40 protein-coding genes and 1 pseudogene (1 of these 41 running past the window's edge) are annotated in these 57671 nt (G+C 63.6%); 17 read left to right on the top strand and 24 right to left on the bottom strand.

From position 1 onward, the window contains the following. The 3 genes from U0S50_RS13605 to U0S50_RS13595 form a co-directional block, all read left to right on the top strand. Positions 1 to 789, top strand: partial view of a hypothetical protein gene (locus tag U0S50_RS13605; protein ID WP_322309308.1) — the 3' portion only. Its footprint begins 243 nt before the window's first position; 789 of the gene's 1032 nt are visible here — the last part of the coding sequence; the start codon falls outside the window, past its left edge; it ends in the stop codon at positions 787 to 789. Positions 790 to 840: 51 nt separating this feature from the next. Next, entirely contained in the window at positions 841 to 1623 is a 783-nt protein-coding gene (locus U0S50_RS13600) for an IclR family transcriptional regulator (protein ID WP_322309307.1), read from the top strand. A gap of 208 nt (positions 1624 to 1831) precedes the next feature. Continuing rightward, positions 1832 to 3916: a TonB-dependent receptor domain-containing protein gene (locus U0S50_RS13595; RefSeq protein ID WP_322309306.1), complete on the top strand. Its 2085-nt coding sequence runs from the start codon at positions 1832 to 1834 to the stop codon at positions 3914 to 3916. Between the two features lie 55 nt (positions 3917 to 3971). Here the strand turns inward: U0S50_RS13595 and U0S50_RS13590 are convergent, their stop codons facing one another. Next, the gene (locus tag U0S50_RS13590; protein ID WP_322309305.1) at positions 3972 to 4781 is read right to left on the bottom strand and encodes a class I SAM-dependent methyltransferase; all 810 of its coding nucleotides are present in this window, start codon (positions 4779 to 4781) and stop codon (positions 3972 to 3974) included. 253 nt (positions 4782 to 5034) lie between these two features. Between U0S50_RS13590 and U0S50_RS13585 the strand changes: the two genes are divergently transcribed. Beyond that, positions 5035 to 7707: a TonB-dependent receptor gene (locus tag U0S50_RS13585; RefSeq protein ID WP_322309304.1), complete on the top strand. Its 2673-nt coding sequence runs from the start codon at positions 5035 to 5037 to the stop codon at positions 7705 to 7707. A gap of 146 nt (positions 7708 to 7853) precedes the next feature. Here the strand turns inward: U0S50_RS13585 and U0S50_RS13580 are convergent, their stop codons facing one another. From U0S50_RS13580 to U0S50_RS13545, 8 genes are all read right to left on the bottom strand, one after another. Continuing rightward, positions 7854 to 8063 carry a hypothetical protein gene (locus U0S50_RS13580; protein ID WP_322309303.1) on the bottom strand — a complete coding sequence of 70 codons (210 nt, stop codon included), beginning with the start codon at positions 8061 to 8063 and terminating at the stop codon, positions 7854 to 7856. 162 nt (positions 8064 to 8225) lie between these two features. Next, a complete protein-coding gene (locus tag U0S50_RS13575; RefSeq protein WP_322309302.1) occupies positions 8226 to 9650 on the bottom strand; it encodes an efflux transporter outer membrane subunit in 1425 nt (474 codons plus the stop codon). After that, positions 9647 to 12856 (bottom strand): multidrug efflux RND transporter permease subunit, encoded by a 3210-nt coding sequence (locus U0S50_RS13570; RefSeq protein WP_322309301.1) that lies wholly within the window; start codon positions 12854 to 12856, stop codon positions 9647 to 9649. Before U0S50_RS13570 ends, U0S50_RS13575 begins: the two co-directional genes overlap by 4 nt. 6 nt (positions 12857 to 12862) lie before the next feature. Continuing rightward, positions 12863 to 14008, bottom strand: a complete 1146-nt coding sequence (locus tag U0S50_RS13565) for an efflux RND transporter periplasmic adaptor subunit (RefSeq protein WP_322309300.1) — start codon at positions 14006 to 14008, stop codon at positions 12863 to 12865. Between the two features lie 731 nt (positions 14009 to 14739). Next, complete coding sequence (locus tag U0S50_RS13560) at positions 14740 to 15291, bottom strand: GNAT family N-acetyltransferase (RefSeq protein ID WP_322309299.1); 552 nt, start codon at positions 15289 to 15291, stop codon at positions 14740 to 14742. Then, positions 15288 to 15818: a phage tail protein gene (locus U0S50_RS13555; protein WP_322309298.1), complete on the bottom strand. Its 531-nt coding sequence runs from the start codon at positions 15816 to 15818 to the stop codon at positions 15288 to 15290. Before U0S50_RS13555 ends, U0S50_RS13560 begins: the two co-directional genes overlap by 4 nt. A gap of 34 nt (positions 15819 to 15852) precedes the next feature. Beyond that, positions 15853 to 16380 carry a phage tail protein gene (locus U0S50_RS13550; protein ID WP_322309297.1) on the bottom strand — a complete coding sequence of 176 codons (528 nt, stop codon included), beginning with the start codon at positions 16378 to 16380 and terminating at the stop codon, positions 15853 to 15855. Positions 16381 to 16407: 27 nt separating this feature from the next. Continuing rightward, positions 16408 to 16908, bottom strand: a complete 501-nt coding sequence (locus U0S50_RS13545) for a phage tail protein (protein ID WP_322309296.1) — start codon at positions 16906 to 16908, stop codon at positions 16408 to 16410. 284 nt (positions 16909 to 17192) lie between these two features. Between U0S50_RS13545 and U0S50_RS13540 the strand changes: the two genes are divergently transcribed. The 3 genes from U0S50_RS13540 (at position 17193) to U0S50_RS13530 (ending at position 26196) form a co-directional block, all read left to right on the top strand. After that, a complete protein-coding gene (locus tag U0S50_RS13540) occupies positions 17193 to 23426 on the top strand; it encodes a putative Ig domain-containing protein (RefSeq protein WP_322309295.1) in 6234 nt (2077 codons plus the stop codon). Positions 23427 to 23458: 32 nt separating this feature from the next. Then, positions 23459 to 23749: a DUF6916 family protein gene (locus U0S50_RS13535; protein ID WP_322309294.1), complete on the top strand. Its 291-nt coding sequence runs from the start codon at positions 23459 to 23461 to the stop codon at positions 23747 to 23749. Between the two features lie 104 nt (positions 23750 to 23853). Then, positions 23854 to 26196 carry a transketolase gene (locus U0S50_RS13530; protein WP_322309293.1) on the top strand — a complete coding sequence of 781 codons (2343 nt, stop codon included), beginning with the start codon at positions 23854 to 23856 and terminating at the stop codon, positions 26194 to 26196. Here the strand turns inward: U0S50_RS13530 and U0S50_RS13525 are convergent. From U0S50_RS13525 to U0S50_RS13510, 4 genes are read right to left on the bottom strand one after another with little or no spacing between them, the layout of a single operon-like run. After that, complete coding sequence (locus U0S50_RS13525) at positions 26159 to 27289, bottom strand: ABC transporter permease (protein ID WP_322309292.1); 1131 nt, start codon at positions 27287 to 27289, stop codon at positions 26159 to 26161. The genes U0S50_RS13530 and U0S50_RS13525 overlap by 38 nt on opposite strands. Continuing rightward, the gene (locus U0S50_RS13520; protein ID WP_322309291.1) at positions 27286 to 28482 is read right to left on the bottom strand and encodes an ABC transporter permease; all 1197 of its coding nucleotides are present in this window, start codon (positions 28480 to 28482) and stop codon (positions 27286 to 27288) included. The genes U0S50_RS13525 and U0S50_RS13520 overlap by 4 nt, the downstream gene beginning before the upstream one ends. Beyond that, complete coding sequence (locus U0S50_RS13515) at positions 28479 to 29528, bottom strand: HlyD family secretion protein (protein ID WP_322309290.1); 1050 nt, start codon at positions 29526 to 29528, stop codon at positions 28479 to 28481. Before U0S50_RS13515 ends, U0S50_RS13520 begins: the two co-directional genes overlap by 4 nt. Next, entirely contained in the window at positions 29525 to 30889 is a 1365-nt protein-coding gene (locus tag U0S50_RS13510) for a TolC family protein (RefSeq protein WP_322309289.1), read from the bottom strand. Before U0S50_RS13510 ends, U0S50_RS13515 begins: the two co-directional genes overlap by 4 nt. A gap of 256 nt (positions 30890 to 31145) precedes the next feature. Between U0S50_RS13510 and U0S50_RS13505 the strand changes: the two genes are divergently transcribed. The 5 genes from U0S50_RS13505 to U0S50_RS13485 all read left to right on the top strand — a co-directional run bounded on the left by U0S50_RS13505 (position 31146) and on the right by U0S50_RS13485 (position 36595). Further along, positions 31146 to 31880 (top strand): ATP-binding cassette domain-containing protein, encoded by a 735-nt coding sequence (locus U0S50_RS13505; RefSeq protein ID WP_322309448.1) that lies wholly within the window; start codon positions 31146 to 31148, stop codon positions 31878 to 31880. Further along, positions 31877 to 33313, top strand: coding sequence for a DUF3526 domain-containing protein (locus U0S50_RS13500; RefSeq protein ID WP_322309288.1), 1437 nt, complete (start codon positions 31877 to 31879; stop codon positions 33311 to 33313). Before U0S50_RS13505 ends, U0S50_RS13500 begins: the two co-directional genes overlap by 4 nt. Continuing rightward, positions 33313 to 34566, top strand: a complete 1254-nt coding sequence (locus U0S50_RS13495) for a DUF3526 domain-containing protein (protein WP_322309287.1) — start codon at positions 33313 to 33315, stop codon at positions 34564 to 34566. Before U0S50_RS13500 ends, U0S50_RS13495 begins: the two co-directional genes overlap by 1 nt. A 161-nt stretch (positions 34567 to 34727) precedes the next feature. Then, complete coding sequence (glk, locus tag U0S50_RS13490) at positions 34728 to 35711, top strand: glucokinase (protein ID WP_322309286.1); 984 nt, start codon at positions 34728 to 34730, stop codon at positions 35709 to 35711. After that, entirely contained in the window at positions 35711 to 36595 is an 885-nt protein-coding gene (locus U0S50_RS13485) for an SGNH/GDSL hydrolase family protein (RefSeq protein ID WP_322309285.1), read from the top strand. Before glk ends, U0S50_RS13485 begins: the two co-directional genes overlap by 1 nt. 151 nt (positions 36596 to 36746) lie before the next feature. On the opposite strand, the gene bglX is transcribed toward U0S50_RS13485, so the two are convergent. After that, positions 36747 to 39065, bottom strand: a complete 2319-nt coding sequence (gene bglX, locus U0S50_RS13480) for a beta-glucosidase BglX (protein WP_322309284.1) — start codon at positions 39063 to 39065, stop codon at positions 36747 to 36749. Positions 39066 to 39310: 245 nt separating this feature from the next. Here bglX and U0S50_RS13475 point away from each other — a divergent pair, with 245 nt between their 5' ends. Further along, a complete protein-coding gene (locus U0S50_RS13475) occupies positions 39311 to 42364 on the top strand; it encodes a TonB-dependent receptor (RefSeq protein ID WP_322309283.1) in 3054 nt (1017 codons plus the stop codon). 76 nt (positions 42365 to 42440) lie between these two features. After that, positions 42441 to 43940: a glucoamylase family protein gene (locus U0S50_RS13470; protein ID WP_322309282.1), complete on the top strand. Its 1500-nt coding sequence runs from the start codon at positions 42441 to 42443 to the stop codon at positions 43938 to 43940. A gap of 40 nt (positions 43941 to 43980) precedes the next feature. Here the strand turns inward: U0S50_RS13470 and U0S50_RS13465 are convergent, their stop codons facing one another. The 10 genes from U0S50_RS13465 to U0S50_RS13420 all read right to left on the bottom strand — a co-directional run bounded on the left by U0S50_RS13465 (position 43981) and on the right by U0S50_RS13420 (position 55644). Continuing rightward, complete coding sequence (locus tag U0S50_RS13465; RefSeq protein ID WP_322309447.1) at positions 43981 to 44838, bottom strand: endonuclease/exonuclease/phosphatase family protein; 858 nt, start codon at positions 44836 to 44838, stop codon at positions 43981 to 43983. Then, positions 44838 to 46184 (bottom strand): GH1 family beta-glucosidase, encoded by a 1347-nt coding sequence (locus U0S50_RS13460; RefSeq protein ID WP_322309281.1) that lies wholly within the window; start codon positions 46182 to 46184, stop codon positions 44838 to 44840. The genes U0S50_RS13465 and U0S50_RS13460 overlap by 1 nt, the downstream gene beginning before the upstream one ends. Then, positions 46181 to 46933, bottom strand: coding sequence for a hypothetical protein (locus U0S50_RS13455; protein WP_322309280.1), 753 nt, complete (start codon positions 46931 to 46933; stop codon positions 46181 to 46183). Before U0S50_RS13455 ends, U0S50_RS13460 begins: the two co-directional genes overlap by 4 nt. A gap of 32 nt (positions 46934 to 46965) precedes the next feature. Next, positions 46966 to 47781 (bottom strand): carbohydrate ABC transporter permease, encoded by an 816-nt coding sequence (locus U0S50_RS13450; protein WP_322309279.1) that lies wholly within the window; start codon positions 47779 to 47781, stop codon positions 46966 to 46968. After that, complete coding sequence (locus tag U0S50_RS13445) at positions 47778 to 48671, bottom strand: sugar ABC transporter permease (RefSeq protein ID WP_322309278.1); 894 nt, start codon at positions 48669 to 48671, stop codon at positions 47778 to 47780. Before U0S50_RS13445 ends, U0S50_RS13450 begins: the two co-directional genes overlap by 4 nt. After that, complete coding sequence (locus tag U0S50_RS13440; protein ID WP_322309277.1) at positions 48668 to 49936, bottom strand: extracellular solute-binding protein; 1269 nt, start codon at positions 49934 to 49936, stop codon at positions 48668 to 48670. Before U0S50_RS13440 ends, U0S50_RS13445 begins: the two co-directional genes overlap by 4 nt. 22 nt (positions 49937 to 49958) lie before the next feature. Next, positions 49959 to 51005 carry a LacI family DNA-binding transcriptional regulator gene (locus tag U0S50_RS13435; RefSeq protein WP_322309276.1) on the bottom strand — a complete coding sequence of 349 codons (1047 nt, stop codon included), beginning with the start codon at positions 51003 to 51005 and terminating at the stop codon, positions 49959 to 49961. A 120-nt stretch (positions 51006 to 51125) separates the two neighbouring features. Beyond that, positions 51126 to 52211, bottom strand: coding sequence for a sn-glycerol-3-phosphate ABC transporter ATP-binding protein UgpC (locus tag U0S50_RS13430; RefSeq protein ID WP_322309275.1), 1086 nt, complete (start codon positions 52209 to 52211; stop codon positions 51126 to 51128). A 2-nt stretch (positions 52212 to 52213) separates the two neighbouring features. Further along, the gene (locus tag U0S50_RS13425; protein WP_322309274.1) at positions 52214 to 54274 is read right to left on the bottom strand and encodes a glycoside hydrolase family 97 protein; all 2061 of its coding nucleotides are present in this window, start codon (positions 54272 to 54274) and stop codon (positions 52214 to 52216) included. Further along, positions 54274 to 55644 (bottom strand): MFS transporter, encoded by a 1371-nt coding sequence (locus U0S50_RS13420; RefSeq protein WP_322309273.1) that lies wholly within the window; start codon positions 55642 to 55644, stop codon positions 54274 to 54276. The genes U0S50_RS13425 and U0S50_RS13420 overlap by 1 nt, the downstream gene beginning before the upstream one ends. 298 nt (positions 55645 to 55942) lie before the next feature. On the opposite strand from U0S50_RS13420, the gene U0S50_RS13415 reads away from it, so the two are divergent. The 3 genes and pseudogenes from U0S50_RS13415 to U0S50_RS13405 form a co-directional block, all read left to right on the top strand. Continuing rightward, positions 55943 to 56533, top strand: coding sequence for a hypothetical protein (locus U0S50_RS13415; protein WP_322309272.1), 591 nt, complete (start codon positions 55943 to 55945; stop codon positions 56531 to 56533). After that, positions 56530 to 57138 (top strand): TetR/AcrR family transcriptional regulator, encoded by a 609-nt coding sequence (locus U0S50_RS13410; protein ID WP_322309271.1) that lies wholly within the window; start codon positions 56530 to 56532, stop codon positions 57136 to 57138. Before U0S50_RS13415 ends, U0S50_RS13410 begins: the two co-directional genes overlap by 4 nt. 220 nt (positions 57139 to 57358) lie before the next feature. Further along, positions 57359 to 57544, top strand: a pseudogene (locus U0S50_RS13405) (transposase); the annotation flags it as partial. Positions 57545 to 57671 lie beyond the last annotated feature (127 nt).

Below are 57671 nucleotides of genomic sequence, written 5' to 3'. Positions count from 1 at the left end.
CACGAAGCCTATAAGGCGGCTGCGCCCGATCTGGTGGTTATCATCGGGAATGACCAGCATGAGATATTTTCGGATATCGTGCCGAGCTTCGCGGTGATCGCAGCCGACGAAATCGCCAATATTCCGCGGACCGATGAACAGAAGGCGCGTCTGCCGGTCGGGATCGAGATTTCTGACCATGGCCATCTGCCCGATGCACCGACGGTCTATCCGGGTGACCGGGCCTTCGGGACCCATCTTGCCCGCCATCTGGTGCGCGAGGGCGGTTTCGACGTGACCCTGTGCCATGAAAAGCCGACGGTGCGTAACGACAAGTCGCTGCTTTACGGTATGCCGCACGCTTATGGCTTTTTGTACAAGAACATCATGCGCGACATGATCCGTCCGCAGGTGCCCGTCGATGTCAATTGCTGGTATTATGACAATAGCCCCAGTGCGGCGCGGGCGCATGATTTTGGCGCGGCCGTCGCGCAGGCGATCGAGGCGTGGGACAGCGACGCGCGCGTTGCGGTACTGACGACCGGCGGGCTGACCCATTTCGTCGTCGATCCCGAATGGGATCATCGTTTCCTGGAAGCGATGCGGACCCGCGACCACCAATGGCTGCGTGCCATCCCCCAGAACGAGCTGATGGCGGGAACGTCCGAATGCAAGAGCTGGATTGCCACGTCAGCGGCCATGGATGCCGCCGGTCTGGACATGCAACTGGTCGACTATCAGAAACTGTATCGGACCGAAGGCGGAACCGGTTCTTCCTGCGCCTTTACCCTGTGGAATCAGGCCGAATAGATTTTATTCGGTCTCACTTCTCGGACCGGAAGGTGCGTGTTAGGAGGCAGTATGACCGAAACAAATGAACAAGCCGACGACGACACGGGTTCGGCCCGCGTCAAGAGCGTAGAGGTTACTGTCCAGATACTGGAAGTGCTGACGGAAGCGACCGAAGCGGTCCGTGTCACCGACATGGCGCGTCAACTCGGCATGACCAAGGCGCGCGTGTCACGGCACCTGCAAACGCTCACGCGGCTTGGGCTGGTCGATCGCGCGCGCGAAGGCGAAGGCTATGTTTTCGGTCGCAAGCTGCTGAAATTCGGCCGTGCAGCGGTGTATCGGAGCAATCTGGTACAGCTCGCACGGCCCTTTCTTCAGGATTTGTTCAACGCCACCGGCCATACGGCGTTGCTCGCAACGCCGACCAGGGGCGGGGCGATGGTGGTGTCGTCCGTGAACAATCAGTTCGAACCCGGCATCATGATCCATCCGGGCATGGTTTTGACGCTGCCGACCTCGCCGGCGGCGCGGCTCATCTATTTCTTCGAAGATCAGAAACCGACGCCACCGCGCGTTGCGACCAACCTGCGCCACTATGGCGTGGATTTCGAAGCCAATCCGCGCGGCAGCGGACTCGGCGGCATCGCGGCGCCGATTTTCGAACCCGATGGCCTGATTGCCGGGACGATCGGGGTTATTCTGTCGTCGTCATTGCTGATGCCGGAACCCGATCACGATCTGCTTGCCCAGGTCAATCATGTCGCGGCCTGCCTGCAGGCCGAATATGCGGAAGGCGCAACGTCGTTGCTGATGCCCGACCGCGAATTGCTGGCGGATCCCGCCGCAGGATAGCATCTCGCCCGATGCGCGAGCGTGGGTCGCTGCTCGCGCACGATTTTCTCTCTTGCCCGCCCGCCGTGCATATGGTGCGGCGGGGACTTCGCCGTGGGGTCTGTCCGGATGGCGACGCGCCTTCTCTTTGGGTCGGGAAGAATTTTGTTGAGGTATGTTATAATGTAACATAAAGGGTGCCCCGTCTATTGAGAAAGGGGTTTTTTCCGTGAATTTCAAAGCTCTCCTTCTGTCCGCTGCGGTCCCGGCTGTTATGCCTCACCCAGGCTGGGCGGCCGAAGCCGCTCCGACACGGCCCACGGTGGTGCCGCCTGCGGGCTTCGCCCAGGCGGGCAGTCTCGCCGACCGTGAAATCGTCGTGACCGCAAGCATGATTGGACTGAAGGCGGACGAAACGGCAACGCCGGTCATAACCTTGTCGGGCGATCAGTTGATCCACCGCCGACAGGCGACACTCGGCGATACGCTGGCCGGACAGCCGGGCATCCATTTTGACAATTTCGGCGGCGGGGCGAGCCGACCGGTCATTCGGGGGCAAACCGCGCCGCGCGTCCAGGCGCTATCCGATGGCGCCAGCATTCAGGATGCGTCCGCGATATCGCCCGACCATGCGATCACGACCGAGCCGCTGCTGCTGCGCGGGATAGAGGTTCTGCGCGGCCCCTCGGCGTTGCTGTATGGCGGCAGCGCGATTGGCGGCGCGATCAACCTGCTCGATGAAAAAGTGCCGACCAGCGTACCCGAGGGCGGTTTTGCCGGCGTATTCGAAGGGCGGCTGGGCACCGCCGATGACGAACGCTCGCTGGTCGGCGGGATTACCGCGGGCACCGGCCCGATTGTTTTCCATATCGAGGGGGTTCACCGCGATTCGAACGACTACCGCGTGCCCGGTGGTTTCGGGGAACGCCATGTCGATGGATCGTACAACAAGGGTTCGACCGTCAGCGGCGGCGTGTCGTGGGTCGGCGACCGTGGCTATGTAGGCGTCGCCTATACCCGCCAGCGCAGCGAATATGGCTTGCCGGGCCACAATCATGATTATGAAGATTGCCACCCGCACGGTTCTCGCCTGCATTGCGGCGGTCATGGTCATGACGACGGCGATCACGACCATGACCATGGCCACGACCATGACGAAGTGCCTTTCGTGAAACTGCGCAGCGAGCGGTTCGACCTTCGCAGCGATTATGACGATCCGCTGCCCGGGATCGAAAAGTTCCGTTTTCGATTGTCGTTCACCGACTATGAACATGACGAGATCGAGGGCGACAAGATCGGAACGACATTCAAGAACAAGGCGCACGACATCCGCGTCGAAATGGCGCATCAACCGCTCGGCGGATTGCGGGGTGCTTTCGGTGTCCAGCACTCGGATGGCAAGACGAGCGCGCTGGGCAAGGAGGCGTTCATTCCAGAGGCCGACACGCGCAGCACCGCGCTATTCCTGATGGAGACGCTTGATATCGGTCCGGTCCGGTTCGAGCTCGCGCTTCGCAAGGAGTGGCAGCGGATCGAAACCACGCGCGGTCGGTTCGCGAAGCATGACCCCTTCTCCATCTCGGGTGCGGCGGTGTGGGATGTGGGCGGCGATTACTCGCTGGCTGTCTCGCTCGCCCATTCGGAACGCGCACCCAATGTGCAGGAACTTTATGCGCGCGGCGTTCACCTGGCGACCAATACCTATGAACTGGGAACCGCAACGCTGGGCAAGGAAAAGGGGGAGTCTGTCGACATCACGTTCCGCAAGACGGCCGGTGCGACCACCTTCACCCTCGCGGCCTATCACCAACAATATCACGACTATATCTTCGCTCGGACGCTCGACCGTTTCGAAGATTTTCGCTTGATACGATACACGGCCGCCGATGCGACCTTTACCGGCGTCGATGGCGAAGTGCGGCATCAATTTACCAGCGATTTCGGTCTGTCGCTATTTGGCGACTATGTTCGCGCCAAGCTGGAGGATGGTGGCGGAAATCTTCCGCGCATCCCCTCCGGCCGACTGGGCGCGCGCGCCGACGGGCGGTGGGGCGCCTTCTCGGCCGACATCGAATATTATCACGTCTTCACCCAACGCAAGATCGCCGATTTCGAAACGCGAACGCCGGGATATGACATGATCAATGCGACGCTGGCCTATCGTTTCGATGTCGGAACCAAGGCCGACGCCGAAATATTTGTTCGGGCCACCAATTTGACGAACGAACTGGCGTACAACCACGCCTCGTTCATCAAGAATGCCTCGCCGCTACGCGGTCGCAACTTCGTATTCGGACTGCGCACCCACTTCTGATTGTCGAGCCGATGGGGAAGGGAGGGGCGCGACCTTCCCCATCGCACGCGTCGGATCAGCTCGGCTCGGCCGCCAGCACATAGTCGAAGCCATGGTGCAAACAGCCCTCGCGCTCGATATGGGCGAGGGCTTCGTCGCGCAGGGCGCTGCCATGGGCCGCCAGCGCCGTTGCGAGCGCCCGGTCGGCCATCCGCTCCAAGCGCGGAGCGCACATGTCGATCTGGCTGTTCACGAAGCGCTGCTTGTAACGGATTGGAAAGCGCCGCGCCGATGTCACGCGGAACCCGGACGCTTCCAGATGGTCGACCACCCATTGCACGGGATATTCGCGATAGGGCTGCTCTCCTGCGAGGAGCAGGCATGTATCGCGAAAGCGTCCGATTTTCCATGCGATCCGTCCTGCGGTGGTATCGGGCGTTCCCGCAACATAGGGTTCCAGTCCCACGATATAGAGGCGCTTTCCGACGAGCGGCCGCAGCCGCGCGAACAGTCTGTGCTGGAAATAGGGAGCAAAACCGTCGATCGCGCCGAGCAGATAGTCGGCGAGCACGATGTCATAGCGTTCCCCGGCAAGCAGCGTAGGATCGGCCCAATTTCCGACGATGATCCGATCGCCCGGACGTCGGGTGTCGGCGACAGCCCGGCCTACCTGCGCTGCATGAGCCTGAGAGCCCGATACGGCCGTCCAGCGGGTGGTGGCGAGCGAACGGATCCATCCGATCGAATGGGTGCCCGTGCCCGCGTCCAGCAAGGCTCCCCAAGGCTCCGGGCCGTGCAGCGATTCGATGTGGCGAAAAAGGGCCGAGCCGGTTTGCGAACCATGGTCCAGAGCAGTCATGGCAATGTAATAACATAACATCGCCATGACTCAAGCGATGCCATCGATGCCCGGACGCGAATCGCCGGGAACATGTCCGCCCGTTGTTTCCGGCGCGCGACGGTCTCCGGGTCGCGAAGATAACCAATTAAATACCAATAAGGGGAATTCTTCGAAGATTTCCTAGGCTGTTAGGCGGTTTGAGTGGGTTTCGGTGCGAAACGCATTCTTTGGTTGATATTGGTATTTAAAATATGATACCAATTCGATCCATCAGAACAAAAAGAATGGGAGGATCTATATGTCGAGTTCTAGGTCGCTGTTGGCGACGGCAAGTGTAATCGCGAGCATGGCGAGCGTTTCGCCGGCTTTTGCGCAATCGACCGACGCGGCGGATGCCGCCAGTGCAGATGAAATCGTCGTCACCGGCTTTCGCGGGTCCGTCGCCCAGGCGATCGAGGCGAAGCGCGATCTCGCGGTCATCGCCGATGTGGTCACGGCCGAGGATGTCGGCAAATTCCCGGACAAGAACGTCGCCGAGGCGCTGCAGCGCGTTCCGGGGATCGTGGTCAACCGCGAGTTTGGCGAAGGGGAACGTGTGTCGCTGCGCGGCACGGCGCCCAATCTGACCAAGACCCTTTTGAACGGTCACTCGGTGGCGACGGCTGACTGGTTCATCCTCGATCAGGTCGCCTCGACCCGCAGCTTCAACTATCTCACGCTTCCCGCCGAGATCATCGGCCGACTTGAAGTGTATAAAAGCCCGCAGGCCGATGTCGAAGAAGGCGGCGTTGGCGGGACGATCAACGTCGTCACCCGCAATCCGCTCGACCTGGACCCGCTGACGGTGTCTGCGTCGCTGCAGGCCGCCTATTCGGACCTCTCTGGCAAGCTTGATCCCCAGGTGTCCGGGCTGGTCAGTTGGAAAAATTCCGACGAAACCTTCGGCATTCTGGTCGGTGCCATCTATCAGAAGCGCCGGACGCGCCGCGACGGCCTCGAAATCTTCGGCTATCGCTCTGCAGCCGTGGGCGGCGGCCAGGATGCCCTGGTTCCGACGCTGATCGGTTCGACGATGTTTGAACAGAATCGCGAACGCTATGGCGGCAATATCGGCATCCAGTTCCGTCCGTCCGACGAGTTGGAAATCAACATCACCGGGCTTTATTCCCGCTTCAACGCCGACAACTTCAACCAGAATTATCTCGCTTGGGGGGATCAGGCACTTGGTGGCGGTGGTACGATCACCAACGCCGTGATCAAGGATGGTGTCGCGGTGGCCGGAAATATCGCCTCGCGCAGCGGCGGTACGGCTGGGTTCGGCGTCGTTTACGACGCCATCGATCGTCAGGCGGTGGCGAAGACCGTGTCCGCCGATTTCGACCTGACCTATCGCCCGTCGGATTCGCTGACAGTCCATTTCAAGGCCGGCTGGACCAAGGCCAATGGCGATACCAGTAACGAGAATTTCATCGAGTTCGCCGGTCCGGGCTCGTTCAGCTACGACCTGCGCAGCGGACGCCCCGAAGTCAGCTTCGCGAACCCCGACCCCCTGAACCCGGCGGGCATCCGTCCCGACTTCGCCCGTATCCAGAGCGTGACGAACGAGGATGAGGAGAAATATTTCTACCTCGATCTTGAAAAGCAGGTCGAATGGGGGCCGATGACGGCGTTGAAGATCGGGGTGAAATATACCGATCATGATCGCGTCGCCGATCGCTTCGCAACCAATGGCGGCGTGTTCACGCCCAGCCTGCGCTGCGATGGCCGCGCCTGTACTTCGGCCGATTTCGCAACTGGCGGCGGGATGCCGGGCGACTTCCTCGACAATGTGTCCTCGTCGGGCACGCTCGACGATTATTGGCGGGTCGACCCGGCAAAGCTGCGCGCCATCTATGCGGCACAGACGGCGCCGGGAACCGATCGCTTCCTGGTTCCGGGCAACAGCTATTCGATCAATGAAAAAACCTATGGCGGCTACGGCCTCGCGAAGTTCGCGGGCGAAGGGTGGCGCGGGAACGCCGGTCTGCGCGTGATCCGCACCGATCAGACGTCAAAGGGCTTCATTATTGGTGGCGCCAATCCCCAGTTCACCAACCCCTTCGGCGGTTTCACGCCGGCGACCGCCGAGCGTTCCTATACCGACGTGCTCCCAAGTGCGAACCTGACGGTTGACCTGTCGGATCAGGTCGTGCTGCGCTTCGGTGCGGGCAAGACGGTAACGCGCCCTGATTTCGTCGACATCACGCCGGGCGTCGATCTCAACGGTACGCTTCTGACGGGGCGTGGCGGCGATCCGAATCTGAAACCTTATCGCGCCAATCAATATGATCTGTCGATCGAATGGTATCCCGACCGCGAGACGATCGTCGCGCTGGCGGCCTTCTACAAGGATATCCAATCCTATATCGTGAACACGACGTCGGTGGAGATTTTGCCGAGCGTGTTCGTTCCGGGATCGGAGCCGGCAGGCTGCGTACCGGCGGCGGGCAGCAATCCGAACCTGTTCGATTGTCCCTATCAGATCAACCGGCGCAGCAACGGCGCGGGTGGACGCAATCAGGGCTTCGAATTCCAGGTGTCGCGTCCGATCTGGGGCGGTTTCGGCGCTGTCGTCAACTACACCTATTCGGATGCGAAGGCGAATAACGGCGATCCGATCCCGGGCAATTCAAAGCACTCGCTGAATCTCACCGGCTATTATGAGGATGATCTGCTCAGTGCGCGTCTGTCGTACAATTATCGTTCGAAATTCTTCATCGATATCGATCGCTCGTCGCCGCTGAATCAGGCATCGCTGTCGTCGCTCGACGCATCGGTCAGCGTCAATGTCACCGACAATATCGCGCTGACGGCCGAGGCGGTGAACCTGACCAATGAATCGATCGATCAATATTCCGGAACGCGCGATCGTCCGCGTGCAACCTATGACAATGGCCGCCAATTCTACTTCGGTGTGCGCGCCAAATTCTGACCTCTCCGGCACTGCCGCATAGGCCTGGCCGGCTCTCCTTCCAGAGAGCCGGCCACTTTTTTTTAGGGCGGAGCGCTAGCGCAGCCGCTTCGCCTCATTCTTTCTTGATTGTCGGGAAGAAGGCGGTTCGGGCGCTGACCTGGCGTTCAGTTGTCCTTCTTCTTCGGCGTGACCCAGATGTTGACGGTCGCAGCGAACTTCCCCGGTTCGGGTTTCCCGATATCGACCCGTTCCGCGGTCACGAGCTCGCCGGTGGCGAGGTTGAAGCTGGTCCAGGGCTTGGGCATACGCCCGAATTTCATGCGCTGGATGGGTTGGCCGGTCGAAAGATTCATGATGGTTGCGATGATACTCATGGCGCGCCGGTAGCGGCCGGGACGCCGGTCTGTCCAGCCCGAGCTGCGCATGTTCCATATTTGGCTATGGCGTCCCTTTGAACGCGGTCGTGAACTCCAACTCGCTGAAGCCGGAACGAAGGAAAACGTCTGCGATCGCGGCCCGGTCGGCGGGCTGGCTGCCTAGTCCTGCTCGATTTCTTCGCTGTCCCACCCCCCGCCGAGGGCACGGTACAGGTCAACGAACGCCAGGTCGCGGTTCAACCGGGCGCGTTCCAGCGCGACTTCGGTGGACAGCAGCTGGCGCTGCGCGTCGAGGACGGACAAATAGTCGTTCACGCCCGATTTGAAGCGCAGGTCCTGCAGATGAAGCGAGCGTTCGGCCGCCGCGAGCTGGTCGGCCAGCGGTGCGAGCTGGTCCTGCGCCGCGCGATAGGTATAGACCGCCTGATACACGTCGAGCATCGAATTCTGCACCGCCTGGCGATATTGGATCAGCGCCTGTTTTGTCTGGGCGCGGGCTGTATCGACACCTCCCTGGTCGCGTCCGAACGCCAATATGGGCAGCGTGACGTTCGGCCCCCAGCTGTTGATCGATACCGATTTTGCGTCATCAAAAAGCCCGTCGATCTGTCCTGACGCGCGCCCGAACAGGGCGCTGAGGCCGATGGTCGGGAAAGGGAAGCGGTTGGCAATGGCGACGCCTTCCCGGGCGGTCGCGGCGACCAAGGCCTGTTCGGCCATCCTGACGTCTGGGCGGCGGGCGAGCAGGTCGGCCGGAACGCCCAGTGGCAGATCATGGCTTGCGATCCCGCGTTCGCCTCCCTGGTCCGCGACGGGTGCCAATTCCAGTGGCGATGGATAGCGACCCAGCAATGTGGCCAGCAGATTTTCGCTGATCAGCCGCGTCTTGCGGATTTGCGGAAGCTGCGCCCTGGTTCCGGCGAGTTGACCGCGCGCCTGCTGCTCCTCGCTGTCGGACACGACACCTGCGCGATGGAGCGACTGAACCAGCCCCAGCGACCGTTGCTGCAGCGCGATGTTGCGTTCCAGAATCCGTTCTTCGGCCTGCAACTCGCGAATGGACAGCCAACTCGCCGCGACTTGCTGCACAAGGGTCGACACGACGGCGTCCCTGCCGGCCCGTGTTGCGAGGAGTTGGGCCCGAACCGCCTCATTTTCACGGCGCAGCTTGCCGAAAAGGTCGATTTCCCAATTGAGGATCAACCCCAGCGTAAAGCTGCTGTCGTTCGAATTGGTCTGTGCCGCCGGGCTGGTTTGCAGCGCACCGTCGATCCAGGGAAACAGGCGGCTTCGTGATGTCCTCAACCGTCCTTCGACTTCCTCTATCCGGGCAAAGGCAAGCTGCAGGTCCAGATTGTGCGCGAGCGATTCCCGGATCAGCGATTGCAGCTCGGGGTCCCGGTACAGCGCGAACCAGGGCGTGTTGGCGGCGGTGATCGCATCCTCTTCCGAGATCGGCACTGCATGGCCGGCGGGCAGGCCGAGGTCGGGCCGGCTATAGTCACGGCCGGCAATCATGCAGCCGGACAGCGACAGGGCGGCAAGGACCGCCGTGCCGACGCGCAGGGGCTGGGCGATCTTCATGCCGCGCCCTCCTGGCCCGGTGCGCTGCCGCGAGATGGGCGATCCGCATTCAACGCGGGCTGACGCTTCTCCTCGCCCGCGCGCCACGCCGCGATGCGCTCGGTCATTGTCTGGACGATGACATAAAGGGCGGGAACCATGAACACCGCCATGACGGTGGCGACCAGCATTCCGCCGAACACCACGGTTCCCACCGAATGCTTTGATGCCGCGCCCGCACCCGAAGCGATCATCAACGGCACGACCCCCAGAATGAAGGCAAAGCTGGTCATCAATATGGGGCGCAGACGCAGCCTGGCTGCCTTCACGGCGGAATCGGCGATGCTCATGCCTTCCTCGCGAAACAATTTGGCGAACTCGACGATCAGGATCGCGTTTTTGGCTGACAGGCCGACCAATGTAACGATGCCGATCTGGCCATAGACGTTGAAATCGAGCCCGCGTAGCAGGACCGAGAACAAGGCACCCATGATGCCGAAGGGAACGCCGAGCAGAACGGCAACCGGGATCGACCAGCTTTCGTAAAGCGCGGCCAGGAACAGAAAGACGACGACGATCGACAGGGCCATCACGACCGTTGCGGCATTGCCGGTTTCGACCTCTTCGCGCGTGACGCCCGCCCATTGATAGCCATATCCGGCGGGCAGCGTTTCCGCGGCGGTCTTTTCGAGCGCGGCGAGCGCGTCGCCCGAACTATATCCCGGCGCGGGCGCCCCCGAGATATCGGCCGATCCATAGAGATTGTAGCGCGTTGTAAAGCGCGGTCCTGCGCCCTTTTCGACCGTGACGAGGGCGCTTAGCGGGACGACCTTTCCCGTCGTGCGGCTGCGGAGCTTGATCGCGCCGAGCGCGTCAATATCTTCGCGATAGCTGGCGTCGGCCTGCACCATGACCTTGTAATTGCGTCCAAAGCGATTGAAATCATTGACCTGTGCGCCGCCCAGCATGATCCCGAGCGACTGGTATATGTCGGTCAGCGATACGCCCATTTCCTTGGCGCGTTCGCGATCGACCGACAGCTGAAAATTCGGCGTCGCGGCGTTGAAGGTCGATGAAATGCGTCCGATCGCGGGGGCTTCGCTCGCCTTCGCCAGAAACAGGTTCGTGACCTGTGCCAGCTCGGCGGGCGATTGCCCGGCTCTCGCTTGCAGCATCATCGAAAACCCGGACGAAGCGCCAAATCCGGGAAGCGGCGGCGGGCCAAAGCTCATGATCATGGCTTCGGGTACGGCAAAGCCCATCCGGTTCGACGTCTGGATCAGCGCGGCCGACGAACTGTCGCCGCCACGGTCATGCCACGGCGCCAATTTGGCGATCATGACGCCCGCATTGGGGGCCGCGGTGGTCGACAGAATATCGAATCCGGAAATCGACAGAACCGATTCAACGCCCGGCAGTTTGGCGAGTTGTCCAGAATAGGAGTTGAGCACCGCCTGGGTTCGCTGGCTGTTCGACGCATCGGGCAATTGCGCCATGACGAAAAAGGCGCCGACATCCTCATCGGGAACGAAGCCGGTCGGTGTAATACGAAACAGGACGCCGATCGCGACGATAACGAGCAGCAGCACCATGGCGACACGTTTCAGGCTGGTCGTGGTGACGCCGATGAACCGCGCATAACGCTCGGTCATGCGGTTGAACCCGGCGTTGAAGCGGTCGAAAAAGCGTTCGAGCCAATTCTTGTCGCTCTCGGCCTTGCCATGCTCCTTGGGTTTGAGCAGCATGGCGCACAGCGCGGGCGTCAGGGTCAGCGCGACCAACGCCGAAAAGGCGGTCGATACCGCGATGGTCAGCGCGAATTGCTGGTAAAGCTGGCCGCTCACGCCCGGAACGAACGCCATCGGGACGAATACCGCCGACAGCACCAGCGCGATGGCGACGACCGGGCCGGACACCTCGTCCATCGCGGCGCGCGTGGCCTCCAGCGGCGCGAGCCCTTCTTCCTCCATTTTCTGTTCGACCATTTCGACCACGACGATCGCGTCGTCGACGACGATACCGATCGCCAGCACCATGCCGAACAGGGTCAAAGTGTTGATCGAAAAGCCAAGGAAATTGTACACGATCAGCGTCGCGATCAACGACACGGGGACGGCGAGCATGGGGATCAGCGTGGCGCGCCAGCTTTGCAGGAACAGGAACACGACCAGCAGAACCAGGATCACCGCATCGCGCAGCGTATGCTCCACCTCCGCGATGGATTCGCCGACAAACTCGGACGTGTCATAGACGATGCTATAGGCGAAATCGGGGGGGAAGGCGGTCTTGAGCTCGGCCAGGCGGGCTTTCACCGCCTCGGCCGTTGCCATCGCATTGGCGCCGGGCGACAGGGCGATGCCAACGGCGGCGGCGGGCTTGCCGTCCAGCCTCGCCTCCTGCGCATAGCCCTTTGCGCCCAGTTCGACCCTGGCGATATCGCGAATGCGTACTTGCGACCCGTCGGCGCCGCTGCGCAGGATGATGTTCTCGAACTGCGGGACCTGGTTGATACGGCCTTGCAGCTGGAGCGAATATTCAAACCCGCTCTGCGTCTGGGTCGGCGGTTGGCCGACCGATCCGGGGGCCGCCTGGCTGTTTTGCTCGCGGATGGCCGCGACGACGTCCATCGGCGTCAGGCCAAGCGCCGCCAACCGATCGGGCTTCAGCCATATCCGCATCGCAAATTGGGAACCAAAGACGGTGACGTCGCCGACCCCTTCGGTCCGCTTCAACTCGTCGACGATATTGTTGTACAAATAATTGGAAAGAAATGTTTTGTCATAAGCGTTGGCGGGGGAATGGAAGGCAACGTACATCAGGGTGTCGGACGATGTTTTCTTCACCGAAACCCCGATATTCTGAACCTCCGCCGGCAATTGCGGGATAACCTGCGACACCCGGTTCTGGGTCTCGACCGATGCGATGTCGGGGTCGCGCTCCAGGGCGAATTGCACGGTGATGATCGACGACCCGTCGGACCCGGAAACCGACCGGATCGATCGCATCCCGGTCACGCCGTTGATTTCGGAATCGAGCGGCGCGGTGACGGTCTCCTCGACCACCTCGGCATTGGCGCCGGGAAAGACGCTCGACACCCGAACCGTCGGGGGCGCGATGTCGGGGAATTGCGAAACCGGCAGCCCGAAAAGCGAAATGACCCCGGCCAGCACCAGAAAGAGCGAAATGACGATGGCGAAGACCGGGCGGTCGATGAAAAAGCGCGCCATGGCGGATCAGCTCGTTTTCGCGGCGGTGGGGGGGGCTTTTTTCGGCCCGCCCGATCCTCCGCCAGCCGTGGGTTGGACCACCGCGCCAGGGCGCGCCATTCCCAGCCCCTCGACGATCACCTTCTCTCCGGGCTTCAACCCTTTGTCGATGATCCACTCGCCGCCCACATGGGGGCCGGCTTCGACCCGGCGTTGCTCCACCTTGTTGGCTGGGCCGACCACCATGACGAAATAGGTGCCGAACTGTTCGACCACGGCCTTGTCCGGGATGACGATGGCGTCGGGCCGGGTGGCGATTTTGATCTTTACCCGCCCGAACTGACCGGGAAGCAGCGCGTTGTCGGGGTTCGGGAAAATGGCTCTCAGGCGATAACTACCGGTCGCCGCGTCAAAGGCGCGGTCGGCAAAATTGATCCGTCCGGTCGCGGGAAAGACGGAACCGTCCGACAGGATCAACTCGATTCCGCTGCCGGCTTCCTGACGCTCCGCCTCGGGCAGTTGCTGGAACCGCAGCACCTCCTGCTCGCTCGGGCTGAAATAGACCTCGACCGTCGATGCGTCGGATATCCGCGCAAGCTCGGTCGTCCCCGGCGCGACGAGCGTGCCGACATCGACATTGGCGTTGCCGATCCGGCCCGAGATGGGCGCGCGGATATAGGCATAGGACAGGCCGATCCTGGCCTGTTCGACGCTGGCCCTTGCGGCGCTGACCTGTGCAGCGTTGGCGCGTGCCGTCGCGACGGCATTGTCATAGACTTGGCGCGATATGGCGTCCTCTTCCACCAGCGGACGATATCTGGCGACATCCTGCTGCGCGCGCGCCGCTTGCGCCTGCGCGCCGGCGAGTTGCGCCTGCGCCGCGGCGACCGAGGTTTGATATTCGCGCGGGTCGATAACGAACAGCAACTGTCCCTGCCGGACCAGCCCGCCGTCGACGAAATTCTGCCGCAACAGGACGCCGCCGACACGGGGATATATTCCGACATCCTTCACCGCGCGGACGTCGCCGACATATTCGGCATAGAGCGGGGTCGATTGCGTTCTGGCGACCGCCACCTCGACCGGGACGGGGGGAAGCTGTTGCTGATCGCTCCCTTTGCCGCAGGAGGGCAGGCTGGCCGCCATCATCAGCGTGATCGCAATTTTGCGCATGGGCTTTCGGGACACAAATTCTGCAGGCAGTCCGGCCAGTATCTTCATCCCTTGATCCCCCTTTTTCGATCCCGTGTGTCGGCGTGCTAACCGGCGCTATCGTCTCCCGTGTGCGCCCGCGCGGCGGATGCTTTTCGCAGCCGGCGCGGCATGTGTTCGCATCGTGCATGGGCGGCCGCAGTGCCGCCTTCGATCGCCGTTGGGACGGCCGCCGCACTCATCGCGTCGGCCGCCGTGTGAAGCCCATGGCTGCGCGAACATCGCGCGAAATGTGAGGGGTTTTGCGTATTCGCCCCCGGATTGGTTCGGAAATTGGGGTGGCACATGATGGCCTTGCGGCGCCCGTCGCAACGCCCGACGAATTTATAGCCGTGCCGAGAGGCGTGATCGCCAATCGGGCTGCGCTATAGTTTCGCAATATGTCCAGCATGAACTCCTCCGATACAGAAGGAAGTCAAGGGTTTCGCTCGCATGTCTTCGCCAAGCCGCCGGCTGACATTATCGTCGCGATGGCGATCGACGTCTGGAGGCAATAGTGGGCGCGCCCTGACCGGGAGTCAATAATTAACGCTGAATGAACAATTTTCGGGGTGGCAAGCTATCGAAACCGAAATGGATGCGTGCCAGCGCAGGGCGCGCCAGCGGGTGCTCCTCGCCAAGAGGTTTCGGCACTCTTGTCGGGGCATGTCGATTGGAAAAGGGCTCGGTTGCCCCCATTCGATCGCTTTGTTTCAGGGCTTCAGCTTGATGGCCATGCGGTGATGTGTGGCGGACAGGCTGGCGACTTCGCGATAGCCAAGGCGCTCGTAAAAGCGTCGGGCGCGATTGTTGTCGCGGGCGACATGCAGGTCGATGGCGTCGATCTTCGCGGCTCCCGCTGCGGCGGCGATCCACCGCATCAACAGCGAACCCACACCATGTCCGCTCGATGCCGGGGTGAGGGTGATTTCCACCAGTCGCCACGGGCGCAGCGAGCGGTCGAGGTAAAGCCGCCCGATGTCGACATGCCCTCCGTCGCTTTCCTGCCGCGCAACGATCAGGCGGTCCGCATGTGGATAGGCGCGCTGATAGTGCAGATGCTGCAAGCGAAATTGATCGTTGAGAAAGGCGCGTTTCGCCGTGTCCGCCCACGGCAGCGGGGCCAGTTCGTCAAAACGGGCGGTGCAATAAAGCTCGCGCAGCCAATTTTGGTCCCGCTCCTCTGCCGCGCGCAGCAGGATCCCCTGTCGCACCATGGCGGTTGACGGAACCGGCAAGGGCGCGACCGACTGGCCGTTGTTCAAGAAAAGCTCGGGAAAATGCCGTAAAGTGCGATTGAAAAATTGACCGCCAGAACCGGTTGCTGGTTCGGATGCGGCGAACTGCCGCCGCCGACGCCGATCGCCATGGGGGACATTTGCACGGTGTTGGTCGGTGTCCCAAAACCGACGGCATTGTCGGACCCTGAAAGTGCGGAACTCGGGGTCGGTCCAGCGGTGCGCGCGGCCGACCCTCCTTCCCAGACGCGAATCCCGCCATGGTTGTGCGGCGGTATCTCTGTGGTGGTCAGCGTCACCTGCTGAACGCCGAAACTTTCGCCCAAAGTGCGCGCGGTCAATCCCGGGCCATTGCCGATGCCGCAGGGCTGTCTCGACGCCAGATTGGGGAGCGCGAAGGTGGTACGGCCATCGCCGCCGAAACTGGTCCCCATAAGGGAGTATAGCGCTGTGTTCTGCTGAATCGGAATCAGCGTGCCATCGCAGGTGGCCCATTGATAGGGCGCATAATTGAAACCGAAAATCCGGACTTCGCCGATATAGGGATCCGCCATGGGGTCTCTCCTGGCAATAGGTTGGGGTTAGCGGTCAGCCCTGCGACGGGAATATGCCATAGATGGCGATGCAGGGCAGCAGGGCGAGCGTTGGGGCGCAGTTCTCGTGGGGAAGCCCGGACCCCGTGTTGCCGACGCAGGGCACGGTCGTGGGCACTGCCCCGCTGGTTCCGGATTGGTACAGCGCATCGCCCGCCGGCAGGGTGGCCGGCACGTTCGATGTGGGGTTGCTGCTCGTCGCTCCAAGACTGGAAGCCTCGATCAAATGGGTATGGCCCCCAAGTTGGCTGGCGGTCAGCGTGACGGTCTCGGAACCGCTCTTCCCTCCGATCGGGTGCGGGGAAAGGCCCGGCCCCACCCCCTGATGCAGGGGGATGCGGCCACGAAGATCGGGGACCGCGAACGTGGTTCTGCCGTCGCCGCCATAGGTGGTGCCGATCAGTGTGTACAACGCTTCATTTTCCGCAATCGGCAACAGGGCGCCATTGCATAGCTGCCAACCAGCAGGCGCGCCGCGGACATAGGTGAACCATCGAATTTCGCCGACAAACTGGTCGCTCATGCTTTGCCCTTTCTGTTTGTCCGCCGGTCAGCCGCGCGAGGGCCAAATGCCGGACAGCGCGATGCACATGTTGATCACCTCGTAAGGCTGCATGTTCGCATGCGCCATGTCCCCCGCCGGAGCGAGTGGTCCGCCCGCGAGGCCGACCAGATTCTGGGCCGGGCCATAGATGGCGGGGGTCGAGGTGGCGAACCGTTCGGTTGCGGAGGGGAACCCATTCCGAGCCGCGGCGGTCGTGGCCGTCATGCCGTGGCTGTGTGACGGAATCTGGGCGCTCGTCAACGTCACCGTCTCGCTGCCCAGCGCCGTGCCTTGCGCATATATGGTGGGTTGCCAGGATGGAGCCGCAGAGGGGGCGGCGCCAATGGGCGCCCGGCCGCGCAAATCGGGAAGTGCGAAATTGCTGGTTCCGTTGCCGCCATATTGAGTGCCGAGCAGGGCGAACAGCGCCTGATTCTGGGCAACCGGCAAAATCTGTCCGTTGCATGCGGCCCAATATTTGGGAGCAAAGGAAAATCCGGCAGACATGATTTGCCCGATAAACGGCTCTGACATTTACGCGTCTCCCCTGCAAGGACAGGGTGTGAACACTATTTCTGATGGAGCCATGTGTTCAAGGTAAATTTCATATTATGATAAATTAAAAATCCACTGGATTCAGCGAATTGCCATATTGGAACCAAATATTTTCATATTGGATGTTGTTAAGCGGTCAGTTTCAATCGTGTTGTTGGAGTTATGAATTTTATGATTCTTTTGATATTTTCGATTTTAATATATGGTCATTGAAATTTTGATGGGGGGTGAGGAAAATGAACAGATTCGGGGCAGTCAGATCGTTGCTGTCTCTGTTCCTGTTTCTGCTCCTCTTGATGGGCGCGGCGCCTCAGTTGCGGGCGCAGGGGGTATTCCCTTGCGACGTCGACTCCACCGACATTGCGGGGCTGACTTTCGTCAACCCGCTGGGCGACGTGAATGATTTTGATTCCTACGCTCTCGGCGGCGTGTTGACGGGGGAGAATGTCCGCGACAGCGGTGCCTGTGGTCCGCTGGCGAACATTAATCTCCGACCATTGCTCGGTGGGGAAGGTTATCTAGTCGGTGTCAGGGTCGACAATGCGACGCAGCAGGGTGGGACACTGGTTCGCTATAGCGCTAACGAGGTGCGCTATCTGCCCCCGTCACACAGCTTCAGCGGAACCGATACTTTCACGGTCGACAATAACAATACTGGCCGCGTCATCACCGTGAGAGTCAATGTCCTGCCGGCCGCGCTGCCCCCAGTGGTGACAAGCCTCTCTCCCTCTCAGGGGCCTGCGGCCGGGGCAACATCGGTGGTATTGACGGGGACCGATTTTTCGGGGGCTTCCGCGGTTACGTTCGGGGCAACGGCGGCGACGGCCTTTACGGTGAACAGCGCAACCCAGATCACGGCGACCAGCCCGGCCGGGACGGGCACCGTCAACGTCCGCGTGACGACGGCCAATGGCACAAGCGCGGCCGCGGCGGGCAATCAGTTCACCTATGTCGCTGCGCCCACTGTCACAGCTGTCAGCCCCGGCTCCGGCTCTGCCGCCGGCGGTACGGCGGTGGTGATCACGGGCACCAACCTGACCGGGGCGTCGGCGGTCACATTCGGCGGAACGGCGGCCGCCAGCTTCACGGTGAACAGCGCGACGCAGATCACGGCGACCAGTCCGCCGGGCACCGGCACCGTCAATGTGCGCGTCACGACGGTGGGCGGCACGAGCGCGACGGCGGCGGCCAATCAATACAGCTTCATTGCTGCGCCCACCGTCACGGGGCTCAGCCCGACGTCGGGTCCCGCTGCGGGCGGTACGACGGTGGTGATCACCGGCACCAACCTGACGGGCGCGAGTGCCGTCACATTCGGCGGCACCGCGGCAACCGGCTTTACCGTGAACAGCGCGACGCAGATCACCGCGACGAGTCCCGCCGGGACCGGCACCGGCAACGTCCGCGTGACGACGGTGGGCGGCACGAGCGCGACGGCGGCGGCCAATCAATACAGCTTCATCCCCGCGCCCACCGTCGCGGGGCTCAGCCCGACGTCGGGCCCCGCTGCGGGCGGTACGACGGTGGTGATCACCGGCAGCAATCTTTCGGGCGCGAGCGCCGTCACATTCGGCGGCACCGCGGCAACGGGCTTTACCGTGAACAGTTCGACGCAGATCACCGCGACCAGTCCCGCCGGGGCGGGAGCGGTGGATGTGCGCGTGACGACGGTGGGGGGAACCAGTTCCGTTTCGGCAAGCGACCAATTTACCTATGTCGCGCCGCCGACGGCCGCCAATGGGAACGCGACCGTGGCTTATGGGTCGGCTGCCAATGCCATTTCGCTGACGCTCGGCGGCGGCGCCGCGACCAGCGTGGCCGTTGTCGCCCCGGCGTCCAATGGGGTGGCAACCGCGGCCGGGACGAGCATCAGCTACACGCCGACGGCGGGCTATGCCGGGCCCGACAGTTTCACCTATACAGCGACGAATGCGGGGGGAACCTCGTCCGCGGCGACGGTGACGATCACCGTGACGCCGCCGACGGTCGACCTTGCGCCCGCCAGCCTGGCGGCACCATCATATGGCGCCGCGTACAGCGCAACGATCACGGCGAGCGGCGGGGCCGCGGCATATAGCTATGCCGTGACGGCTGGGGCGCTGCCGTCCGGCCTGACGCTGGCGGGCGATGGGACGCTGTCCGGCACGACGACGGCCACGGGCCCGTTCGGCTTCACCGTCACCGCGACCGACAGTTCGACCGGTCCGGCGGCGCCTTTTTCCGGGAGCCGGGGCTATAACTTCACGATTGCATCGCCCACCATCGTGCTGACACCGGCGGCAGGCGCCTTGCCGGCCGCGACGGCCGGTGCGTCTTATTCGCAAAGCATTTCAGCCAGCGGCGGCGTCGGACCCTATGGCTATGCGGTGACTGCCGGGACGCTGCCGACCGGGTTGACGTTGAACGCATCGACTGGCGAGATCGGCGGGATTCCGACCTCTTCCGGGCCGTTCAGTTTCACGGTGACGGCGACCGACGCCAATAGTTTTACCGGCAGTGCGGCTTATTCGATCGCGGTCGCGCTTCCTACCCTGGCGATCAACGGGACGCCCGCGAACGGCCGGGTCGGCGACGCTTATAACGAGACGTTGACGGCGAACGGCGGGATCGGTCCCTATAGCTTCTCGCTGCGCACCGGGACACCGCCCGACGGGATCAGCTTTTCGTCGGCGGGCGTCTTTTCGGGGACCCCGACCGAGGCGGGCAGCTTCAACATGATTGTACGCGCCACCGATCAGACGGGTGGTACCGGTCCGGCCACCGTCGACCGGAATATCACATTGGTGATCGGGGCGCCGACCGTGATGCTCGACCCGGCGAGTTTGGGGGGCTTTGCCTTTGGCACTCCCGTGTCGGCCACGGTCGTGGCCAGCGGCGGCACCGCGCCCTACAGCTATTCGATCGTTGGTGGCGCGCTGCCGGACGGACTTTCGATGAATGCCGGCGGGGCGATTTCGGGAACGCCAACAACACCGGGCAATTTCAACTTCACGGTACAGGCGACCGACAGCTCAACAGGGGGCGGTGCACCTTTCAGCGGGACGCGCAACTATACGGTTGCGGTCGGCGGACCCACGGTCATTCTGTCGCCGGCGGCGCTTCCCGATCCGGGGATCGGCCAGGCGTATAGCCAGACCGTGTCGGCCAGTGGCGGCACCGCACCTTATACCTTTGGCGTGACGGCGGGGGCCTTGCCGCCAGGGTTGACGCTTTCGACTTCGGGGGTGATTTCCGGAACCGCGACGGCCAGCGGAGCCTATAATTTCACCGTCACGGCGACCGACAGTACGGGAGGGCTGGGGCCTTATACCGCCGCCCAGTCGTACAGCTTGAACGTCGGCGCGGCGACGGTCGCGGTGTCTCCGACGACGTTGCCCGCGCCTGTCTATAACACGCCCTATAACCAGAATATCACCGCGTCTGGCGGGACGGCGCCGTACAGCTATGCGATTACCGCCGGGGCTTTGCCGAGCGGGCTGGCATTGGCGCCGGACGGGACATTGTCGGGTACGCCGCTGGCGGTCGGAAGCTTTGCTTTCACCGTCACCGCGACGGACAGTTCGGGCGGCACGGGGCCGTTCTCCGGCAATCAGGCCTATAATTTCACCATCGCCGCGCCGGTCCTGGCGCTTGTTCCGCCCGCGGGTGGATTGCCTAACGCCGCGGTGGGCGTCGCCTATGGCCAGTCGTTGGGCGCGACGGGCGGGGTCGCTCCCTATAGCTATGCCGTGACATCCGGGGCCTTGCCGGCGGGTGTCGTGCTTGCGACCGATGGCGCGCTTTCGGGGACACCGACGGCCGGGGGGACGTTCAGTTTCACCGTCACCGTCACCGACAGCGGTGTCGGCGGGCCGTTCAGCGCCTCGGCGGCGTATAGCCTCGACGTGGCGTCACCCAGCATCGCGGTGACACCCGCCAGCCTGCCGTCCGCGATGATGGAGGCGCCCTATAGCGCGTCGCTGTCGGCGTCGGGCGGGACCGGACCCTATAGCTATGCCGTCAGTTCCGGGGCGCTGCCCGGCGGCCTGACCCTATCGCCCGCGGGTGTCGTTTCGGGTACGCCGACCGTCCACGGCACTTTTGCCTTCACCGTGACGGCGACCGACAGTTCGGGGGGCACCGGCCCCTTCACCGGCAGCCAGGCCTATGCCTTTGTGGTTTCGCCGCCGCTGGCCCCGGTCGCCAATCCGGTCAGTGCCAACATCGCCTATGGATCGGCGGACAATCCGATCGCGCTCGATCTCGCGGGCGGTACCGCGACCGGGGTTGCGGTGGTGACGCCGCCTTCGCATGGCACGGCAACCGTATCGGGGCTGGCGATCAGCTACACGCCGACGCCCGGCTATTCGGGGCCTGACAGCTTCACGTACAGCGCCAGCAACGACGGCGGGACGTCGGCGCCGGCGGCCGTGACCATTTCGGTTGCCAGCCCCGTCGTAACGGTCGGGCCCGCCAATCTGGCCGCTGGACAACAGGGCGTTGCCTATTCGGCGACCCTGACGGCATCGGGCGGCGCCGCGCCCTATCGTTTTGCGGTGACGGCGGGGGCACTTCCCGCCGGGCTGTCGCTGGCGACCAACGGAATTGTGTCGGGCACGCCGACCGAAAACGGCGCCTTTGCCTTCACGATAACGGCAACCGACAGTTCGACTGGCACCGGGCCTTTCACGGCAGCCATCTCCTATACGCTGCAAATCGCGCTTCCGGCGGCCCCTGTTGCGCGCAACGCGCCCGACACGACCGTGACCGGGACGACGGTTCCGAATGCGGCATCGGTCGACATCGATCTCGCCGCGCTGGTCGACGGGGAATATACCGATATCCGGGTCGATACGCAGCCCGAACACGGCACGGTGACAGTGGCGGGCAACTTTGTCGCCACCTATCGCCCCGCGGTGGCGTATCAGGGCGCCGACGCCTTTACCTTCGTTGCTGTCGGCCCCGGGGGCACGTCGTCTCCGGCGCGCGCAGAAATCACCGTGGTCGGGGCCGTGCCGGTGGCGCCCAGCCTGACCGCGACCTTGTTGAACGGGCGCGAGGTCATCTTGGACGTGACCACCGGCGCGCAGGGCGGTCCCTTCAATGGGGCGGCCGTCACCGCCATTCTTCCGGCCAATTCGCTGGCGGCAGAGGTTGTGGAGGGCGGCGCGCCGGGCGATCGAAGCTATGGCATCAAGTTGCGCGCGATCGGCCGCTTCAGTGGTTCGGCCACGATCCACTATACGCTCGCCAACGCCTTTGGCGTCTCGGAACCTGCCACGATAAGCGTCATGGTCGAGGCGCGACCCGACCCGTCCGCCGATCCGGTGGTTCGCGGGTTGAGCGCGGCCCAGGCAGAAGCGGCGCGGCGGTTCGCAAGCACACAGCTCGACAATTTTGCCCGTCGCAATGAACAGTTGCACGGCAGCGGAGCGGCAAGCCGGGGGCAGTCGACGGGCGTTCGTCTGTCGGGCGGTGACGGCACCTATCGTGGGCGGACGGCGGACAACGCTACCCCGGCCGGGGTGGTCGACATGCGGGCACTTGGCGGTGTTGAACTCGCGGATGCTTCGCCCGACACGACGCAGATGCTCGCCCAATTGGCCGCGTCCGACCGCGATACCGCTCCGGCGGGCGCCCGCACCGTCGGATCGATCGAAATCTGGTCGGGCGGTGCGATCCAGATCGGCACGCGCGATGCCACCTCGCGGCGGTCGAAGCTGCGGGTGTCGAGTTCCGGGCTCAGCGCCGGTGTCGATGTGCGGCTCAGCGACTCGCTCACGATCGGGATCGGCGGCGGTTATGGTTTTGACCGGACGAAGGTTGGACAGAATGACGAAGGGCGGCTCGATGCCGAAAACTGGGTGACGGCGCTTTACGGCAGTCTGTCGCCCGGCAAGGGGGTGTTCATCGACGGCGTGTTCGGCATGGGCGGGCTCGATTTCGAAACCCGGCGCCGGGCGCCCAATGGCGCAACCGCGCGGGGCGCGCGCGATGGGACGATGACGTTCGCATCGCTGGCCGCCGGTGTCGATGAATCGACCGATCGCTGGCGTCTGTCGAGCTATGCGCGCATCGAATATATGGCGGCCCGGCTCAAGGCGTATGAGGAAGCCGGAGCGGGCATCTATGACCTTGCCTTTGCCGAACGAAAGCCGCGTTCCTTCACCAGTATCATCGGAACGCGGGGCATGATCGCGGTGCCGTCGGATATCGGCCTGCTGACGCCGCGCGCGCGCGTCGAATGGCGGCACGAATTCAACCGCAGCGGGGCGCAGGCGCTGGACTATGCCGATATCGCGGGCACCGATGGGCTGGGTTACGGCTATCTGATCCGTGACGACAATTGGCTTCGCGATGAAATTCAGATCGAGGTCGGGATCGGTCTGGAGGCGCTGGGCGGCTGGACCTTTGGGCTCGACCTTGGCGGGCGGTTTGGTTCGGGAACGGTGCTCGGCACGGCAAAGCTCAGCGCGTCCACTCGCTTCTGAGGATCGGCTCGGCGTTCAGGGAAAGGGAAATAGTGCTTCTTTCACTTCAGAATTTTGCCGCTGCGGCACGGGAAGGCTTTGACCTTGGCGTCGGCGAAGCGTCGATGCCGCTCACCCTGGTCGAAGCGAAGCCGATGGCCGTACAACCGTTTCCGGGAATGCTGCGCGAACCCTTTGCGCTTGTGTTTCGGGCGGCGTCGCAGGTCGTGCTGCCGCAAAAACTCTATCGGGTCAGCAACCCGACGATAGGGGCTCTCGATATTTTCCTGGTTCCGGTGGGCCAGGACGGTCAGGGTACGCTCTACCAGGCGGTGTTCAGCTAGGGTTATCTGCGTCGCCCCTGCATCCTGTTCGTCATCGGCGCGGGCAGGGACATGTCCGGCAGAAGCGGCTATAGCGATGCGATAGCCAGCAAAGGACATGCAGCGTGACGACAACCCTCATCGCCGACCGGGACCACAAGATCGATGCGATCGAACAGTTGGAAACCCGGCTGTTGTGGCTGTCGTCGTGGATGATCCACAATGCGAATCACCTGCGGCCCAAGCGCGATGGGCTGAAGGTCGGCGGGCATCAGGCCAGTTGTGCGTCGATGACGACGATCATGGCGGCGCTCTATTTCCATGCGCTGCGGCCGCAGGACAAGGTAGCGGTAAAGCCGCACGCGGGGCCCGTCCTGCATGCGATCCACTATCTTCTGGGCCAACAGACGCGCGAACGTATGGAGCGTTTTCGCGGACTGGCTGGCGTGCAAAGCTATCCCAGCCGGACGAAAGACGCGATCCCCGTCGACTTTTCGACCGGGTCCGTCGGTCTGGGCGTGGCGGTCACGGCGTTCAGCTCGCTGGTGCAGGACTATCTCATTGCCCATGGTCAACTTCGCGAGGAGGATGCGGGCCGGATGATCGCCTTGATGGGCGATGCGGAACTCGACGAAGGCAATATCTACGAATGCCTGATCGAGGGGTATAAGCATGATTTGCGCAATTGCTGGTGGGTGGTCGATTATAACCGCCAATCGCTCGATGCGACGACCGCAGACCGCATGTTTCGTCGCTTCGACGATATTTTCGAAACCTGCGGCTGGCGCGTCGTCACGCTGAAATATGGCAAGTTGCAGCGCGCGGCATTCGGTCGCCGGGGTGGCCGGGCGCTGGAGGAATGGATCGACAATTGCCCCAATGCCGAATTTGCGGCGTTGACCTATCAGGGGGGCAGCGCCTGGAGACAGCGGCTGGAAGCCGACATCGGCGGCAAGTCGCACGTGAAGGCCTTGCTCGACAGCTATGATGATGATGCGTTGGCGCGGTTGATGACCAACTTGGGCGGCCATTGCGTCGAAACGCTGATGGACGCCTTTGACGCGGCCGACGATGACCGTCCGACATTGTTCATCGCCTATACGGTAAAGGGGCACGGCCTGCCGCTGGCTGGGCACAAGGATAATCACTCGGGGATGATGAACCCCGCCCAGATCGAACAGCTTCGCGCATCGCTCAAGATCGATCCGGGCGCCGAATGGGAACCCTGGGGCGGGATGGGCGACAATGCGGCGGCACAGCTTCGCGCTTTTGTCGAAGACAGCCCACTCGCGCGCAAGGCGGCGGAACCCGCCGCTCCGGCGGTGCCGGTGCCGGCGCGTTTCGCGGTACCCGATGGCGCCGAACAATCGACGCAGGCGGCATTCGGGCGCATCCTCCTCGATCTGGCCAAATCGGGGGAGGCCATCGGCGATCGCATCGTGACCACGGCCCCCGATGTGACGCAGACGACGAACCTTGGCGGTTTCGTAAACCAGCGCGGCCTGTTTCGGCGCCAGGAACTGGCCGATGTGTTCCAGAAAGCGAAGATCCCCTCGGCGCAAAAATGGGCGGCCCATGCGGCGGGGCAGCATGTCGAACTAGGGATCGCGGAGAATAATTTCTTTCTGATGCTGACATCGCTGGGGTTGTCGGCACCGCATTTCGGCACCCGCCTGTTGCCGGTGGGCACCGTCTATGACCCGTTCGTCGCCCGTGGGCTCGATGCGCTCAACTATGGTTGTTATTCGGACTCGCGCTTTCTGCTCATCGGCACGCCATCGGGGCTGACTCTGGCGGCGGAGGGCGGCGCGCATCAGTCGATCAACACCCCGCTGATCGGCATGGGACAGCCGGGCCTCACCTGTTTCGAGCCGGCCTATGCCGACGAGGTCGCGCTGATGATGCGCTGGGCCTTCGATACGATGCAGCGCCCCGACGGCAGCTCGGTCTATCTGCGCCTGTCCACGCGCTCGATCGCGCAGGTGGAGCGGGCCGACGACCATTGGGAAGCCGACGCGCTGCGCGGCGGTTACTGGCTGCGCGAACCGGGGCCAGGCGCCGACGCCGCGATCGTCTTCACCGGGGTCGTCGCGCCCGAGGCGCTGGCCGCGTGGGAAGCGCTGGCCGACGACATCGCCGGGCTGGGGCTGCTGAACATTACGTCGCCCGACCTTCTTCACCGCGACTGGTCGGCGGCGCGTGCGGCGCGCTGGAACAAGGCACCGGCCGCCCCCAGCCATGCCGAGCGCCTGTTGTCCGCGCTGGCGCCGGGGGCCGGTCTGGTGACGGTCATCGACGGATCGCCGGCTGCCTTGTCATGGCTGGGCGGGGTCAGGGGAATGCGTGTCAGTCCGCTCGGCACCGACCGCTTCGGCCAGACCGGGGACCTGCCCGATCTCTATCGGGCCTACCGCCTCGACAGCGACGCGATCATCGACGCGGCGGCGGAGCTGTTTCTGAACGATTGAGCGGTGTCAGCCGCCAAAGCGCGATCAGCCCGTACAGGAGGATCAGCAGCGCGAGGTTGATCAGCTCCGGCCACTGCTCGTCCAGCGATGCTCCCATCTGATTGGTCCCGATCATCAGGTGGATACCGGGCGTCGTCGGCAACAGCCGCGCGAACAACGTCAGCCAATGGGGCGTCTGTTCGGCCGGCCACGATAAGTTGGCGAGAAAATAGATGGGCAGCGAGGTGACGATCCACAGCTGGACCGGTCGTTCGCGAACCTGGAACAGGCTGGACAGGGCCAGCGCCGCCGCGACCGTTGCCGCGATGAACAACGTGCCCGACACGATCAGCGTCAGGCCGTCGGCCCCGGCGCGGGGATAGTCCTGGAACCAGAAGACAAAGCCGGTCCAATAGGCCAGCACCCCCCAGCCGACGGTGAAAAAGGCAAGCGCGATACCCAGCAGGCGCGGCGGCGAAAAGCGATGGTCGCCGCGCGCTTCGCGCAACGTCGCGGCCAGCATCGCCATGCCCATCAGCATGGTCTGCTGAATGATCAGAAAGGTCACGCCGGGCACGATGCTGCTGCCATAGCCCTCCCGCGTGTTGAACAGCGGCCGCGCAATGACGGCGAACGGCGATGGGGCGGGGGCGCCGCGGGCCATGGCCTGTGCCATCGCGGCATCGCGGCCCACCGCGCCAAGCGCGGCCCCCAGACCGGTCAGCGACGTGCTGCTGCGCAGCAGAAAGGCGCCATTGCCGAACAGGGCCACGGTCCCTTGGTCGCCGCGCAGGATGGCGCGCTCGAACCCGACGGGAATGTACAGAATGGCGTCGGCGCGCCTTTCTTGCATCAGCGACAGCGCCTCTGCCGGGGAACTCACCCGCGCCGCTATGCGGGCCTGTTGCACCGCATCGACCCGCTGGACGAAGGCGCGGCTGGTTGCGCTATGGTCGTTGTCCACGACGACGACCGGAATGCGTTCGGCCACTTCGCCTGAATAGGCAGCGGGATAGAAGAAGGAGTAGAGGATCGCCGATCCGATGAGCAGCAACATCACCGCCCGGTCTGAAAAAATGGCGAAAAAGGTCGCGCGATAGGATTGCCAGATCATCGTTTGCCCCACAATTCGGGGCGCCTGGCCGCGGCGATATAGCGGGGCAGGCCGATCGCAACGCCGACCGGCAGGAAGATCAGCATTACGCCGATCTGCCGTAACGAAAATCCGATGGGCGTACCCATCGCGAACTGCTCGGCCCACAATTTGGCAAAGGCGGTATAGGGCAGCAAATGGCTCCACGCCCGGGCAAAGGCGGAGGCGGATTCGATGGGAAAGATCGCGCCGGCAAAGGCAAAGGATGCTCCGGCGTAGATCCCCGTCAGCGACAGCGACTGTGCCATCGAACGGGTCAGCCCGACGATCATGATCGCCACGGCGATATAGGCGAGATACATCACGGCATAACCCGCCAGGATCAGCGCGGGGCTGCCCGCGATCGGCCACCCGCGTACCCCGGCCAGATAGGCGGTCACGGCGACCGCCCACAGCATGAAGATGATGAAATAGGGGGCCATTTTTCCGCAAATGCGCGCCGCATCGGCGGCAGGGGGACCGGACAGCCATGCGCCGATGCTGCGGTCGCGTAGTTCCCGGCCGATCGCGCTGACGACGGCGACCATGAAAACCAGATGAAGGATCGCCGGATGGATCAGGCCGATCAGTTGCAGCTCATAACTTCCCTGGGGATTGAACAACAGCGTCGTTTGCGCCGCGACGGGCGGCGCACGCACCCTGTCCGGCCCGGCTATGGCGGCGGTTTCGCGCCCGATCAGCGTCGCGGCATAGGATTGGACGACCGCCGTTGCCTCGCGCAGGGCGGCGTTTGACGGGGTGGAATAGCTGGCGTTGTAGAACAGGGTGATCTTGCTGCTGTCGCCGCGCAGCACCTGTCGCGCCGCCTCTGGCGGGATGGACACGATCAGATAGACCCGCCGCGTCCGGATCAAACGCTCGGCGGCGGCCATATCGGACGTGCGCGCGGCAACCGCCAGTCCCGGTGCCGCGTCCAAACGCCGTATCAACTCGCGGCTGATCGCGCTGCCGTCGGTATCGACCACCGCGATCGGCAGGTCGCGCATGACGCCATCCGACAGTTCGATCGAAAGCAGGGCCAGCAACAGCAGGGGGATCAGGCCCAGCATGGCGCGGTCCCAGAAACTGGATGCAAGAAAGGCGATCTCGCGCCGCGCGCTGGTGATGAAGGGCCTTTCCCTCGTCGTGGCCGGCGCGGTCGAACCGTCCGTCACTGTGGCCAGTCGAACAAGATGGTCATGCCGGGGCGAAGGCCGTCGATCTTGCCGATCGGTACGGCACGAATTTCAAAGCTCTTGATGTCAAAGCCGCTCGATTGGCGCGTGGCCCGCCAGGTCGCAAAATCGCCGGCTGGTGCGACAAAGGCGACGCGAAACCGCGCCTTGCGATCGTCCAGCGCGGGAATATGACCCTCGATATTCTTGCCGCGCGCCAATCCCTTCAACTGGTCTTCGCGAACCGTCATCGTGACCCACGGCGCTTGCGACTGGGTCAGCATGAAGACCGGAAACCCCTGTGGTACCAGCTCGCCGGGCTGGGCAAGGCGGCGGCCCACCTCGCCATCGGCGGGAGCAAACACGCGGGTTTCGGCGGCGGCGGCATCGACCTCGGCGACGGCGCCCCGTGCTTGCCGGACCTGGCCGCTGGCTGCGGCGCGATCCTGCGGTCGGGCGCCCGCGACCGCGGCGTCATATTGGGCGCGTGCCGCGCGCGCGGCCTGCGAAGATGCGACGGCATTGGCCTGCGCCTCGTCCGCTTTCTGCCGCGCGACGACGCCTTCCTGGTAAAGCCGCTGGGTGCGCGACGCGGTGTCCTGGGCCAGATTGGCCGCCGCCTGGGCGCGGCGCCATTGCGCTTCGGCGGCTCGGATGTCTTCGACCCGTGCGCCTTCGTCCGCCTTGCTTTCCATCGCCTGCGCCGCAGCCAGCGCCCCTTGCGCCTGTTCGGTCTTTGCCGCGACCTCGGGGCTGGTGATGGTATAGAGAAGCTGGCCTTTTCGGACCGGCTGCCCCTCTTCGACGTGGAACGCCTCTATCCGGCCCGTGACCTTGCTCGTGATCCGTATTTCCCGTGCATCGACCATACCCTGCAATTGACCGGGTTCAGGGCGATAGCTCAGCCACAGGCCTACGGCGAGCAGCGCGGCGACGGCACCGGCAATGATCAATGGCTTGGCGGGCCGCCGCCGCGTCGAAACTTCGGCGTCCGCTTCGGTGTCATTGGGCGACGATGGCGTGTCTGCGGGCGGCTTCTGGCTCATGCTATCACCTTGTCGGCGCGGTCGAGATATGCGGGAAGCCGATCCATTTGTCCGCAGCTGTAAAGAAGGTCGGAAAGCGCCTGGATATAGTCGAACGCGGCCTTCGTCCGGTCGGTCAGCGCCTTGCCCAGTCCGAGTTCGGCGTCGACGACATCCAGCGATGTCGCTTGTTGCTCGCGATAGGACAGGCGTTGCAGGCGCAGATTTTCCTCGGCCGATGCCAATGTGCTGTCGAGCAACAGGAAACGTCGCCGCGCCGCATCGGCTTCGCCCCAGTTTTTCGTCACACCGATCGCGACCTGCGTCTGGATTTCGCGGAGCCCGGCCTGTGCCTGTGCGACCGAATGCTGGGCGGCCTCGACCATCTGCTGCCTTCCCGTGCCCGAAAACAGCTTGTACTTCACGCCGACGCCGACCGACCAGTCGGGGTCGGTCAACAGGCTGTTGCGGCGATCGAAATTATATTGCCCAAATCCATAGACGGTGGGGCGCAGCTTCGATTTCTGGATGCCGACACCAGCGCGGGCCTGCTCTTCGACGGCGTGCAGCCGTTCGATCTGCGGATGATTGTTGAGCGCGGCGGTCTTGAACTCGTCCAAAGGTTCAAGGGGACGGGAATCGACCGCCAATGGACTGGTCGGCCGGACCCCGCCCGGCGCGCGAAGCAATCCGGCGAGCAGGGCATTGGCCGTCGCCAGGTCGGCCTTTGCCTTTTCAAGCTCGCGTGCCGCGTCATCGCGTGCGACCTCCGCCTGCAACATCTGGGCGCGGCTGATGAAACCCTCGCGCTCCAGCTTTTCGGCATCGGACACATGTCGCTCGAGTCCGGCCACCACATCGCGGCGCACCGCCAGCACATGTTCGGCAAGTTGCTGGCCGAAATAGGCTTGCGACAACCTGTGCAACTGGTCGTTGAGCGTTGCGGCCCGGGCGGCGCGCGCCTCGCCGACCTGCGCCCGCGCGCCGGCTTGCGTCGCCGAAATCTGGCCTCCAGTATAGATGGGAAGGGTCGCCGTCACGATGGGGCGTGTCGCGGTCCGTTCCTGACGGAAGCGCAGCGGATCGCGGATGCCGAACGGTGCGGCGATCGGGGCGAGCGAGCCCAGCGGCAGGTACAGCGTCTTCTGATATTCCAGCAACTGCGCCTCGATGTCGACATCGGGGCGATGCAGGCTGCGCGTTGCGCCCTCCTGCGCTTCCTTGGCGCGCAGATTGGCGTCCTGCGCCGCGATCGCGTCCGATTGTTCGATCAGCCGTTGCTGTGCGGAACCGAAATCGAGCGGCAGGACGTCGATGTCCTGGGCCTGGCAAGGGGCTGCCACGATCAGCAGGATCGCCGAAAGGGAAGGGCGCGCCGTCATGATTATCGCCTCCTTGGACGGCTCGGCCCTAACAAACCCCGCTGCCGGGCTCAAGCGATGAGCGGGCGTTGCCGGCCGCGGACCGTTCCGCCGTGCGAGGCTGGTCAGGAAAGCGCGTCTTTCTGGGTTTAGCCGTGTGGGCCACTCCACTGAATCTGCACGAATTTCTCCTTTTCATTGAAATGATATGTTGTATCAGAACTCGAAGGATGAACGCCGCCAGCGCCCGTCGCCGTCGAAAGCCAAAGAGGAAATGATGATCGAAAAGCCCCCGATTCTGATGGATCGGCTCGTCGTCGCTTATGACGACCGCCGCGTGCTCGACGGCCTGTCGCTTGCCGTACCGGCGGGCAGCATCACCGCGCTGCTGGGCGGCAACGGCGCGGGCAAGTCGACCAGCCTGTCGACGCTGCTCGGCTTTTTGAAGCCGCTCTCGGGACGGGCGGCCATTTGCGGCTTTGCGCCATCGGAAAACCCCGACGCCGCGCGGCGTCGTATCGCCTATCTGCCGGAAAATGTCGCACTCTACGAACATCTCAGTGCGATCGAGAATGCCGACTATTTGCTGACCTTGTCTGGCGAGGGGAAATCCCGCCAGGCGATCGGGCAGGCCTTTGCCGCGACGGGATTGCAGGAACATGCCTGGGATCGGCGGCTGGACGGATTTTCAAAGGGGATGCGGCAAAAGGTCGCGATCGCCGTTGCCTTGCTGCGCGAGGTTCCGGTGTTGCTGCTTGACGAACCGACCTCGGGGCTTGACCCGCGCGCGACGGCCGATTTCAATCATCTGCTGCGCCAGGTGCGGGGGCGCGGAACCGCGGTGCTGATGGTGACGCACGATTTGCTGAGCGCCGCGGATGTCGCCGACCATATCTGTTTCCTCGAAGCCGGGCGCATCGTGGAAGAGGTGCGGGCGGATGGTCCCGACCGCTTCGACGTGCGCGGCCTTCATGCGCGATTTGCGCTTCCGGGCGGGGCGGGCGACGCATGACTGCGGCCCGACTGATCGCCCGCGACGAACTGCGGTTGATGCTGCGCAACCGTGTGGCCGTGACCGCCTTTCTGCTGCTGTTGCTGCTCACCCTCGTGGCGGTGCTGACGAGTTGGACGCATCAGCGCGGGATTGCCGAATTGCGTGCGCGACATCAGCAGGTGGCGGAACATGCTTTCGATGCCCAGCCCGACCGCCACCCGCACCGCGTCGTTCATTATGGCACGTTTATCTATCGCCCGCTCGGCCCGCTCGCGGCCTTTGACCCCGGTATCGACGCCTTCAGCGGCAACAGCATGTTTCTCGAAGGACACCGCCAGAACAGCGCCAATTTCGGCGACGTCCGGCAAAGTTCGCAGCTTATCCGCTTCGGGCAGCTGACCCCCGCCTTCGTGCTTCAGGCGGTGGCGCCCTTGCTGCTCGTCTTTCTCGGCTATGGCGCGATCGCGCGGGAACGGGAACGTGGCACCCTGCGTCTGTTGCTGTTGCAGGGCGTGTCGCGCGGGCAAATGATCGCCGGAAAGCTCGCCGCGCTTGGCGCGGTGGCGCTTTGCGTGGGATTGCCCGCGATGGTCGGTTTCCTGTTGATCGCCGGACAGCCCGGCGCCCTGGCGCTGCCGATGGCGATCGTCGCGCTAGGGTACGCCGCCTATCTCGCGCTGTGGGTCACGGTCATTCTCCTGGTATCGGCACGGGTTCGGCGCAGCCGCGATGCGCTGCTGGCGCTGCTTGCCGTCTGGACGGTCGTCGTCATTTTGCTGCCGCGTGCCGCGCCCGAAGCGGCGAGCGCGACCGTTGAGCTGCGCAACAGGTTGCAGACCGAGATCGCGATTGCCCGCGACTTGCGGAAAATCGGCGACAGCCACAATCCCGACGACCCCCATTTCGCCGCATTCAAGCAAGGCCTGCTCGACCGTTATGGGGTCGATCGCGTCGAGGATCTTCCGATCAACTACAAGGGGGCGCTCGCGATCGAAGGCGAAAAGCTGACGTCGGCGCTGTTCGACCGATATGCGTCCGAAAGCCACGCTGCGCAGGAACGGCAAAATGATATCGTCCGCATGGCGGGCATCGTCAGCCCGGCGATTGCGCTGCGCACGCTCTCGATGGCCGCATCGGGCACCGACTTTGCCGGGCACCGGCGTTTCCTCGAACAGGCGGAAGCCTATCGTTATGCGCTGGTCCAGGCGCTCAACCGGCTCCAGGCCGACAGCGTAAGCTATGCCGACGACACCGCCCGCGACCCCGACGCCGATCGCCGCAAGCGCATCGCCGCCGACAATTGGGAACAAATGCCCGATTTTTCCTATCGCGCGCCGGACGGTACCGCGCTGGCCGCTGCCGCCTTGCCCGGACTTTTGATCCTGCTGGCGTGGCTGGCGCTCGCTGCGGCGTTGCTGCGCCGTGCCGCCTTTGAATTGGGAGCCAAATAATGTCGTCATGGGCCCAGGAAATCCGCCTTCTGCTTCGGTCCCGCCTCGCTCCGGCGGCGCTGATCCTGCTCGCATTGCTTGCCGCGCTCGCGCTTGGCGCCGGCCTTTCCGAAGTGTCGCGCCAGCGCGACCAGATCGCCGCCATTCCGGCCGCGCAGGCCCAGGATATCGGCCCGGTCGCCGAATGGATCGACGCCGCGGGCCAGGATCCGGGCCGGGCCGCCTATTACAGCTTTCACCCGACATGGGACGCGCCCTCGTCGCTCGCATTCGCGGCGCTGGGGATGCGCGACGTTTCGCCCTTTATCCTGCGCGTTCGGGCGCTGGGGCTGGAGGCGCAAATCTATGACGGCGATATCATCAATCCCGAACTGGCGCTGCCTGGGCGTTTCGACTTCGCGTTCGTGCTCGTCTTTCTGGCGCCGCTGTTCGTGATCATTCTGTTTCACGACCTTCTGTCGTCCGAGCGCGAAGCGGGCCGGCTGCGCATGCTGGAAGCGCTGCCGGGCGGCCGGCGCGCGCTGTGGTTGCGCCGTGCCTGCCTGCGCTTCGGCCTGTTGTTCGTGGCGCTCGCCATCCCCCTGTGTATCGCGGCGGGTGTCGAGGGCGTCGCCGCTTTGCCCCTGCTGGCGGTGCTGGGGCTGGTTGCCGCCTATCTGCTGTTCTGGATATTCCTGTCCTGGCTTATCGGACGGATGCGCTGGAGCTCGACGGCCAATGCGGCATCGCTGGCGGCGATCTGGATCCTGTGGGTACTCGTCCTGCCGACATTGGCGCATGTCGCGATCAACCGCGCAGTCCCGGTTGGCGAAGGGACAGAGATTGCGGTGGCGCAGCGCGAAGCCGTCAACCGCGCGTGGGACATCCCCCGGGATGAGACGATGCGCCAATTTTATGCCAGCCACCCGCACTGGGCGCATTCGCCGCCCCTGCCGGACGGGTTTCACTACAAATGGTATTTCGCCTTTCACCAGGTCGGCGACGAAAGCGTGGCGCGGCAGGTCGCGGCCTATCGCGGCGGCCTGGACCGCCGGGCGGAACTGGCCGAGCGCCTTGGGTGGTTGATGCCATCGGTCGGCGTGCAGTTGCTGCTGACCCGCATGGCGGATACCGATCTGGCCGCGCAATTGGCCTATCAGGACAGGGTACGCGCCTATCACCGGACCTTGCGCGAATTCTATTACGGCTATCTGTTCCGCGATCGCCCTTTCGCGAAGGCCGATTTTGCGAGGGCTCCCCGATTCCCCGAGTGAAGGGCAGGGATTGGCATCGCCTGGTGACGAAGCCCCTTGCCGCGGGGGCTTCGCCGCGGCGGCGCCGTGACAAAGGGCGCGCATAGCTATGCTTGTTGCATTATGGCGGGCAGGCGACATTCCGGCTTTTCGGCAGCCGACGCAGCGCGCTAGGGAGAATCATGGGCGAAGCAATTGTTACGGTGGATATCGGCGGGACCCATGCGCGCTTCGCCATTGCCCAGATCGACGGCGGACGCTGTGTCGCCATGGGCGACGCGACGACGCTCCACACCCGCGATCATGCGAGTTTTCAGACCGCCTGGCAGGAATTTGAACGGCAGCAGGGCGGCGTCCTGCCGCGGGCCGTCGCCATCGCCATTGCGGGGCCGACCGGCGGTGACATCATCCGTTTCACCAACAATCCCTGGATTATCCGTCCCGCGCTGGTCAGCGAAAAGCTGAACGTCGACCGCCATGTCCTGGTCAATGATTTCGAAGCCGTGGGCCATGCGGTGGCCCAGGCGGGCGAGGCGCATTTCGAGCATCTGACCGGCCCCGATGCGCCCCTGCCGCCCCGTGGGACGATCAGCATCATCGGCCCCGGAACCGGCCTTGGCGTTGCGCATCTGTGGCGCGACGGCGCGGACTATCGCGTCCAGGCAACCGAGGGAGGGCATATCGATTTCGCGCCGCTCGACAGTATCGAGGATGCGATTCTGGCCCGCTTGCGCAAGCGCCATCGCCGGGTGTCGGTCGAACGCATCGTTTCCGGCCCAGCCATTGTCGATATCTATGAAACGCTCGCGGCGATGGAAGCGCGGCCGGTGACGCCGCTCGAGGACCGCGAGATATGGACGCGCGCCCTGAACGGCACCGACAGTCTGGCCGCCGCCGCGGTCGATCGTTTCTGCCTGTCGCTGGGCAGCGTGTCGGGGGACCTCGCTCTGGCGCAGGGAGCGGGCGGGGTCGTGATCGCCGGCGGGCTGGGGCTTCGCATTCGCGACAGCCTGATCCGGTCCGGATTCCCCGAACGCTTCGTCGCCAAGGGACGGTTTGAAAATTTCATGGCGGCGATTCCCGTCAAGCTGATCACCCACCCGCAACCGGGTCTGTTCGGTGCCGCCGCCGCCTTCGCGCGCCGCTATCCGGGGGGAGCGGACTGATGCGCCGCCGCATCGCGATGGTCGCTGCCGCCTGGCTGGCGGCCGTCTCGCCCGTGCACGCCGATGAAGCGGAGCGCTCGATCCTCTTCGTCGGCAACAGCTTTACGCAAGGGGCCAATTCGGCGGTGCTCCGCTATCGTCCGCAATCGGTCGACGATCTGGGGGGAGAGGGCGTCGGCGGCATTCCCGCCCTCTTCGCGCGCTTCGCCGAACAGGCGGGGCAAAAATGGCGCGTCGCCCATGCGACCCGCGGCGGGGCTACGCTTGCCGACCATATCCGCGATCGGCTGGCGATGATCGAACGGCCGTGGGACATGGTCGTGCTCCAGGAATATAGCACGCTCGACCCCAGGCGGCCGGGCAATGCGGAGATCACCGCGCAAAGCGCCGCGACCCTGGCCCGGCTGCTGAGCCGCGCGAACCCCGGGGTCGATGTGTATCTGATGGCGACCTGGTCGCGGGCGGATCAGGTCTATCGTCCCGAAGGGGCGTGGTACGGTCGGCCGGTTGGCCAGATGGCGCGGGACCTGCGGGCCGCGCTCGACCTTATCGATCGGGCCGAACCCCGGATCGACGGGGTCATCCCGGTTGGCGAGGCATGGACCCGTGCGATGGAAACCGGTGTCGCCGATCCGAACCCCTATGACGGGATCGCTTTCGGCAGCGTCGACCTGTGGAGCTATGATCAATATCATGCCAGCGCCGCGGGATCATATCTTGAGGCGCTGGTCGTGTTCGGGCGGGTGTCGGGCATCGATCCCCGACGCCTGGGGGCAGGGGAAAAGGCTGCCCACGAAATCGGGCTCGACCCGCGCGTTGCCGCCGCGCTTCAGGCGGTGGCGGCTGCCGAACTGGGGCTGGCCGCCGAACCCGCTGCCCCATAATCTCCAGGGCGAGGGACGGCGCTTCATCTCGCTTGCCGCGTCCCGGACGCGCTCGGCCTCTTTGGCCTGTTTCGGTTTGGACCTGTTTCGGTGGGCATTTCACCGCCGCCCCATGCCGATGACCGGCAGGGGCGGCGGCGTGCTGGTCCTTCTATTGCGTCAGTTCGAAACCGGCTTCGGCGCCTTCGGCCGATGACGTGCCGACCCACAGCTTATATTCGCCGGGCTCGCTGCCCCAGCTCATGTCGGCACGGGTAAAGGCCAGGTCCGCGTCGGTCAGGGTAAAGCGAACCGTTCGGGTCTCGCCCTTCTTCAGCATCAGCTTTTCGAAACGCTTCAGTTCCTTGACCGGGCGCGTCACCGACCCCACCAGGTCGCGGACATATAGTTGCACGACTTCTTCGCCATCGCGCGATCCGTTGTTGGTCACCGTCACGCTGGCGGTCAGTGTTTCGCCGGGGCGAACCTTGGCCGCGCTCAGCGTCACCGGCGAATAGGCAAAGCTGGTATAGCTCAACCCATAGCCAAAGGGGTACAGCGGGCTGTTGGGCGTATCGAGATAGCGCGAGACATATTTTGCGTTCGGATCGGCCGGGTTGATCGGGCGACCGGTGTTCTTCATGTCGTAATGGATCGGGGCCTGACCGGCGTTGCGGGGAAAGCTGATGGGCAGCTTGCCCGACGGATTATAATCGCCGAACAGGACGTCGGCGACGGCGTGGCCGCCCATCGTTCCGGGATACCAGGCGTGCAGGATCGCGTCGGCGTTGGCGTCGGCCCATTCGATGCTGTTCGGTCGGCCGCTCATCAGCACCAGGATGATGGGCTTTCCGGTCTTCTTCAGCTCCTCCAGCAGCGCCTGCTGGTTGCCGGGCAGGTCGAGCGAGGTGCGGCTTGCCGCTTCGCCCGTCATGTTCCAATGCTCGCCCATCGCCGCGACGATGACGTCGGATTTCTGCGCCAGGGCCAGCGCCTCTGCAAAACCGTCCGTCTTGCCTGCGTCGCCGAAATGATATCCGGCGCCCGTGGCATAGCCGACGGTCGTGCCCTTGGCGGCGCGGGCGCGCATCCCTTCCAGCAGAGTGACCGGGCGGGTCGTGCGGTCGCCTGCGGCGGCCCAGCTACCGATCATGTCTTCCTTGCTGTCGGCAAGCGGTCCGATCACCGCGATCGAGCGCGCGGTCGCGGCCAGGGGCAGGGCATTGTCCTTGTTTTTCAGAAGAACGATCGACTTGCGCGCGACGTCGCGCGCCGATTCCAGGAAGTCGGCGCGATAGACGGTCGCCTTTTCGCGGGCTTCGTCCGAATAACGATAGGGATCTTCGAACAGGCCCAGGCGATACTTCATTTCCAGAATGACCTTCACCGCGGCATCGACCCGCGCCATGTCGACTTTGCCTTCGGCGACCGACTGGGCAAGATTTTCCATGAAGACCGCGCCCTGCAGGTCCATATCGACCCCGGCGTTGATCGACTGTTCGCCCGCCTGTTTCAGATCTTTTGAATAACCATGGGCGACCATTTCGTTGATCGACGTGTAATCGGTTACGACGAAGCCCTTGAAGCCCCATTTGTTACGCAGCACATCGGTCAGCAGATAGTGGCTGCCCGACGCCGGGACACCGTCATACTCGTTGAAAGCGGTCATGAAGGTGGCCGCGCCGGCATCGGCGGCCGCCTTGAACGGCGGCAGGTAAATGTCGCGCAAGGTGCGCTCGGAAATGTCGACGGTGTGATAGTCGCGGCCGGCCTGGGCGGCGCCATAGGCGGCGAAATGCTTGGCGGTGGCAAGGACGGTATCGACCCGCTTCAGGTCGTCGCCCTGATATCCGCGTACGCGCGCTTCGGCGATCCGGCTGCTCAGGTAGACATCCTCGCCTGCGCCTTCGGATACGCGGCCCCAGCGGGCGTCGCGGGCGATATCGACCATCGGCGAAAAGGTCCAGTGAATGCCTTCCGCAGCGGCTTCGGTGGCAGAGATTCGCGCGGCTTTTTCAATGGCTTTGATGTCCCAGCTCGCCGCTTCGCCCAACGAGATGGGAAAGATGGTGCGATGGCCGTGGATCACGTCATAGCCAAAGAGGAGGGGGATTTTCAGCCGGGTTTCCTCGACCGCCAGTCGCTGCAGATCGCGCGTATATTTGGCGGTGAAGGCGTTAAAGATCGACCCGATTCGACCCTTGCGAATATCGTCCTGATACCCCTGGCGCATCGTCGGGCCGGTTGAATCCCAGTCGCTGGTCAGCAGCGAAAGCTGGCCGATTTTCTCGTCCAGAGTCATCTTCGCCATCAGGTCGGCGATGAAGCGGTCCATTGCCGGATCGGGCTTTTTCCAGCCGGTGGCGTCGACGGGCTTGGCGCTTTCGATTCGCGGCGCGGGCTTGGCCTCTGCGGGCAGGGCGGTGAAGGCTCCCGTCAGCATCAGGCTGGCCAGCGTGAGAGTGGTAAAGTTGCGCGAAAGCGGCGGCATGATTCGTCCTTCCCCATTGAAATACTTCTGATCTGTGGGCGCAAAATCCCCGGAAACAAGCGCTTCTCGCCCGTTTCGGGATTTTTCCCGTCGGTGTTGAAGGCCCCTATACAGTGATTGTGAAACCGGTTACAAACTCAAAAAACGCAAATAGTGCTTCCGGCGATTCGTCGGACTGTCCGGCTGCAATCAGGCGCCGGGGTCGGTCTGGATGGTCGGGGGCGGGGCCAACAAGGGAGGATGCCGTGACGTCATTGCGTAATTTTCAATCCAATACCGTGCGTGGGTCGCGCGCTCGTGCGCTCGCCGCAGCGCTGGCGTGGAGCAGCGCCGGGGCGGCTCTGGCGCTCGGCATGGCTGCGCCCGCACATGCGCAGGTTTCGAACGCATCGCTGCGCGGAACGGTAAAGGCCGATGGCGGCGTGTCGCAGGTTACGGCGTTCAACGTCGAAACCGGTCTGACCCGCTCGGTCACCGTCAGCGCCAACGGCAGCTATAATTTCGCGTCGCTTCCGGTCGGCACCTATCGCCTGGAACTGACGACCCCCGACGGCGTCCGCCGTACCGACGAATTCACCCTGAACGTCGCGCAGAACGCGGTTCTCGATTTCGACTTCTCCTCCTCCGACATCGCCTCGGGCGGCGACGACGCGATCATCGTGACCGGTACGCGCTTTCGTTCGATGGAAGGCGGCGAGGTTGGCACCAGCATTTCGCAGCGCCAGATTGAAGTGCTTCCGCAGAATAATCGGAATTTCTTGGCTTTCGCCGATCTGGCGCCTGGCGTTCAGTTCGTGACGGGCGGAAACGAGCAGTCCCGGCTGCAGGGTGGCGCGCAGAATAGCAGCACCGTCAACGTCTTTATCGATGGCGTAGGGCAGAAGGATTATGTCCTGAAAAACGGCGTGTCGGGTCAGGATTCGACACAGGGCAACCCTTTCCCTCAGCTCGCGGTCGGCGAATATCGAGTTATCTCTTCGAACTACAAGGCTGAATTCGACCAGGTCAGCTCTGTGGCTATTACGGCCGTCACGCGTTCGGGGACCAATGAGTTTCATGGCGAAGCCTTCATTGACTATACCGATCAGGGGCTGCGGGATGCGCGGCCGAATGAGCTGCGAACCAAGAAGGTTGAGACGAAGGATTTTCAGTTCGGCGGTGCGCTGGGCGGTCCGATCATCAAGGACATGCTGCACTTCTTCGTGACCTACGAAGGTAAGCGCCAGGAAAACCCGCGTGACATTACACCGGGTTTCAACCTCCCAGTTTCATATTTTCCGTCGAAGTATCAGGGTGTGTTCGGTCCGACCAATGCGACCTTCAACGAAGATCTCTATTTCGGGAAGCTGAGCTTTCAGCCGACGTCCTCTGACCTGATCGAGTTGTCCGGGCGTCATCGCCGCGAAAGTGGTGAGTTCCTGAGCAGCGGCATCAATTCGCGCGAAACTATCAGCGCGCAAAAGGTGATTGAGTATCGTGGAACGGCGCGGTGGGAGCATACCGCCGAAAACTGGATCAACGATCTGAAGCTTACGTATGAGGATGTGCGGTGGGCGCCAACGCCGCAGGTGTTTGGTAACGCAAGTCTTTTTTCCTATGCGGCACCGAACAGCTCTAACCCGACAGTGATTGATCGGGCTGACATTTTGCGTGTCGGCGGCGGCTCGAATTATCAGGACAAGGGGCAGAAGGGCTGGGGCATCCAGAACGACTTCACTTGGACGGGTATCGAAGGGCACTCGATCAAGTTCGGCGTAAAATCCAAGTGGGTAAAGTTGAACTCACTGCAGCTGAATAACTTCAACCCGCTGTACAGCTACAATACGGCTTTCAATCCGGGTGGCGGGACATTCAATGAAGCGATCCCCTATCGTCTGCAGTTTGGGGCTTCGACGGGCAATGGAAACCCGATTGTTCAGTCGAAAAACTGGCAGTTCGGTGTATATGTTCAGGATGATTGGGAAGTTTCGGACCGGTTGACGCTGAACTTGGGTGTTCGCTGGGACTATGAGAGAACGCCTTCGTACCTTGACTTTGTTCACCCGGCGGATGCCGTGAACGCTGTGTCGCCGGCCAATTACCCGAATTTGGTCAACGCGAATTATGATATCAGCGATTTCATATCGACGGGTAATAATCGGAAGGCGTTCAAGGGCGCTTGGCAGCCACGCCTTGGCTTCAGCTATGCACTGGACGAGGACAAGCGCTTCGTCGTCTTCGGTGGCTACGGGCGCTCCTATGACCGAAATCAGTTCGATTTCCTTCAGCAGGAAATCAGCGTGGGCTCGTTCGCGACTCGTACGTTCAATTTCAACACGGGGGACCCATATAATGTATGCGCGGCAGGTCCGACCTGCGTTGCATGGGATCCGGTGTATCTTACCGAGGCGGGGCGTCAGCAGTTGATTGCTCAGGCCGGCCCTGGTGGTGGCCGAGAGTTGCGCTTCATCGACAATAAGTTGAAGGTGCCATATTCGGACCAGTTCAGTATCGGTCTTCGCGCTCGTGTTACGCCGTTGCTCGAAACAGAGGTGGGTTTCAGCCACATCGAGAGCAAGGACGGCTTCGCCTATTTGCTCGGAAATCGACGCCCTGACGGCAGCTTCTTCCCGGCAGCACCCGCTTCTCCGTCGTCTCCGTTCGGCTTTGCCCCTCCGGGCTTCGGTTCGATCATCATCGGTACCAACGGTCTCAAAACCAGCGCCGATTCCGGCTATTTCAAGCTTGTTAAGACCTACTCGGTGGCATCGCCTTGGAGCCTCGCGGCGACTTACACCTATACCGAAGCGGAAGAGAACCGAAACTTTGGTGAGGTTTTCAGTCTCGATTTTCCATCGCTGGAGGATTATCCCATCGCTCGGTCGGGCGGAGTTCGAAAGCACCGCTTCGTTGCGGCTGGCTCGGTTGACTTGCCGATTGGCTTGACCCTGTCTGGTAAGTTTACCTTGGCATCGCCGCCCTATCTGAAGGCGTTCGTCAACACTGGCGGCGCCACGCCGAGCCGGACCGTGGTGTCGAATGAAGCCAGGGGGAATGGCAGTCGTTGGGGCCTGCGTCAGTTCGACCTTGCCGTCATCAAATATGTACCCTTCCGCTTTATCAGCGACGAAGCGCGACTTCGGTTGCGCGTCGACATCATCAACCTGTTCAACGATCGCAACTACGTAGATTATAACAATAATCCGGCGGACAGTACGCGGACGCCAACAAGCCCGACCATCTACCGCGAGATTTCGGGCATCGGCGTCGGCGGCAATCCCCCGCGCACGATCAAGCTTTCGGCTGGCTTCAGTTTCTAAAACCAGCCAAACAGCAGGCGCCCGGTCACATCCCCCCCCTCCCGTGACCGGGCGCCGACTTTTTTTGGAGTAGAGAATGTCCCTTCGGCTTGGGTCGCTGGCCTTGCCCCTCGTGGCGTTGATCGCCGCCTGTTCGTCCACCGCCACACCGCCTCCGGCGACTGCCCCGTCGGGCAGTGATGCCCGGCTGGCTCCGCTCACCGAAGCCCAGTTTTCCGAAGAATTGACCCAGCGGACCTTCCGCTATTTCTGGGACACCACCGATACACAGCGCTGCCTTGCGCCCGACCGGTGGCCCAGCAATCCCTTTTCGTCGATCGCCGCGACGGGCTTTGCGCTCACCGCTTATGGCATCGGGGCCGAGCGCGGCTATGTAACCCGCGGCGAGGCTGCCGAACGCACGCGCGATTGCCTGCGCTTCTATTGGTCCGCGCCGCAGGGACCGGAGGCCGAAGGCCGCACCGGTTACAAGGGCTTTTTCTACCATTTCCTGCGTAACGACGACGGCACGCGCTACAAGAGCAACGAACTGTCGACCGTCGATACCAGCCTGTTCCTCGGCGGCGCGCTGTTCGCGCAAAGCTATTACGACCGCAACGACCCGGTCGAGGCGGAGATCCGCGACCTGGCGGAGAAAATCTATCGCCGCGTCGAATGGAATTGGGCACAGCGTACCACCACCGGCACCCAGGCACAGAATCTCGCCAATTCGCACGGCATCACCATGGGGTGGAAGCCGGAGAAGGGGTGGGAGACCCATGATTGGGTCGGCTATAACGAAGGTATGCTCGTCTATATCCTGGCGCTCGCATCGCCGACCTATCCGGTCGGCAAGGACGCCTGGGACAAGGGTTGGGCCGCCGATCTCGAAAAGGATTGGGGGCGCTTCTATGGCCAGGAGCATCTGCAGTTCGAACCGATGTTCGGCCATCAGTACAGCCATGTCTGGGTCGATTTCCGCGGCATCCAGGACGATTTCATGCGCGGCAAGGGCATCGATTATTTCGAGAACAGCCGCCGCGCGACGCTGGCGCAGCGCGCCTATGGCGCCGACAATCCGAACAATTGGGCCGATTACAGCGCCGACATCTGGGGCTGGACGGCGTCTGACGGCCCCGGATATTCGGACGGTCAATATCGCGTGAACGGCACGCCGCGCGCGTTCAACGGCTATATGGCGCGCGGGGTCAGTGCGATCCGTACCGTCGACGATGGCACGATCGTTCCGACCGCTGCGGGCGGCTCGATCCCCTTTGCGCCCGAAGTCACCATTCCGGCGCTGATGGCGATGCGCACCAAATATGGCACGCGCCTCTATACCCGCTACGGATTCAAGGATGCGATCAACCCCAGTTTCACCTTCACCGGTGCCGGGTCACAATCGGGCGCGGTCGACCCCCGAAAGGGATGGGTCGCGAATGACTATCTTGGCATCGATCAGGGGCCGATCCTCGCGATGATGGAAAATCACCGCAGCGGCTTCGTGTGGCAGGTGATGCGCAAGAATCCGCATATCATCCGCGGGCTGAAGCGTTCGGGCTTCACCGGCGGCTGGCTCGACGGCGCAAAGGAATAAGGGGGCACCGCCCCGGCCAAGACCGGCGCGCGCGCGTTCTTCAGCAACCGGTGCCCACGCACAGGTCGGCCAGCACCGGATAATGATCCGACGGCAGCTTGCCCGCCATCTGCTGGGTCAGCGTCGCGTGGCGCAGCACGGCAATGCGGTCGCCGACGAAGATATGGTCGATCGGCTCGGCGGGCGATTGGTCGATCTGAAAGGCGGTGAAGGTGCCGCGCGGCCCGAAATGCGGCGTGCGGCTGATCGCCAGCGTGTCGAAAAGGGCGCCGCCTTCGGCCATCGCGATATAGGCCGGACTGCCGGTCGGGCTGTTGAAATCGCCCATTGCGATGACGCTTTCCCGCGCCTGCCGGTGCGCGGCGATCCAGCGGCGGATCTGGCGCGCGCTTTCCAGCTGGGCGGTAGCGCCGACATGATCGAAATGGGTGTTGAGGATCAGCAGCCGCCCTCCGCTGCGCTTGTCCTGCAACCGTGCCCAGGTGGCAATGCGCGGATAGGCGGCGTCCCATCCCTTGCCCGGCACCGCCGGGGTCGGCGATAGCCAGAAGGTGCCCGACGCGCGCAGTGCAAAGCGGTCGGTGCGGTATCCGATCGGCGAAAACTCGCCTGCTTCCTTCCCATCGTCGCGCGCGGCACCGACAAAGGCATAGTCGGGTAAATCGGCCTCGATCGCCTGTTTCTGGTGCAGCAACACTTCCTGCATCCCGACGATGTCGGGGGCGTAATAGGCGACCAGGCCGGTCAGTGCTGCGCGGCGGTGCGGCCATGCGTTGTCGCCGTCCGACGCCAGGTCGAGACGGATGTTATAGGTCATCGCGCTGAAATGCGCGGCCCCCTCCTTAGCCGCGGCGGGCAGCGCAAGCAGCGCCGCGAGCAAAAGGAGGAGGCGGCGCATCACGCCAGATTGCCGCCGTTGGTCCGGATGATCTCGCTGTAAAAGCGGGCGCTGCGCTTGGGCGTGCGGACCTGCGTTTGATAATCGACATGGACGATGCCGAACCGTTTGGAATAGCCCAGCGACCATTCGAGATTGTCGAGCAGCGACCAGGCCATATAGCCGCGCACATCGACCCCCTGCCGGATCGCCTCGCCGATCGCCGCAATATGGGTGCGGTAATAATCGCAGCGCAGCGGATCGTCGATGCCGTCGGGCCCGGCCTGCGGCGGGTCGTAAAAGGCGGCGCCATTTTCGGTGATATAGAGCGGGATGTCGCCATAGCTGTCGCGGAACCACAGCAGCATGTCGGTCATCGCGGGCGGATAGACTTCCCAGTCGGTCGTCGTATGGGTCGCATTCTGTTTGACCGGCGAGGCGCGAAGCGGCCACTGCGCCGGATCGGCGCGCACGACATTGCGGGTATAATAGTTGATGCCGATGAAATCGACCGGCTGACAGATATCGGCCATGTCCTCGGCCGCCCATTGCGGCCAGGCTTCGCCGAAAATCTCGGTCATTTCGGCGGGGTAGCTGCCTTTCAGCGCCGGGTCGAGATATTGGCGGTTCATATAGGCGTGGGCGCGCGCCGTGGCGGCTGCATCTTCGGCGCTGTCGCTCGCCGGATATTTGGGCTCGATATTGACGACCAGGCCGATCTCATGCGCGCCCGCGGCGCGATAGGCTTGGACCGCGCGGCCGTGCGCGCGCATCAGATTGTGGCTGGCGATCGGCGCTTCGAACATGTTGCGGTGCCCGGGCGCGAGCGCGCCGTGCAGATAGCCGCCATCGGTGATCACCCAGGGTTCGTTCAGCGTCACCCATTTCTTCACCCGCCCGTCGAGCGCGCGATACAGGACATCGGCATATTCGGCGAACCAGTCGGCGCTGTCGCGGTTGAGCCAGCCGCCCTTGTCATCGAGCGCGACGGGCAGGTCCCAATGATGCAGCGTCAGCAGGGGTTCGATGTCGTGCTTCAGCAGTTCATCGACCAGCCGCTCATAGAAATCGAGCCCCTTGGGGTTCACGCGGCCGATGCCCTCGGGCAGCACGCGGCCCCAGCCGACGCTGAAGCGATAGGCTTGCAGCCCCAGTTCCTTCATCAACGCGACGTCGCTTTCCATCCGGTTATAATGGTCGCAGGCGACGTCGCCGGTGTCGCCGGGCGATGCCATCAGGCGCGGATCATGGCTGAATCGCTGCCAGATGCTGGCGCCCGCGCCATCGGCGAGCGGCGATCCTTCGATCTGATAGGCCGCGGTCGCGGCGCCCCACAGGAAATTGTCGGGAAAGGCGGTTTTCGTCATTTCTTGTCCTTGTCGGGCGTGGGCAGTCGCTGCGACAGCAGCCAGAGATAAAGGGCGGGATCGTCATAGGCCGGGTCCCAGCCATTGTGGCCGAGGTCGGGATAGATGGTCAGCCGCGACCGTTGGCCGCCGCAGGCGCGGATCGCGCGCGCCATGGCAAAGCTGCCTTCGGGCACGACCACATCGTCGCGGTCGCCGTGAAAGGCCCAGACGGGCGTGTCCTTCAGCGCGCAGGCACCGGCCGGGTCGCCGCGCCCGGCAACCGGCGCCACCGCCGCAAAGCGGTGCGGCTGGGCAATCGCCCAGCGCCAGCTCGCATGGCCGCCGCGGCTGAGCCCGGTCAGATAGATACGGGTGCGGTCGATGCGCAGCGTGCGGACGACATGGTCGACCAGCCGGTCGAGCTTGGCGACGTCCCAATCCTGATCGGCGCCGAGCAATGGAGAGACGGTGACAAAAGGAAAGGCGGGGTTGCGGTCGGCGATCTTGGGCGGGCCATGCACCTTGACCCGCGCGACATCGTCGCCGCGCTCGCCCGATCCGTGCAGGAAGATCAGCAGCGGCCAGTCGGCCTTGCGGTCGGCCGAATAGCCGCGCGGCAGGAACAGTTGATAGGGATAATTGCCCGCTTCGATCGCGGGTTGCGGCGATTGTCCGTCCTTCGGGGCAACCGGGGGCTGCGCCATCGCCATGGCGGGTGCCAGCGAAAGCGCGAGCGCCGACAGCGCCGCGATCCGAAATCCTGTCATCCTTGTCCTTTCCTGGGGATATGTCGGGCGGGTCATCCCTTCACGCTCCCGGCCAGAAGCCCGCTCAGATAAAAGCGCTGGAGGGAGAGGAAGAGGATGAGAACGGGCAGGGTGGTCACCACCGCGCCCGCCATCATCAGTTCATTGTCCTGGACATGTTCGCGGCTGAGCGCGGCGAGCGCGACGGGCAGGGTGTACAGGTCCTGGTCGGCAAAGATGATCAGCGGCCACATGAAGTCGTTCCAGCTGCCGAGGAACACGAACAGCGCCAGCGTGACGATGATCGGGGTCAGGATCGGCATCACGATCCGGCGCAATATCTGCGCCTCGCTGGCGCCGTCGATACGCGCCGCTTCCAGCATTTCGTCGGGGATCGACAGGCAATATTGGCGGACCAGAAAGATACCGAAAATACCCGCGAGCCACGGCACCAGCGCGCCGGCATAGCTGTTGACCAGCCCCATCGCCTTCAGCTCGAGGAACAGCGGCAGCATCCCGATCTGGCCCGGCACGACGAGCGCGGCGACGAGCAGGCGGAAGGTCGCGTCGCGGCCGCGAAAGCGCAGCTTGGCAAAGGCATAGCCCGCCGGCACGGTAAAGAGCAGCGCGAGCAGCGTCGCAAGCGTCGAAACGAACAGGCTGTTGAGCAGAAACCGGCCGACGCCATAGGTGCCGAAAAGCTGCCGGTAATTTTCCAGGCTGGGGCTTTTGGGCAGCAGCGGCGGCGGGAATTGCGATGCCTCGCCGGGGGCCATGAAGCTGACCGACACCATCCACAGCAGCGGCGCGACGGTGATCAGCGCGACCAGCGCGGCGAGCAGGGTGACGAGGGTGCGGCGCGCGCTCATATCGCGCCGCCGCGCCGCGCCAGGCGCAATTGCACCAGCGTCACCGCCAGGATGCACAGGAACAGGAGGAAGGCGACCGCCGCGCCCGACCCCAGGTTCCACCATTTGAACCCTTCCTCATACATGAAATAGAGGACGGTGACGGTCGATTGGGCGGGGCCGCCCTGGGTCATCACATAGGGTTCGGTGAACAGCTGGAACATCGCCGCGACGGTCAGCACCGACACCAGCAACAGGGTCGGCGCGATCGCGGGCAGGGTGACGTGGCGCAGCCGCATAGCCCAGCCGGCGCCGTCGAGGCGCGCCGCTTCGTCGAGCTCGCGCGGCACCGCCTGGAGCGCGGCGAGGAAGATGATCATGTTGTAACCGAAACTTTTCCACCCGACGAAGATCAGGATCGCGGGCAGCGATGCGGTCGGGCTGCCCAGCCAGTCGACCGGCCCCGCACCGAACAGCGACAGCAGATAATTGACGAGGCCGTAGCGCGTATGGAGCAGATAGCGCCACACGACCGCCGTCGCGACAAGGGTGGTGACATAGGGCGCGAACAGCGCGACGCGCCAGATCGGCCGCCATTTCAGCCAGTGCGAATTGACCAGCATCGCCGCGAACAGCGACAGGATGACGATGAAGGGCGTGCCGACCAGCACGAACAGCAGCGTGTTGGCCATCGCCTTCCAGAACAGCGGATTTTCCAGCAGCCGTTCGTAATTCTGGAAACCGACAAAGCGCAGATTGTCGAGGTTGGCGAGCGCATAGATATCGAAATCGGTGAAGCTCAGCACCAGCGAAGCCGCCGCCGGGATCAGAAAGAACAGGATGATCGCGGCCAGCGCGGGCCCGGTCATCGACCATCCGGCGCGCGCCTCGCGGATACGGGCGATGCTCATATCGCCTGCCCCCGGTCCAGCATCCACCGCCGCTTTTCGAGCAGGCGGTCGGCGCGCCGGTCGATTTCGGCGGCTGCGTCATCGACGCTGTACTGGCCGCGCACCATGCGTTCGGCGACGACCTGCATTTCGGTGACGATGCGTTCCCATTCGGGCACCTTGGGCAGCGCGCGCGCGCGTTCGAGCTGGCGGGCAAAGGGGGCGACGACCGGATCGCTGGCCAGCCCCGCCGCCTCCCAAACCGATCGCCGCGCGGGCAGATTGCCGGTCAGCCGGTGGAATTGCAGCTGCGCGTCGGGCGCGAGCAGGCGGGCGACAAGCTGCCATGCCCGTTCGCTTTGCGCCTGTCCGGCAAAGACGACCAGGCTCGACCCGCCGGGCGCCGCCGACCCGATGCCGCCGGGGCCGGGGTTGGGGGCGGTCGCCCATTTGTCCTGCATCGCGGGGGAAAGCCGGGTCTTGAGGTCGCCGATCGTCCAGGGGCCGGAGGTGAAGATGCTGAAAAAGCCCTTCGCAAATTCGTTCCAGATGTTGGAAATCTGCGTCGCGGACACCACCGGCGCCAGGCCTTCGTCGAACAGCGATTTGTAAAAGCGAAGCGCTTCCTTGAACGCGGGCTCCGAAAACGCCCCGCGCGCGCCCTCGTCGCGCAACAGCCGGGCGCCCGCCGACAGCGCGATGGTCAGCAATTGTTCGAATTCGTTGAGCGGCAGCAACAGCGCGTAATTGCCGTCGCCCGCCTCGGCCTTCACCTTGTGCAGTGCCTGTTTCCATTCGGCCCATTCCAGCGGCGGCGCGGCATAGCCCGCGCGCGCGAAACGGTCCTTGCGATAAAATTGCAGGCGGGTGTCGACATACCAGGGCACGGCCCAGGTCTGCGTTCCGATGCGGTTCGTATCGACCACCGCCGCGAACTGATCGTCGAGCAATTGGCGGACCGCCGCCGGGACCGGTTCGATCGCGCCGATCGCGGCCATTTCGGCGATCCAGCTGTTGCCGATCTGGCCGATGCTGGGCAGCGCGTCGCCCGCGAAACCGGTCAGCAGCTTTTCGTGCGCCGCGCTCCACGGCAACGGCTGGACGCGAACCTCGGGCCACCCGGCGGGCAGTGTCATGTCGGCGAGCAGGCGCGGCAGGCTCGCCGCCTCATTCCCCATCGCCCAGATGGTTATCCCGCCGTCGCCGCGTGCGCCGCAACCGCCCAGAAGCGTGGACAGGGGCAGCGCCGCCAGCGTGCCCGTCAAATGGCGCCGCGTCAATTGCATGGAAAGGCGCGGGCGCCGGCGTTCATGGCCGAACCGTCTCCGTGGTCGGGATTTTGGCCGCGCGCGCCAGCCCGGCGGGACCGCCGGTCGTGCCGCGCGCGATCAGCGTCGGGGTCAGGACGTTGGCGCTGGCGGTGCCGAGCGTATCGCCGCGCAACAGGCGCAGGAGCAGCATCATCGCCGTCGAGCCCAGCCGGTCGATCTTGACCTGCATCGTGGTCAACGAAGGGGTGATGTGCCGGGCAAGCGGAATATCGTCGAAACCCGCGACCATCACATCTTCGGGAACCGCGACGCCTGCTTCGGCCAGTTGCAGGATACAGCCCAGCGCCATCAGGTCGTTTGCGGCAAAGACCGCATCGGCGGGCAATTGCCCCTGCACCAGCAGGCGGGCCGCTTCCGCCCCGGCTTCCTCCGAAAAATCGCCGGGCAGGATAACCGGGCTGCGCTCGCCGACCAGCTTTGCCATGGCGTCGGAAAAGCCGCGCTGGCGATCGCGCGCGTCGCGGTTGTGCTTGGGGCCTGCGATATGGACGATCTGCCGCGCCCCGCGTTCGATCAGCGCCTCGGTCATCGTATAGGCGCCGTGATAATTGTCGACCGCGACAAAGGGCAGGTCGAGCGTGCTGGCATCATAGTTCAACAGCACCGTCGGCAGCGCGGGGTCCAGATTGTCGGCCAGCATTTCGGGCTTCACCTCGGGCGGCATCAGCAACAGCCCGTCGACCCGTCCGCGCATCGATGCGATCACGGTCGCGGTTTCGTGGGAACTGCCGTGCATATTGCCCAGCAACAGGTGCATGCCCGATTCATGCGCAACCAGGTCGATGCCGCGAATGATTTCGGAAAAGAACTCGCCGAACAGGTCGGGCAGGATAACGCCGATCGTGTCGGTCTTGCGCCGCGTCAGGCTGCGGGCGCCGCTGTGCGGTACGAAATTCAACTTCTTCACCGCCTCCATCACCGCGGCGCGCGTCGGCGCGGTAACATTGCCCAGGCCGTTGATCGCGCGTGACGCGGTTGCCACCGAGACTCCGGCCTCGCGTGCCACGTCCCTCAATGTAGCCATAGGATTCGCTCTCCCTCCCTGCGATGGCGCCGGGCCGCTTTGGATGCGACTCCGTTGTTGTTCTGGCTGCCGAGCGCGGATAAAAAATAGAGTAACCGGTTACATGCCTCAATGGCAAGGTCATTCGCCCGCCTTTCGGGCGATCGCCTGTCCGTCGATGTCGAACAGGTGCAGGCACGCCGGGGGCAGGGATACCGGGATGGTTTCGCCCTCGCGCAGCGTGCCGTCGTCGCGGGACTGGCAGGCGAGCGGCTCGTCTGCGTCGATGCTGCGGAAATGGATGGTGGCGGTGCCGCCCAGCCGTTCGACAAAGGTGATGGTCAGCGACAGGGCGTCGGGGGCGTTGCCGATCGCCATATCTTCGGGGCGGACGCCGATCGCGATGCGGGTGCCCGGCGCCAGCGGCTGTTCGGTGGCGGGCAGGGCAAGGGCGTGGCCGCCACCAATCCGGCCGCGGCCGTCGCCGTCGACGGTCGCATCCAGGAAATTCATGCGCGGCGTTCCCAGGAAACGCGCGACAAAGCGGTTGGCGGGCCGGGTATAAAGGTCGCGCGGCGCGCCGACCTGTTCGATCTGGCCGTCGCGCAGCACGATGATGCGGTCGGCCAGTGTCATCGCCTCGACCTGGTCGTGGGTGACATAAAGGGTGGTGGTGCCAAGCTGGCGGTGCAGTTCCGCAAATTCATATCGCATCCGTACCCGCAGGTCAGCGTCCAGGTTCGACAGCGGTTCGTCGAACAGGAACAATTGGGGTTGCCGGACGATGGCGCGGCCGATCGCCACGCGCTGGCGTTGGCCGCCCGACAGGGCGGCGGGTTTGCGGTCGAGCAGCGCTTCGATGCCCAGGATGGCGGCGGCACGGGCCACCGCCGCGTCGATCGCGGCGATATCGGCCTTGGCGATGCGCAGGGCAAAGGCCATGTTGTCGCGGACCGAAAGGTGCGGATAAAGCGCATAGCTTTGGAACACCATCGCGACGCCGCGTTCGGACGGCTGCAGGTCGGTGACGTCGCGCTCGCCGATGCGGATCGTTCCGCCGGTCAACTCCTCCAACCCGGCAACGCTGCGCAGCAGGGTCGATTTGCCGCATCCGGACGGGCCGACGATGACCGCGAATTCACCGTCGGCAACGTCGATCGATACGCCCTTCAGAACTTCGGTTTCACCGAAATTCTTGCGCGCGCCGGCGATCGACAGGCCGGCCATCGTCAGCGGACCGGAACGAGCGTCATGGCAAAGCCGCCGCCGGCCTCCATTCGCACCGGCCATTTGGTCGCTGCCGTCACATGTTTCTCCTCGATCGCCATCGCAAAAGGGTCGCCTTCGATCCCGCCGCCATCGCCGTCTCGCCAGATTTTCGCCTTATATGTCTTACCCTTGGGCAGAAAGGCGAAATCGACAATCACATCCCGTGCTTTTTCGTCGGTGACGCCGCCGACATACCAATCGCGTCCGCCGCGCCGCTGGCGGGCAAAGACGGCATAGTCGCCGATCGCGCCGCCCAGCAGGTGCGAAGCTTCCCAGTCCGCCGGAACCGCCTTGATAAAGGCCAGCGCATCGGGACGCGCCTCATAATGTTCGGGCAAATCGGCGGCCATCTGCACCGGGCTATAGATGACGACATAATTGGCGAGCTGCTTTGCCAGCGTTGACGGAATGCGGCGGCCGCCCTTGCCTTTCAGGCTGACGATGCCGGGCGTATAGTCCATCGGGCCCGACAACATGCGGGTAAAGACCAGATTCGCTTCATGTTCCGGCGGGTTGGCGGGTTCGCCCCACGCGGCATATTCCATGCCGCGCGCGCCTTCGCGGCTGACCAGATTGGGATAGGTGCGGCGCAGGCCCGTGTCCTTGATCGGTTCATGGGCGTTGATCGCGATGCGCCGCGCGGCGGCGGCCAGGGCGACGGCCAGGTGATGGCGCGCCATATATTGGCCGTCATGCCATTCCCACACGTCTTGGCCTGCCGCATCCTGGTGCAGCACGCCGCCGGCATCGGCGACATATCCGGTCTTTATCGCCGGGACGCCGCGCCGCGCATAATAATCGAGCGCGGCGTCGAGTTGGTCGGCATAGCGTCCGGCGTTGCCCGCGGTTTCATGATGGCCCATGATCGCGACGCCCTTGGCCTTCGCATGGGCGGCGACCTTGTCCATGTCGAAATCGGGATAGGCCTTCGCGAATTCGAAATCGCGCCCCTTGTCGCCGATCCAATTGCCGTCCCAGCCAAGGTTCCAGCCCTCGATCAGCACCGCGTCGAAACCGTGCTTTGCCGCGAAATCGATATGGGCGATCGCGTTTTGCGTCGTGGCGCCATGTTTGGGGCCGCTGTTCCAGCTCGCGGTGTCGAGGTGCATCGCCCACCAGATGCCGACATATTTCAGCGGCTTGACCCAGCTGACATCGCCCAGCTTGTTGGGTTCGTTAAGGTTCAGGATGATGTCCGACGCGGCGTAAAGGCCGGGGGCGTCGTCGGCGATCAGGATCGTCCGCCACGGCGTATCGAACGGCGCGGCGCGGCGCACCTTCCACGGTTCGGACCCCGGCGACAGGCGGGTACGGAAACGCTGCCCGTCGATGCGCTGAAGCCAGAAACCGGCGTAATCGTCCAGCGCGGCTTCGTGGATCGCGACGTGCAACCCGCCTTCGGTGCGAAAGGTCAGCGGCGAATGGGCGGTGCCGACCTGGTTCGCGGGGGTGTGGTTGTAAAGATATTCATAGCGGTTCCATTCGCCCGCCGGGATCCACCAGGCGTCGGCGGGGCGGGCGAGGTTGAACTCGGTCAGCTCCTCGTCGATCCGCACGTCCCGAAGCTGCGCCTGGTCGGGAAAGGAAAAGCGAAAGCCGACGCCATTGTCGAACACCCGCGCGATCAGGTCGATGCGGCGTTTGCCGCCGATCAGTTCGACGATCGGCACGCGCATTTCGCGATAATGATCGCGTACCCAGCGGTTCTCGCCCCACGGCTGTTCCCAGCGGCCGTCGGCTTCGGCGAAATGCGCCTCGCCCAGCGCGGTGCTGTGTTCGAACTTGCCCGCGCCGCGCAGCATGAACCCCAGGCGCGACGGCGCGATCACCGCTTCGCCGTCGCGGGTGACGCTATAGGTCGGAACCTCGCCCACCGTGGTCAGCGAAAAGCACAGCCGCTCGCTTGGCGAACAGACGCGGTGGGTCACATCGTCGCGTGCTTCGGCCGGGGCGGCGGTCGCCGCGGCGGCGAGCGCGGCGAAGGGCAGGCCGCCCGCCCGGGCCAGATCGCGCAGGCGCATCAGTGAATGCTCGACGTCGTGGCGGCCGCGCGTGCTGGCGCCCGGCCGGCGGCGATCGCAAAGCCGCACAGCAGGACATAGCATAGGGCGGGCAGCAACAGCGCGGCGCCATAGCCCATGGCGTCGGACAGGCTGCCGACCGCGACGGGAATGATCGCCCCGCCGATGATCGCGGTGCACAGCAGGCCCGACGTGGCTTCGGGACGGGCGCTCGACCGTTCGAGGGTCAGGGTGAAGATCACCGGGAACATGATCGAGTTGAACAGGCCGATCGACAGCACGACAAAGCCTGCCGTCACGCCGCCGACGACCACGATGTACAGGCACAACAGCGCTGCGATCGCGGTAAAGACGGCGAGCAGGAGCGGCGCCGAAACGCGCGCCAGCAGCACCGATCCGATGGCGCGGCCGACCATCGCGCCGCCCCAGTAAAAGGCGACCGCCTTGCCTGCTTCCTGAAGCGACACGCCGGTCACGCCGTCGCTGCCCATCGCAAAGCCGAGCAGCGGCACGCCGAAGGGCGCATCGGACTGGCCCCAGACCGTGTCGCTATTGAGGAAAAGGGTCATTTGCGTGCCGATGGCGACTTCGGCCCCTACATAAAGAAAGATAGCAAGGGCACCCAGGACCGCCCACTTCGACGCAAAGGCTTCACCGATTAATTCCCGCATTCCAGCGCGTTGCGCGATCGGGGCGGGGGGGACGGCGGCGCCGACGATCCGGCGGCTGACCCAGAAGAAAAGAAACAGAGCGATAATAAGCCCACAAATCCAGAAATACGCCACATCGATTCCGGCAAGAGCTTGGGCTCGGACGCTCTCCGAAATCTCCATGCCTTCCTTTACTTCGACCCCTTCGAGAAAAAGATGGGCGCCGACGAGCGGGCCCAAAAAGGTCCCGAAGCTGTTGAAAGTCTGGCTAAAAGTAAGGCGGAAATGGCTGTGTTTGGGGTCGCCGAGCGCGGCCGCAAGCGGATTTGCTGCAACCTGAAGAATGGTGATCCCCGCGGCGAGCATGAACAGTCCGGCAAGGACGAGGGGGTAGATCGCCAGATTGGCAGCGGCCAGCATGACGAGGCATCCTGCAACCATCGTCGCAAGCGCGGTTAAAATCGATGGGACCGAATGAAAGCGCGCAATTAATGCCGCGGCCGGAAAGGACATCACACCATAGGCAATGAAGAAGGCAAAGGCGGACAGCTGTGCTTCAGCATCGCTGAGCGTGAAAATGCCTTTCACCGCTGCGACCAACGGGTCGATCATCGAGGTGATGAAGCCCCAGGCGAAAAAAAGAACGGTGACGGCCGCAAATGCAGCGGCGGCAGTCGATCGCCCACCCGTGCCAACGGGTGTCAGCGGTGGCGTATTCATACGGAGAACCCCTTCCCGAAACTGTCGTTATCAAACTGGTCTAACCGTAGCACATGATTTGTGCAACCGGTTACATTTCTTGGGTTCCCATACCGCCTTTAATGTCGAGGGCGGTCGAAGCGGCCGTAGGCGGCGAATCGTTGGACTGTTGTAGAGGTGGCAACGACAGGGAGGCCCTGCCGGAGTGAGGGCGCGGTTTCGTCCTGAATTTGGGGCAGGGCGCCGTCGTCATGGCCTTGCTTGATCCGATCAGCGAGTTATGAAACGAACCGACCGTTCGGTCTGTTGGAGTCTGACTGTGAAATCCTTTGTCATAAACCGTCATATGCAAGACATTTTTGGTGAAGAGCAAAGTGCGTTTGAGCTGATCGCAATTCTGCTGTTCGGATTGGGAGTGTCGGCGGCCATGGTCGTCCATTTTGGCGTCGCGCTCGGCGCTCCCGCATCTTGGCGCGGCCTGATCGCTTTGGCGCTGATCTTCGACATTGGCGCTGGTTGCATCGCCAACTTTACCCGTTCAACCAACGATTTCTACGCTGAGCGGCCACGCAATCGGCGGGTGTTCATTGTCGTTCACGTTCACATTCTGTTGGTTGCCCTGTTGCTTGGGCGGGATTTTGGAGCCGCCGTTGCCATATGGGGCTACACCATCGTGGCAGCCTTGATCGTAAACGGGCTCCAGAGGCATCGGATTCAGCGATTTGTCGGCGGCTTGCTGCTCGCGACCGGGGTGGTCTGGATTTCACTCTGGCCGGCCTTGTCTTCGGTCATGCTCGTGACGGGCCTGTTGTTTTTGCTCAAGGTCGCGTTCAGTTTTGCGGTCAATCACGCTAGCGGCGGCGCAGTGATGTGCCGTGGCGATACCGGTGCCTCGGTGCCAGCGTCATGACGAGCGCGCGGAATCGCATCATTGAGGCGGCGTTCCGGCTGTTTTTGAAGCAAGGCTATGAAAATGCCAGCATGGCGGAACTCGTCGCCGTGACGGGCCTGTCAAAAGGCGCCGTTTACCATCACTTCCGGGACAAGGAGGCGCTGCACGACGCTGCGATTGATCATTTTTTCCTGCGCTTCTTTTCTTCCACCATATCGGGCAATGTCAACTCGGATAAGTTGGATTGCGTCCTCGACCTAGATGCTCTCGTCGGAGCGATGATTGCCGACTTCTCTCGGTTGCTTGAAACGGTTACTGCGATCGTTCCTGATGTCGGGGCATATTATCGTTTCCTTTTCGATGCCTTACCGAAAGTGCGGCCATTCATTCGCGATCGCTTGTCGGGTGCGCAGGCTGCCGTTGCGGTTGCAATGCGGTGCGGGCAAAAGCGCGGGCAGCTCAATCCTTCGCTCGACCCCGACGCGGCGGCGATGCAGTGCTTGGCGATGATAGAGGGGGCTGCACTGCTTTGTGTCCTGGATGGGGCGGGGGAATGGGATGCCGCCTTCGAAAGGACCATTCTGCCATTTGTGGAGAGTTTGCGCGTCAGGCCGAGCGCGTAGCGAGATATCGACGGTTTGCCGGGAATGCCCTGCCCGGCGCATATGTCCGCGGGAAATCCCAGCGCGCCGACAACGCAATCGCGCCGCTCAGCAAGGTGTCGGCATTGCGCCAAATTCGATGTCGCAGATGTTTGAAAATGGTGGACGCGCTGAGGTGAGGTGGTGCCGGTTTTCTGGACAGGGTGTTAAGCTAGTCCCGACCTGAAGGACTGGTACGGGAATGAAGACGGCGAGGAAGCGCTATAGCGCAGAGTTCAAGGCGAAGGTTGCGCTGGAAGCGATCCGGGGCGATCTGACGCTGGTGGAGTTGGCCGCGAAGCATGGCGTTCACCACACGATGATTGCGTCGTGGAAGCGGCAGGCTATCGCGGGGATGGCGGGCACATTTTTGGGTGCGGGCGAAGCTTGACGTGCTCCCCTGAAATGTGACCGATTTTGAGTAGAGTCCGGCGCGAAGGAGTCGGACGTAATGAAGCGAAGCAGGTTCAGCGAAGAGCAGATCATCGCGATATTGAAGGAGCATGAGGCGGGGA

This window comes from Sphingopyxis sp., from assembly GCF_034380315.1.
Taxonomy (GTDB): Bacteria; Pseudomonadota; Alphaproteobacteria; order Sphingomonadales; family Sphingomonadaceae; genus Sphingopyxis.
Note: the sequence above shows the minus strand (reverse complement) of the source record. Positions and strands in the feature narration are given on the sequence as shown.

Excerpts from the sequence above, each read along its gene's own strand:
- U0S50_RS13430 (WP_322309275.1), bottom strand. The coding sequence starts at position 52,211 with ATGGCCGGCCTGTCGATCGCCGGCGCGCGCAAGAATTTCGGTGAAACC.
- U0S50_RS13465 (WP_322309447.1), bottom strand. The coding sequence starts at position 44,838 with ATGCGCCGCCTCCTCCTTTTGCTCGCGGCGCTGCTTGCGCTGCCCGCC.
- U0S50_RS13580 (WP_322309303.1), bottom strand. The coding sequence starts at position 8,063 with ATGAGTATCATCGCAACCATCATGAATCTTTCGACCGGCCAACCCATC.
- U0S50_RS13525 (WP_322309292.1), bottom strand. The coding sequence starts at position 27,289 with ATGATCTGGCAATCCTATCGCGCGACCTTTTTCGCCATTTTTTCAGAC.
- bglX (WP_322309284.1), bottom strand. The coding sequence starts at position 39,065 with ATGCCGCCGCTTTCGCGCAACTTTACCACTCTCACGCTGGCCAGCCTG.
- U0S50_RS13510 (WP_322309289.1), bottom strand. The coding sequence starts at position 30,889 with ATGACGGCGCGCCCTTCCCTTTCGGCGATCCTGCTGATCGTGGCAGCC.
- U0S50_RS13600 (WP_322309307.1), top strand. The coding sequence starts at position 841 with ATGACCGAAACAAATGAACAAGCCGACGACGACACGGGTTCGGCCCGC.
- U0S50_RS13500 (WP_322309288.1), top strand. The coding sequence starts at position 31,877 with ATGACTGCGGCCCGACTGATCGCCCGCGACGAACTGCGGTTGATGCTG.
- U0S50_RS13545 (WP_322309296.1), bottom strand. The coding sequence starts at position 16,908 with ATGTCTGCCGGATTTTCCTTTGCTCCCAAATATTGGGCCGCATGCAAC.
- U0S50_RS13435 (WP_322309276.1), bottom strand. The coding sequence starts at position 51,005 with ATGGCTACATTGAGGGACGTGGCACGCGAGGCCGGAGTCTCGGTGGCA.
- U0S50_RS13515 (WP_322309290.1), bottom strand. The coding sequence starts at position 29,528 with ATGAGCCAGAAGCCGCCCGCAGACACGCCATCGTCGCCCAATGACACC.
- U0S50_RS13445 (WP_322309278.1), bottom strand. The coding sequence starts at position 48,671 with ATGAGCATCGCCCGTATCCGCGAGGCGCGCGCCGGATGGTCGATGACC.
- U0S50_RS13505 (WP_322309448.1), top strand. The coding sequence starts at position 31,146 with ATGATCGAAAAGCCCCCGATTCTGATGGATCGGCTCGTCGTCGCTTAT.
- U0S50_RS13420 (WP_322309273.1), bottom strand. The coding sequence starts at position 55,644 with ATGAATACGCCACCGCTGACACCCGTTGGCACGGGTGGGCGATCGACT.
- U0S50_RS13565 (WP_322309300.1), bottom strand. The coding sequence starts at position 14,008 with ATGCGCAAAATTGCGATCACGCTGATGATGGCGGCCAGCCTGCCCTCC.
- U0S50_RS13550 (WP_322309297.1), bottom strand. The coding sequence starts at position 16,380 with ATGAGCGACCAGTTTGTCGGCGAAATTCGATGGTTCACCTATGTCCGC.
- U0S50_RS13425 (WP_322309274.1), bottom strand. The coding sequence starts at position 54,274 with ATGCGCCTGCGCGATCTGGCCCGGGCGGGCGGCCTGCCCTTCGCCGCG.
- U0S50_RS13540 (WP_322309295.1), top strand. The coding sequence starts at position 17,193 with ATGAACAGATTCGGGGCAGTCAGATCGTTGCTGTCTCTGTTCCTGTTT.
- U0S50_RS13575 (WP_322309302.1), bottom strand. The coding sequence starts at position 9,650 with ATGAAGATCGCCCAGCCCCTGCGCGTCGGCACGGCGGTCCTTGCCGCC.
- U0S50_RS13460 (WP_322309281.1), bottom strand. The coding sequence starts at position 46,184 with ATGACGAAAACCGCCTTTCCCGACAATTTCCTGTGGGGCGCCGCGACC.
- U0S50_RS13570 (WP_322309301.1), bottom strand. The coding sequence starts at position 12,856 with ATGGCGCGCTTTTTCATCGACCGCCCGGTCTTCGCCATCGTCATTTCG.
- U0S50_RS13455 (WP_322309280.1), bottom strand. The coding sequence starts at position 46,933 with ATGACAGGATTTCGGATCGCGGCGCTGTCGGCGCTCGCGCTTTCGCTG.
- U0S50_RS13495 (WP_322309287.1), top strand. The coding sequence starts at position 33,313 with ATGTCGTCATGGGCCCAGGAAATCCGCCTTCTGCTTCGGTCCCGCCTC.
- U0S50_RS13555 (WP_322309298.1), bottom strand. The coding sequence starts at position 15,818 with ATGGCGGATCCCTATATCGGCGAAGTCCGGATTTTCGGTTTCAATTAT.
- U0S50_RS13440 (WP_322309277.1), bottom strand. The coding sequence starts at position 49,936 with ATGCAATTGACGCGGCGCCATTTGACGGGCACGCTGGCGGCGCTGCCC.
- U0S50_RS13585 (WP_322309304.1), top strand. The coding sequence starts at position 5,035 with ATGTCGAGTTCTAGGTCGCTGTTGGCGACGGCAAGTGTAATCGCGAGC.
- U0S50_RS13485 (WP_322309285.1), top strand. The coding sequence starts at position 35,711 with ATGCGCCGCCGCATCGCGATGGTCGCTGCCGCCTGGCTGGCGGCCGTC.
- U0S50_RS13590 (WP_322309305.1), bottom strand. The coding sequence starts at position 4,781 with ATGGCGATGTTATGTTATTACATTGCCATGACTGCTCTGGACCATGGT.
- U0S50_RS13470 (WP_322309282.1), top strand. The coding sequence starts at position 42,441 with ATGTCCCTTCGGCTTGGGTCGCTGGCCTTGCCCCTCGTGGCGTTGATC.
- U0S50_RS13410 (WP_322309271.1), top strand. The coding sequence starts at position 56,530 with ATGACGAGCGCGCGGAATCGCATCATTGAGGCGGCGTTCCGGCTGTTT.
- glk (WP_322309286.1), top strand. The coding sequence starts at position 34,728 with ATGGGCGAAGCAATTGTTACGGTGGATATCGGCGGGACCCATGCGCGC.
- U0S50_RS13450 (WP_322309279.1), bottom strand. The coding sequence starts at position 47,781 with ATGAGCGCGCGCCGCACCCTCGTCACCCTGCTCGCCGCGCTGGTCGCG.